The 55,408-nt window shown below is 63.8% G+C and carries 56 protein-coding genes and 1 pseudogene (1 of these 57 cut by a window edge); 17 read left to right on the forward strand and 40 right to left on the reverse strand.

Annotated features, from left to right (window positions below):
• Window positions 1-22 precede the first annotated feature (22 nt).
• The 6 genes from V7E26_RS11165 to V7E26_RS11190 all read right to left on the reverse strand — a co-directional run bounded on the left by V7E26_RS11165 (window position 23) and on the right by V7E26_RS11190 (window position 7,073).
• Complete coding sequence (locus V7E26_RS11165; RefSeq protein WP_324415725.1) at window positions 23-964, reverse strand: adenylate/guanylate cyclase domain-containing protein; 942 nt, start codon at window positions 962-964, stop codon at window positions 23-25.
• Window positions 965-1,568: 604 nt separating this feature from the next.
• Window positions 1,569-1,889 carry a hypothetical protein gene (locus V7E26_RS11170; RefSeq protein ID WP_324415727.1) on the reverse strand — a complete coding sequence of 107 codons (321 nt, stop codon included), beginning with the start codon at window positions 1,887-1,889 and terminating at the stop codon, window positions 1,569-1,571.
• Window positions 1,890-2,197: 308 nt separating this feature from the next.
• A complete protein-coding gene (locus V7E26_RS11175) occupies window positions 2,198-4,147 on the reverse strand; it encodes a putative bifunctional diguanylate cyclase/phosphodiesterase (protein WP_324415729.1) in 1,950 nt (649 codons plus the stop codon).
• A 138-nt stretch (window positions 4,148-4,285) separates the two neighbouring features.
• The gene (locus V7E26_RS11180) at window positions 4,286-5,296 is read right to left on the reverse strand and encodes an alpha/beta hydrolase (RefSeq protein WP_324415856.1); all 1,011 of its coding nucleotides are present in this window, start codon (window positions 5,294-5,296) and stop codon (window positions 4,286-4,288) included.
• Between the two features lie 476 nt (window positions 5,297-5,772).
• Window positions 5,773-6,243, reverse strand: a complete 471-nt coding sequence (locus V7E26_RS11185) for a cupin domain-containing protein (RefSeq protein WP_324415731.1) — start codon at window positions 6,241-6,243, stop codon at window positions 5,773-5,775.
• A complete protein-coding gene (locus tag V7E26_RS11190) occupies window positions 6,147-7,073 on the reverse strand; it encodes a cupin domain-containing protein (protein ID WP_324415733.1) in 927 nt (308 codons plus the stop codon). The genes V7E26_RS11185 and V7E26_RS11190 overlap by 97 nt, the downstream gene beginning before the upstream one ends.
• A gap of 197 nt (window positions 7,074-7,270) precedes the next feature.
• Between V7E26_RS11190 and V7E26_RS11195 the strand changes: the two genes are divergently transcribed.
• On the forward strand, window positions 7,271-7,651 hold the full coding sequence (locus V7E26_RS11195; RefSeq protein ID WP_324415735.1) for a hypothetical protein: 381 nt from the start codon (window positions 7,271-7,273) through the stop codon (window positions 7,649-7,651).
• 15 nt (window positions 7,652-7,666) lie between these two features.
• On the opposite strand, the gene V7E26_RS11200 is transcribed toward V7E26_RS11195, so the two are convergent.
• On the reverse strand, window positions 7,667-8,107 hold the full coding sequence (locus tag V7E26_RS11200; protein ID WP_324415737.1) for a hypothetical protein: 441 nt from the start codon (window positions 8,105-8,107) through the stop codon (window positions 7,667-7,669).
• A 343-nt stretch (window positions 8,108-8,450) separates the two neighbouring features.
• On the opposite strand from V7E26_RS11200, the gene V7E26_RS11205 reads away from it, so the two are divergent.
• Window positions 8,451-8,834, forward strand: coding sequence for a VOC family protein (locus V7E26_RS11205; RefSeq protein ID WP_324415739.1), 384 nt, complete (start codon window positions 8,451-8,453; stop codon window positions 8,832-8,834).
• Window positions 8,835-8,878: 44 nt separating this feature from the next.
• On the opposite strand, the gene V7E26_RS11210 is transcribed toward V7E26_RS11205, so the two are convergent.
• Window positions 8,879-9,166: a hypothetical protein gene (locus tag V7E26_RS11210; RefSeq protein ID WP_324415741.1), complete on the reverse strand. Its 288-nt coding sequence runs from the start codon at window positions 9,164-9,166 to the stop codon at window positions 8,879-8,881.
• A 226-nt stretch (window positions 9,167-9,392) separates the two neighbouring features.
• Between V7E26_RS11210 and V7E26_RS11215 the strand changes: the two genes are divergently transcribed.
• On the forward strand, window positions 9,393-9,743 hold the full coding sequence (locus V7E26_RS11215; RefSeq protein ID WP_324415858.1) for a GrlR family regulatory protein: 351 nt from the start codon (window positions 9,393-9,395) through the stop codon (window positions 9,741-9,743).
• Between the two features lie 19 nt (window positions 9,744-9,762).
• Here V7E26_RS11215 and V7E26_RS11220 read toward each other — a convergent pair whose 3' ends face one another.
• The 8 genes from V7E26_RS11220 to V7E26_RS11255 form a co-directional block, all read right to left on the reverse strand.
• Window positions 9,763-12,444, reverse strand: coding sequence for a PAS domain S-box protein (locus tag V7E26_RS11220; RefSeq protein WP_324415743.1), 2,682 nt, complete (start codon window positions 12,442-12,444; stop codon window positions 9,763-9,765).
• A 146-nt stretch (window positions 12,445-12,590) separates the two neighbouring features.
• A complete protein-coding gene (locus V7E26_RS11225) occupies window positions 12,591-13,391 on the reverse strand; it encodes an NUDIX hydrolase (RefSeq protein ID WP_324415745.1) in 801 nt (266 codons plus the stop codon).
• A 4-nt stretch (window positions 13,392-13,395) separates the two neighbouring features.
• A complete protein-coding gene (locus V7E26_RS11230; RefSeq protein WP_324415747.1) occupies window positions 13,396-14,352 on the reverse strand; it encodes a dihydrodipicolinate synthase family protein in 957 nt (318 codons plus the stop codon).
• A gap of 111 nt (window positions 14,353-14,463) precedes the next feature.
• The gene (locus tag V7E26_RS11235) at window positions 14,464-15,345 is read right to left on the reverse strand and encodes an SDR family oxidoreductase (RefSeq protein ID WP_324415749.1); all 882 of its coding nucleotides are present in this window, start codon (window positions 15,343-15,345) and stop codon (window positions 14,464-14,466) included.
• Between the two features lie 148 nt (window positions 15,346-15,493).
• Entirely contained in the window at window positions 15,494-16,354 is an 861-nt protein-coding gene (locus V7E26_RS11240) for a MaoC/PaaZ C-terminal domain-containing protein (RefSeq protein ID WP_324415751.1), read from the reverse strand.
• Window positions 16,355-16,550: 196 nt separating this feature from the next.
• Window positions 16,551-16,940, reverse strand: coding sequence for a Zn-ribbon domain-containing OB-fold protein (locus tag V7E26_RS11245; RefSeq protein WP_324415753.1), 390 nt, complete (start codon window positions 16,938-16,940; stop codon window positions 16,551-16,553).
• Window positions 16,940-18,097 (reverse strand): thiolase domain-containing protein, encoded by a 1,158-nt coding sequence (locus V7E26_RS11250; RefSeq protein ID WP_324415755.1) that lies wholly within the window; start codon window positions 18,095-18,097, stop codon window positions 16,940-16,942. Before V7E26_RS11250 ends, V7E26_RS11245 begins: the two co-directional genes overlap by 1 nt.
• A gap of 1,279 nt (window positions 18,098-19,376) precedes the next feature.
• The gene (locus tag V7E26_RS11255; protein ID WP_324415757.1) at window positions 19,377-22,868 is read right to left on the reverse strand and encodes an indolepyruvate ferredoxin oxidoreductase family protein; all 3,492 of its coding nucleotides are present in this window, start codon (window positions 22,866-22,868) and stop codon (window positions 19,377-19,379) included.
• 274 nt (window positions 22,869-23,142) lie between these two features.
• On the opposite strand from V7E26_RS11255, the pseudogene V7E26_RS11260 reads away from it, so the two are divergent.
• Together V7E26_RS11260 and V7E26_RS11265 are read left to right on the forward strand one after the other, a co-directional pair.
• Window positions 23,143-24,003, forward strand: a pseudogene (locus tag V7E26_RS11260) (c-type cytochrome); the annotation flags it as partial.
• 162 nt (window positions 24,004-24,165) lie between these two features.
• Window positions 24,166-24,579, forward strand: a complete 414-nt coding sequence (locus tag V7E26_RS11265) for a hypothetical protein (RefSeq protein ID WP_324415759.1) — start codon at window positions 24,166-24,168, stop codon at window positions 24,577-24,579.
• Between the two features lie 68 nt (window positions 24,580-24,647).
• On the opposite strand, the gene V7E26_RS11270 is transcribed toward V7E26_RS11265, so the two are convergent.
• Both V7E26_RS11270 and V7E26_RS11275 read right to left on the reverse strand, forming a co-directional pair.
• Window positions 24,648-25,460, reverse strand: coding sequence for an isocitrate lyase/PEP mutase family protein (locus V7E26_RS11270; protein ID WP_324415761.1), 813 nt, complete (start codon window positions 25,458-25,460; stop codon window positions 24,648-24,650).
• 67 nt (window positions 25,461-25,527) lie between these two features.
• On the reverse strand, window positions 25,528-25,836 hold the full coding sequence (locus V7E26_RS11275; protein ID WP_324415763.1) for an NIPSNAP family protein: 309 nt from the start codon (window positions 25,834-25,836) through the stop codon (window positions 25,528-25,530).
• Between the two features lie 70 nt (window positions 25,837-25,906).
• Between V7E26_RS11275 and V7E26_RS11280 the strand changes: the two genes are divergently transcribed.
• Window positions 25,907-26,605, forward strand: coding sequence for a metalloregulator ArsR/SmtB family transcription factor (locus V7E26_RS11280; protein WP_324415764.1), 699 nt, complete (start codon window positions 25,907-25,909; stop codon window positions 26,603-26,605).
• Between the two features lie 137 nt (window positions 26,606-26,742).
• Entirely contained in the window at window positions 26,743-26,991 is a 249-nt protein-coding gene (locus V7E26_RS11285) for a GCG_CRPN prefix-to-repeats domain-containing protein (RefSeq protein ID WP_324415766.1), read from the forward strand.
• 79 nt (window positions 26,992-27,070) lie between these two features.
• Here V7E26_RS11285 and V7E26_RS11290 read toward each other — a convergent pair whose 3' ends face one another.
• Window positions 27,071-27,415 (reverse strand): twin-arginine translocation signal domain-containing protein, encoded by a 345-nt coding sequence (locus V7E26_RS11290; RefSeq protein WP_324415768.1) that lies wholly within the window; start codon window positions 27,413-27,415, stop codon window positions 27,071-27,073.
• 147 nt (window positions 27,416-27,562) lie between these two features.
• The gene (locus V7E26_RS11295) at window positions 27,563-27,877 is read right to left on the reverse strand and encodes a hypothetical protein (RefSeq protein WP_324415770.1); all 315 of its coding nucleotides are present in this window, start codon (window positions 27,875-27,877) and stop codon (window positions 27,563-27,565) included.
• Window positions 27,878-27,995: 118 nt separating this feature from the next.
• On the opposite strand from V7E26_RS11295, the gene V7E26_RS11300 reads away from it, so the two are divergent.
• Window positions 27,996-29,243, forward strand: coding sequence for a glycerophosphodiester phosphodiesterase family protein (locus tag V7E26_RS11300; RefSeq protein WP_324415772.1), 1,248 nt, complete (start codon window positions 27,996-27,998; stop codon window positions 29,241-29,243).
• A 106-nt stretch (window positions 29,244-29,349) separates the two neighbouring features.
• Here V7E26_RS11300 and V7E26_RS11305 read toward each other — a convergent pair whose 3' ends face one another.
• Entirely contained in the window at window positions 29,350-30,339 is a 990-nt protein-coding gene (locus V7E26_RS11305) for a Bug family tripartite tricarboxylate transporter substrate binding protein (protein ID WP_324415773.1), read from the reverse strand.
• A 150-nt stretch (window positions 30,340-30,489) separates the two neighbouring features.
• Window positions 30,490-31,314: a hypothetical protein gene (locus V7E26_RS11310; protein ID WP_324415775.1), complete on the reverse strand. Its 825-nt coding sequence runs from the start codon at window positions 31,312-31,314 to the stop codon at window positions 30,490-30,492.
• 279 nt (window positions 31,315-31,593) lie between these two features.
• Between V7E26_RS11310 and V7E26_RS11315 the strand changes: the two genes are divergently transcribed.
• Window positions 31,594-32,880 (forward strand): serine hydrolase domain-containing protein, encoded by a 1,287-nt coding sequence (locus tag V7E26_RS11315; protein ID WP_324415777.1) that lies wholly within the window; start codon window positions 31,594-31,596, stop codon window positions 32,878-32,880.
• A gap of 16 nt (window positions 32,881-32,896) precedes the next feature.
• Here V7E26_RS11315 and V7E26_RS11320 read toward each other — a convergent pair whose 3' ends face one another.
• From V7E26_RS11320 to V7E26_RS11330, 3 genes are all read right to left on the reverse strand, one after another.
• Window positions 32,897-33,244 (reverse strand): hypothetical protein, encoded by a 348-nt coding sequence (locus V7E26_RS11320; protein WP_324415860.1) that lies wholly within the window; start codon window positions 33,242-33,244, stop codon window positions 32,897-32,899.
• Between the two features lie 138 nt (window positions 33,245-33,382).
• Window positions 33,383-34,606 carry a cell division protein FtsZ gene (gene ftsZ / locus V7E26_RS11325; protein ID WP_324415779.1) on the reverse strand — a complete coding sequence of 408 codons (1,224 nt, stop codon included), beginning with the start codon at window positions 34,604-34,606 and terminating at the stop codon, window positions 33,383-33,385.
• A gap of 52 nt (window positions 34,607-34,658) precedes the next feature.
• Complete coding sequence (locus V7E26_RS11330) at window positions 34,659-35,159, reverse strand: hypothetical protein (RefSeq protein ID WP_324415781.1); 501 nt, start codon at window positions 35,157-35,159, stop codon at window positions 34,659-34,661.
• A 242-nt stretch (window positions 35,160-35,401) separates the two neighbouring features.
• Here V7E26_RS11330 and V7E26_RS11335 point away from each other — a divergent pair, with 242 nt between their 5' ends.
• From V7E26_RS11335 to V7E26_RS11345, 3 genes are all read left to right on the forward strand, one after another.
• Window positions 35,402-35,668: a hypothetical protein gene (locus tag V7E26_RS11335; RefSeq protein ID WP_324415783.1), complete on the forward strand. Its 267-nt coding sequence runs from the start codon at window positions 35,402-35,404 to the stop codon at window positions 35,666-35,668.
• Between the two features lie 40 nt (window positions 35,669-35,708).
• On the forward strand, window positions 35,709-36,074 hold the full coding sequence (locus V7E26_RS11340) for a cupin domain-containing protein (RefSeq protein ID WP_324415785.1): 366 nt from the start codon (window positions 35,709-35,711) through the stop codon (window positions 36,072-36,074).
• 100 nt (window positions 36,075-36,174) lie between these two features.
• Complete coding sequence (locus tag V7E26_RS11345) at window positions 36,175-38,130, forward strand: alpha/beta hydrolase domain-containing protein (protein WP_324415787.1); 1,956 nt, start codon at window positions 36,175-36,177, stop codon at window positions 38,128-38,130.
• A gap of 76 nt (window positions 38,131-38,206) precedes the next feature.
• Here the strand turns inward: V7E26_RS11345 and V7E26_RS11350 are convergent, their stop codons facing one another.
• The 3 genes from V7E26_RS11350 to V7E26_RS11360 all read right to left on the reverse strand — a co-directional run bounded on the left by V7E26_RS11350 (window position 38,207) and on the right by V7E26_RS11360 (window position 40,744).
• Window positions 38,207-38,875, reverse strand: coding sequence for a Fic family protein (locus V7E26_RS11350; RefSeq protein ID WP_324415788.1), 669 nt, complete (start codon window positions 38,873-38,875; stop codon window positions 38,207-38,209).
• A complete protein-coding gene (locus V7E26_RS11355) occupies window positions 38,872-39,084 on the reverse strand; it encodes a hypothetical protein (RefSeq protein WP_324415790.1) in 213 nt (70 codons plus the stop codon). The genes V7E26_RS11350 and V7E26_RS11355 overlap by 4 nt, the downstream gene beginning before the upstream one ends.
• 127 nt (window positions 39,085-39,211) lie before the next feature.
• Window positions 39,212-40,744, reverse strand: coding sequence for an acyl-CoA carboxylase subunit beta (locus tag V7E26_RS11360; RefSeq protein WP_324415791.1), 1,533 nt, complete (start codon window positions 40,742-40,744; stop codon window positions 39,212-39,214).
• A gap of 133 nt (window positions 40,745-40,877) precedes the next feature.
• On the opposite strand from V7E26_RS11360, the gene V7E26_RS11365 reads away from it, so the two are divergent.
• Window positions 40,878-41,285 (forward strand): DUF4260 domain-containing protein, encoded by a 408-nt coding sequence (locus tag V7E26_RS11365; protein ID WP_324415793.1) that lies wholly within the window; start codon window positions 40,878-40,880, stop codon window positions 41,283-41,285.
• 33 nt (window positions 41,286-41,318) lie between these two features.
• Here V7E26_RS11365 and V7E26_RS11370 read toward each other — a convergent pair whose 3' ends face one another.
• The 8 genes from V7E26_RS11370 to V7E26_RS11405 all read right to left on the reverse strand — a co-directional run bounded on the left by V7E26_RS11370 (window position 41,319) and on the right by V7E26_RS11405 (window position 48,276).
• Window positions 41,319-42,137, reverse strand: a complete 819-nt coding sequence (locus V7E26_RS11370) for a penicillin-binding transpeptidase domain-containing protein (protein WP_442893387.1) — start codon at window positions 42,135-42,137, stop codon at window positions 41,319-41,321.
• Between the two features lie 121 nt (window positions 42,138-42,258).
• A complete protein-coding gene (locus V7E26_RS11375; protein ID WP_324415795.1) occupies window positions 42,259-42,525 on the reverse strand; it encodes an EscU/YscU/HrcU family type III secretion system export apparatus switch protein in 267 nt (88 codons plus the stop codon).
• The gene (gene fliK / locus V7E26_RS11380; protein WP_324415797.1) at window positions 42,522-44,135 is read right to left on the reverse strand and encodes a flagellar hook-length control protein FliK; all 1,614 of its coding nucleotides are present in this window, start codon (window positions 44,133-44,135) and stop codon (window positions 42,522-42,524) included. The genes V7E26_RS11375 and fliK overlap by 4 nt, the downstream gene beginning before the upstream one ends.
• Window positions 44,136-44,207: 72 nt before the next feature.
• The gene (locus tag V7E26_RS11385) at window positions 44,208-44,981 is read right to left on the reverse strand and encodes an ATP12 family chaperone protein (RefSeq protein WP_324415799.1); all 774 of its coding nucleotides are present in this window, start codon (window positions 44,979-44,981) and stop codon (window positions 44,208-44,210) included.
• A 153-nt stretch (window positions 44,982-45,134) separates the two neighbouring features.
• A complete protein-coding gene (locus V7E26_RS11390; RefSeq protein WP_324415801.1) occupies window positions 45,135-46,352 on the reverse strand; it encodes an amidohydrolase family protein in 1,218 nt (405 codons plus the stop codon).
• A gap of 97 nt (window positions 46,353-46,449) precedes the next feature.
• A complete protein-coding gene (locus V7E26_RS11395) occupies window positions 46,450-47,664 on the reverse strand; it encodes an RluA family pseudouridine synthase (protein ID WP_324415803.1) in 1,215 nt (404 codons plus the stop codon).
• Window positions 47,665-47,670: 6 nt separating this feature from the next.
• A complete protein-coding gene (locus V7E26_RS11400) occupies window positions 47,671-47,982 on the reverse strand; it encodes a HigA family addiction module antitoxin (protein ID WP_324415805.1) in 312 nt (103 codons plus the stop codon).
• Window positions 47,983-47,991: 9 nt separating this feature from the next.
• On the reverse strand, window positions 47,992-48,276 hold the full coding sequence (locus V7E26_RS11405) for a type II toxin-antitoxin system RelE/ParE family toxin (RefSeq protein ID WP_324415807.1): 285 nt from the start codon (window positions 48,274-48,276) through the stop codon (window positions 47,992-47,994).
• A 176-nt stretch (window positions 48,277-48,452) separates the two neighbouring features.
• Between V7E26_RS11405 and V7E26_RS11410 the strand changes: the two genes are divergently transcribed.
• The gene (locus V7E26_RS11410; RefSeq protein WP_324415809.1) at window positions 48,453-49,394 is read left to right on the forward strand and encodes an alpha/beta hydrolase; all 942 of its coding nucleotides are present in this window, start codon (window positions 48,453-48,455) and stop codon (window positions 49,392-49,394) included.
• 13 nt (window positions 49,395-49,407) lie between these two features.
• Here V7E26_RS11410 and V7E26_RS11415 read toward each other — a convergent pair whose 3' ends face one another.
• The gene (locus V7E26_RS11415; protein ID WP_324415811.1) at window positions 49,408-49,785 is read right to left on the reverse strand and encodes a tautomerase family protein; all 378 of its coding nucleotides are present in this window, start codon (window positions 49,783-49,785) and stop codon (window positions 49,408-49,410) included.
• 169 nt (window positions 49,786-49,954) lie between these two features.
• On the opposite strand from V7E26_RS11415, the gene V7E26_RS11420 reads away from it, so the two are divergent.
• Window positions 49,955-50,554, forward strand: a complete 600-nt coding sequence (locus V7E26_RS11420) for a TetR/AcrR family transcriptional regulator (RefSeq protein WP_324415813.1) — start codon at window positions 49,955-49,957, stop codon at window positions 50,552-50,554.
• A 164-nt stretch (window positions 50,555-50,718) separates the two neighbouring features.
• On the opposite strand, the gene V7E26_RS11425 is transcribed toward V7E26_RS11420, so the two are convergent.
• The gene (locus tag V7E26_RS11425; RefSeq protein ID WP_324415815.1) at window positions 50,719-51,147 is read right to left on the reverse strand and encodes a DUF1036 domain-containing protein; all 429 of its coding nucleotides are present in this window, start codon (window positions 51,145-51,147) and stop codon (window positions 50,719-50,721) included.
• 260 nt (window positions 51,148-51,407) lie between these two features.
• Between V7E26_RS11425 and V7E26_RS11430 the strand changes: the two genes are divergently transcribed.
• On the forward strand, window positions 51,408-52,241 hold the full coding sequence (locus V7E26_RS11430; RefSeq protein ID WP_324415817.1) for a class I SAM-dependent methyltransferase: 834 nt from the start codon (window positions 51,408-51,410) through the stop codon (window positions 52,239-52,241).
• A gap of 278 nt (window positions 52,242-52,519) precedes the next feature.
• Window positions 52,520-54,235 (forward strand): arylsulfatase, encoded by a 1,716-nt coding sequence (locus V7E26_RS11435; RefSeq protein ID WP_324415864.1) that lies wholly within the window; start codon window positions 52,520-52,522, stop codon window positions 54,233-54,235.
• Between the two features lie 113 nt (window positions 54,236-54,348).
• On the opposite strand, the gene V7E26_RS11440 is transcribed toward V7E26_RS11435, so the two are convergent.
• Together V7E26_RS11440 and V7E26_RS11445 are read right to left on the reverse strand one after the other, a co-directional pair.
• Window positions 54,349-55,035, reverse strand: a complete 687-nt coding sequence (locus V7E26_RS11440) for a tetratricopeptide repeat protein (protein WP_324415819.1) — start codon at window positions 55,033-55,035, stop codon at window positions 54,349-54,351.
• Window positions 55,036-55,061: 26 nt separating this feature from the next.
• Window positions 55,062-55,408, reverse strand: the final stretch of a protein-coding gene (locus tag V7E26_RS11445; protein WP_324415821.1) for a replication-associated recombination protein A. It continues 991 nt past the right edge of the window; 347 of the gene's 1,338 nt are visible here — the last part of the coding sequence; its start codon lies beyond the right edge, outside the window; it ends in the stop codon at window positions 55,062-55,064.

Genomic DNA, 55,408 nt, shown 5'->3' on the forward strand with positions numbered 1-55,408 from the left:
TTACGCCACGCTCGCCAGCCTCTCAACAATCCGCTGATGAATAAGACGGGCTAGCCCCCAGTTCCTGGCCCACCTGCCTGATGTCCGGTGACTTGCCCTTGTAAGCAAAGCTCGATGTGCGGGCGATCACATACAGTTCGGGATTACGGGCCAGTTGAGCAGTGAGGTCTTCGGTTAGCCCATCGCTAAAGTAATCGAGGCTCGTATCACCAGTCATGTTCGCGAAGGGCAAGACGGCAACCGAAGGCTGGTCAGTTGCCGTCTTGGCCGGTGCAAACGGATTGATGCGGCTGATCGTGAATTGCTCCAGACCGACTATTCGCGGCAGATACCAACCCGTCAACCCAACGAGAACTGCCAGCACTGCGCCGATGCCGAGCCAGACCCGGGTGGACTGGGGAGCCAACCAGCGGGAATGGTGAACTTCGCCTCGTCCAGGCGCACGCACCTTGTAGACCCGCACAGGCCGGTCGATGTTCTTGAGCTGCTTTTCACCGGCGTCCTCGAAACCGACCCCCAGCTTACCTCGGACATCCTCCTGCACCCGGGCCGACACACAGATTCCTCCCGGCTCCGCAAGCCCCTCCAGGCGTGCAGCCACGTTTACGCCATCCCCGAAAATATCGGCGTGGTCGCTGATGATGTCACCTACATTGACGCCGATGCGGAACTCGATCCGCTTTTCCTGCGGCACGTCTGCGTTCCGCTGGACCATGTCTTGCTGGATCTCCACGGCACAACGCACCGCCTCCACGACGCTGCCGAACTCGGCTAGCAACCCATCTCCAGTGTTCTTGACAACCCGCCCACGGTGCTCAGCGATCTTGGGGGCGACGAGAGAGCGCAGATGGTCCTGGAGTTGGGCGTGGGTTCCCTCTTCGTCCATGCCCGTCAGCCGGCTGTATCCGGCTACGTCGGCTGCTAAGATGGCCGTAAGCCTTCGTTCTATTCGCTCGGTGGCCAAGGCTGCCCTCCGGGATAGATCGAGGGGAGTTTACGCCTCTGGCCGAGAGGGGCAAAGGGGCCTTCGGACCCCGACGCAGCCGACGAGGCATAGCGCGAGATCCCAGGCCATCGCAGTTTTTCCCGATTGGTGCGCGTGGCGGACCGCGGCATCATAGCGGCACAGCGAATGAGTAGTGCCCACCTTCATCGACCGCGGCACGCCCTCGGTTCCGATCGGACAGCAACCCGCCGGTCAGGAACAAATCCAGATAATTGCAATTGCAATCGGGATACCGAGACCGAGCGCGCCGAAGATCGCCGCGACGAATTCGGAAAGCAGGCTTACGTGGTCTCGTACGCCAGATGATGACATGACGTTACTCCTTGGAGCCCCACGAGCTTTTGCCCGCCCCCAAGATGAACGATCAATTTTGCGCCTTAGGACGACGGTCCGCGGCGACTCTCTATGAGGCAATGCTGGGGCGTTATGGTTAACGAGAGGTTAATGCCGGGAATTTCGTCGGCGGCGACCTGGGGACGCGCGCCTCATCGTGGATCGGTCCCGCCCGCCGTCGGGGAATGGCGCCCCGAGCACCGCTCCCCTTCGGCAGCGCGTGCGCCGATCAGAACGAGCAGCCGTACGCGGTGAGCGACGCCTTCGTCGCATCGATGGTCTGCTTGCAGGTCGCTTCCATGGACGCCTTCGCCGACGGGTTCTTGGCCATGTCGATCCACGCCTTGCGGGTCTGGTCGATCTGCGTCTTGTACATCGCGCGCTGCGCTTCCGGAATCCTGGAGCCCACGCAGGCGTCATACTTGGTCAGGAATTCGTCGCAGGAGGCGATGCCTGTGCTCTGCGCGCTGGCCGCGGTGACGCCGACCAGCAAGACGGCACCTGCAATGCCTGCCACCAATGTCCGGACCTTCGATGTTGCTTGACGCATTGTTTTAAACTCCCCTGTATCAACCGAATGGTTTTGACCACCAACAGACTTCCGTATCGCCCGGTCGAGCGCACACAACATCGCGCGCCGACAACCGGTCGGCGTTGGGGACGTTGTGCAGTTCGAGCGCTGGTCAGTTCGAGGCGAGACGGGCACCTTCGTGCCGGCGACGAACAATTGTACTTTCAATTTGGCGAGAATATGGGTGACGACGCCGTGACAATGTCAGGGCTGCTCGATGGCAACAGGCTGTCGCGATGATGTTACGATCCGCTTCCATCTCACCGCGAAGAACCTGATGCGATCGCTTACCCGGCCGCGGCCGCCATTGGCGGACGGTCCAACACATGGAAGTTGGCGATGAAGCCTGCAACCTCGTCCTGCCGCATCGGCTTTGCAAAGAAATATCCCTGCATCGTCGAGCAGCCGAGCCGGCCGATGATATCGACCTGCTCCGCCGTTTCCACACCTTCGACCACGCAATCGAATTTCAGGTTGCGGCAGAGGTCGATCACCGTCTTGACGATGTTGCGCGCGTTCTCCTGCACCGCGATGTTGCTGATGAAGCCGCGGTCGATCTTGATCTTGTCGAGCGATAATTGATGGACATAGCTCAGGCTCGACTGCCCGGAGCCGAAATCGTCCAGCGCCACCTTCAACCCCATCGATCGCAATATCCCGAGCGACTCCTGCACCCGCTCGTAATCCTGCATCAGCGCCGTCTCGGTGACTTCCATGATGATGCGCCGGGGATCGATGCCGCTGCCTTCGATGATAGATACGATCTGCAGGATGGTGACTTGAGAGATCAGGTCGCGCATCGACAGATTGAAGGACAGGAACAGGTCGGCCGGCCAGGCGGCAGCGGCCGCCAGCGCCTTGCGCAACAGCACCTGTGTGATGGTCCCGATCAGGTCGGTGCGCTCCGCGACCGAGATGAAGGCGTCGGGAGCGACGTCGCCAAGTTCGGGATTATGCCATCGCGCCAGCGCCTCGAAGCCAACCAGCCGCGCCGTTGCGACGTTGACGATAGGCTGAAAGTGCAGCGACAGTTCTGCGTCGAGATCGATCCGCCGCAAGGCGTGCTCGATCGTGCTGAGCTTGCGGATTTCGACCTCGTGCTCCCGCGAGAAGATCACCGGCCGGCCGCGCTGCCTTGCCTTGGCGTGGTACAGCGCATAATCGGCGCGCTCATAGAGCAGCTCCGCCGTCGTTCCGGCATCGGGCGCCAGTGCAAATCCCACCGAGCCGCCGATCTTGGCGACGATGCCGGCCACGGAAAACGGCGCATCGAAGACGGAGCAGACCTTTGCGCCGACGGCAAGAACCGCATCGGGATCGAGGCCCGTGTTGACGATGATCCCGAATTCGTCGCCGCCGAGACGCGCGATGAACTGCATGTCGCCGGACAGCTCAAGGAGGCGCTGGCCGGTTTCCTTCAGCACCCGATCGCCGACGCCGTGTCCGTAGAGATCGTTGACCGCCTTGAACCCGTCGAGATCGAGCACGCCGACGACGAAGCTGTGGTTCGCCGTTTTGGCCTGCTCTGCCAGCAGCGACAGCCGATGGAAGAACTGGCGCCGGTTCGGCAGGTCGGTGAGACTGTCGACATTGGCGAGACGGAAGTTCTCGTTGCTGAGGCGCCTGGTCTCGATCTGCCCATTGACCATCGCGGCGAACTGCCCGGAACAGATGATCAGGATGTAGATCATCGCGACCGTCACCAGGAAGAGGTTCAATCCGATGGCGATATGAACCACGTCGCCGCTCTCAAGCAGGAAAACCACGAACGGCGCAATCACCGTGCCGGTCAGGATCAGCGCCGCCGGGCGCACATGCATCAGGCAGAAGATGCAGCTCACGACGGTGATGCCGACGAAGAACAGGATATGGCCGTGGCGAGCGGTGTCGCCATACGGAAACAGGCTCAGTGCCCAGGCCAGGAACGCGAAGCCGAGCGCACCGCCCAGCACCACCGTTGACTTCAAGGTTCGGGCGGCGGCCATCGCGTCGACGGCGCGGTCACGGCGCCGCAGCCAGATCAGGCAGCGGATTGCGCAGGCACCGACCAGAACACCGGGAAACACGATGGTGAGGATCGCCGGCGCGTGGCCGAGATGCGTGAACGCCAGCGCAATCGAATTCACGCTCAGGATGAAGTAAAGCAGCGGGATCTGGCGCGAAAACGCCGCGAGCTGCGCTTCCATCAATTCGTGATTGTCAGCGTCAATTCGAAACAGCTTGGTAAAATTGCTCATGAGGCCGCCAACGAGGACCGAAACCCGCTGATCGTGCCGCAAAGACCTTAAAGATCGATGCCGCGCCGGCTCCGCGTCGCTGTGCGGCTGGTTAACGGGGCGCTAATTGGCCGAGATCCACCGCTCGAAGGTCCGTACTTATGCGGTAGACGAGTCAATCGAGCGCCGGATCACCCGCCGAACCTCTGCATTGGACAGGAACAGATCGTGGTTGATGACGCCCCAGCCGGCGTCGGATGCGTCGATAACGCGCACCCCGAGCCGTTCGATGGCGGCCTTCTCGGCGGCGCCGACCCGTGTCATCCCACCAGCCAGCCGCCCCGAGAGCGCCAGCGCGCGGTCATTTGTCGCGGCGACGACGGTAATCTTGCGACCGAGCGGGCCCATGCGCGTCACCGACGACGAGAACACGTCCATGTCGATGTCGGGCGAAGCGAACACAATGGCTCCGATCTTGTCGGAAGCGACTTCGCCATTTCGCGCATAGAGCTGGCGCAGGCTTTCTAGCGTGAGCATGGTGCCCATGCTGTGCGCGACGATGTGCACACGGCCGGCCGCCGGGCTCGTCACGACGGAATTGAGCACGCGCTCGAACTCGTCGCGGGACCACATCGCGCTGTCGCGATCATAGGCATAGTCGAACAGGCCGGCCTTGGATGGCCACGAGAACACCATCGTCTGGCCGCGGAATTTGATGCCGTCGGCGAGATGGGCAGCATCCAGCGCCGCCGTTTCAAATGTCTGCTTGAACCCGTGCACGTAAATCAGGACGTCGCCTCCGGACAGGAGATCGCCGACCTCGCTCGCGACAGGCTCGACCGTATCGAGGCGCCAATCGCCAAGACCGGCCGCGGCGAGCGAGAAACGGCTCTCGTCCGGCGGCACCAGTTTTGCCCGCGCGATCGTCATCCGTGTCGCCCGCTCCGGTCCGAACCACGGCTTGGTCCGACCGCCATTCGCCGGCTTGCGCGTGGTTGCTACGAGCAATGTCGGCTCCGCCGACAGCGACGCGGCGTCGTAACGCGCCCCCGTTGCGGCCATGCTGGCGCATCCGCCGAGCGCAATTGCGCTCGCCGAACACGCGATGCCGCGCAGGAACGCGCGGCGGGACGTGGCGGTCTGGTTTTGCAGTAGGTTTCGGACGATCACAGAGGACCTTTGGGAACATTGCCCTTCGCACCCGGCCCGCACGTCTCCTGAATTAGGATGGCGAGAAGAGGGCGACGGCAGCCGGATTTCCTCATGCCATCGACGGTTCCGGTTCCGTCGCGGTTCTGTGATCGCGACCAGGCGCGACGAAACCATTCTCCCCGCGCCGTGAAACGCTCCCGAAACAGAGGGTTGCTACGGTCCGGCCAATCCCAATGGAGGGGTTAGATCATGTTGGTATCGGTCCTAAACCTCATCTACCGCGAATTCCTCAAGCAGGCCCTGGTCGGCATGACAATGCAGGGAGGCAAACTATGACTGAAGTCGTAACCGCACTCCTGGTGTTCGTCAGCGTCGGCGTATTTCTGGCCCACGCATTTGACGCCTATCGATTTCGCTAGGCTGACTTGGCGCTGCGCAGGCTGATCCGGTCCGGATCAGCCAACCCGATGACAGGGCGCAGCGCACATTTCCCTCTAAGTCCGATCCCGGGCCGCGATGAACACGTCACGATCAGGGAATTTTCCGAACAGATCCGCCGGCTGATTGAAATTCGTCGCGAGCACGTCCTTCGGGTTTGCCGCGATCCATTGCGACAGGTCGATGGTCTCGTAGATGCCGGCATTGAAGCCGATCAGGATGCGCGCCGCACGGTTGCCGACATTCTCGATCGAGTGGCCATAGCCCTGCGGGATGTAGCCGACGTCGCCCTTCTCCAATCGCTCGGTCCGGTAACGGCCATGAGAGCCGAACAAGGTGACGCTCACCTCGCCGTCGATGACGTATTGCCATTCGTCGGCGTTCGGATGCCAGTGCAGCGTCCTCAGTGCGCCGGGATCGAGATCGAGGATCACGCCGGTAATCGTCCTTGCGATCGGGAAGCGGCTGGAATCGACACGCCACTCGCGGCCACCCGGATAGGTGGCGTGCGGCGGCTGCGCCAGCAACCGGTATTTGTGGGTCTCAGGCGGTAGCTTCCAGCCTTGCAGCGGCAGCGAAGGTTCGGCGGGTGGCGGCTTCCGCGCGCGAAATACACCTCCTCCTTCGGGAAATTCGCGAACGCCGCTTCGGGCAGTCCGAAATTCTTCGCCAGCAACGCCGATGGCGTGTGCCCGATCCAGTCGGTGATGCTGAAGGTGCCGAATTCGGAGAAGTAGCCGTTGTCGAAGACCAAAATGAAATGACAGGGACTGTCGCCCAGGCATTGCAGCATGTGCCCATGGCCGCGCGGAAAATACCAGACGTCGCCGGGATCGAAGTCGTTGGTCTCGCCGAAACCGCTGGGATCGACGACGGTGGTGCGGACCCGCCCCTCGATGACGAATGCCCACTCAGCGGCGGTAGCATGCCAGTGCAGTTCGCGCATCGCGCCGGGCTCGAGCCGCATCGAAACGCCCGCGATCCCCTTCGAAATCGGCAGCTGGGTGACCGTCGCCTCCTTGCCGTAGCTGTTGCCGACGACCTTGCCGTCCGACTTCTCCAGCCCGAATTTGAAGGTCGGCAGGTCCTTGCCCGCAAGCGTCGGGTCTGGAACGTTGTTCATGAAGCTCGGGTCGCCCGCCTCGGCCAGCCGGGTCCCGCCTAGCGCTGCCAGCGAGGCGATGCCCGCGGCAGCCAGAAACTCGCGGCGTTGCGGATCGGACATGGTTTGCTCCCCCTGGCACCGAAAAGCCCTCCCGGCGGCCATCACGAGCGCGCCGAGGCCCGTCCAATAGAGCACAAGTTTGACACCGTGGGACGCCTTCCAGCCCGTGACAAAGGCCGAGACGCATGCCACCGGAAGTCACAAAATGTTCAATTTGCATCTCCCGGTCCGTCACAGAGAGATTCGAATGGCCATTAAATCAACGGGTTAGACAGACGCTCCGGGATGGTGCTAGAGATCGCTGGCGCCGAGCGGGATCGCGATTCCGGGGGTCTGAAGTTGCGGTCTCCAGGCGCGCTGGTCGCTAACGGCTATTCGGACATTTCCAAATGAGAAAAATCATACTGGCGCTGGCGGTGCTGTACCCAGCCGCAGCTTTTGCGCAAACGTCGACCGCACCGGCTCCTGAAAGTCCCCCAACGGTCGGCGGCAAGCCCCTGGTTCAAGTCGGTTCGAAAAAGGCTGCGGCGGGCAAGAAGGAAGCCCCGGCAAAGCCGCTATCGCCCGCCCAGAAATTGCAGGCTTGCCAGGACATCGACGACGCAACCAAGGAACGCCTGAGTTGCTACGACGCCGTTTACGCGCCACAGCCCAAAGCCAAGGCCGCGGCGGCGAAAAGCGTGAACGAATGCCGCTACGTCAAGGAGGAAGACGAGCGGCTGACCTGCTTCAACGGATTTGTAGATAAGCTTCCGAAGCTGCCGCGCTAAGCCGCGCGGCGCGCCTTACCAGGTTGAGTTCCAGCTCGGACCGCCGAAGAAGCCGTAGTGCGACTGCTGGGCGACCCGCATCTGCGACGCCGAACGGGTCTTGGCGGTCTTGCGCTTGCGCTGCTGGGCTTGGGGATCGGACTTCTTCGCTTCCGGCACGAACTGGGCAAACGTCTCCCGCACACGGGTCTGGGCCTGAATCTCAGCCACGGCGGGAGTTGGAGCCGGCGCAGCAGCCTGCGCCGTCACGACAGGCGGAACAACGGTCGGAAGGCTGGTGTCGTAGACCACCCGCTCCGGCAGTTTCTGGTCCGAGCGAATGCGCACGACGGTCTTGTCGACCGAAGGAACTGCCTGGCTGGCCACGACCGCCTGCTGTGGCACGAACGCGTCGATCGCCAACAACAAGGCGAGCAGCACGCCGCCAACGAACAGGAAATAACGGGCTATGGGCATTGGTCTCGCTCCCCAGCGCGAGCAGCGCGCGGTACAATCGCACAACGAGCGATACACCTATTAGTTCCGGGCCGACCGGCAAGGTTCAAAGCCGCGGGCCACATTTTCCCGGTTGGAAGCGCGAGTTCCGACGCACATGGTTAAATGCGGCTGGCCGTCACCAGCGAACATTTCGCCTTGTTCGCGTTGACGTTGACGAACCCGACCAGCACCGCCGGCATATCGTTTTCGGCTCTTCATGTTCATTGCGGCGGCGGCGCAAGACCTGCACACTAAGGCCAGGCTGGGCTGATTGATCGCAAGCGGCCTTCAGCCGCGGCAACAACAATAAGGGGAAACCAACATGCCGACCGTGACCTGGGACCATGTCCATCTGCGCAGTCCCGATCCCGAGGCCACCGCCGCATGGCTGGAAAACGTTCTCGGCGGCGAGATCATCCGCGGCCCGGGGCGGATCGACGTCAAGCTCGGCGGCGCCAATGTATTCATCGCCCCCGTCACCGCCGGCGACGGCGTCAACACGCCGCCGGTGACGCCCTACCAGGGACTCGACCATTTCGGATTGACGGTAAAGGACATCGACGCCGTCGCCGCCGAAATCAAGGCCAAGGGTGTCGAGTTCACGAAGGAGCCGACCACGATCAGGCCCGGCGTTCGCATCTGCTTCATCCGCGGACCGCAGGGCATTTCGATCGAGCTGCTCGAGCGCGACAAGAAGTACGCCTGACTTCGTCGCTCACGTCATGCTGCCCGGCATGAAGCAGCGGATGGTCAATCCCTGATAGCCGCGAATTGGCCAGACCATGGTTCGCCCGACACGATTCGGCTCGGTGATGACGGCGTCGTCAGGCACGTCATGCCACTCGCCGTCGACACGAACGCGATAGTGCCCGCTGCGGCCACGCCGGGCGCGAAGGCCATTGGCGACATCAGCAACACGCCGCCGATGATCAGCAGCTTTTTACCGAGGCTCCTGCGATGGCAACCAGTTGGTTGACGGTAGCCAATCACCTTGCGTGAAGACGGCGCGCGGCCGCCGGAACTCATCCAGTTGATCACCTGTTTCTCTTGCTCCAGCACCCACCGGCCGGTGCCAGACCAGGCTATGCATTTCGCGGGCCAGACCGGGCCGCCGCCGTCATCGCTGCGTCACGCCGGGATGGCAGACGATTTGTTTCCGCTGACGGAATTGGCAGTCAACCTGACGCGTTGACGGTGCGGGCCACGCTTTGGCATAGTTCCTTGACCGGCTTCCGTGGGCGCGGCGGCCGGCATCTGGGACATCATGAAAAACGGACTGTATTCGATCCACGTCACCCTGCTGGATGGACGCATCGGCAAGGGTAGCGGCGTCATTCTGTTCCGGGATGGTCAGATCCTCGGCGGCGACGCCTATTTGTTTTACACCGGCAGCTACACCGTGAAGGGCGATAGCTTCAAGGGCGAGGTGCTGGTGCAGCGTCACACCACACCGCGCGACAATGACAACCCGCTGTTCGGTGGGCCCAACCCGGTCGGCGTCGGCGTATCCGGCACCTTCACCGACACCCGCGGAATCATGAATGGTACCGCGCTCGTCGGCAAAGCCAGCCAGATTTTTGGCGCAACGCTGCACAAGCTGGCCGATATCAACTAGCGAACGTCCGCGCCCGCGCCTACTCCGCCGCCTGTTCCAGCGGCGCGACGCGCGGCAGGATCATCTGGATGCGCGTGCCGCCGCCCGGTTCGGAATCGAGATCGAGCCGCCCGCCGAGCCGCGTCGTCACGATGCTGTAGACAATATGCAGGCCGAGCCCGGTGCCGCCCTGATCGCGGCGCGTGGTGAAGAACGGATCGAAGGCGCGGCGGCGGACGTCCAGGCTCATGCCGCATCCATTGTCGGAGAAGATGACCTCGACATTGTCCTTGCCGGACTCCCGCACCTGGATGTCGACCGTGCCCGGCTTGCCGTCCGGGAATGCATGCGCCACCGAATTGAGGAACAGGTTGGTGAGCACCTGACCGTATGGGCCGGGATAACTGTTCATCATCAGGTTGGGCTGACACTCGACATTGAGGGTCAGATTGTGTTTGCGCAGTCCCGGTCGCAGGCTCATCACCACCTGCTCGGTGAGATCGCCGAGGTCGAAGGTGCGCTGGTCCGAATAGTTGCGGTCGGCGGCGACCTGCTTGAACGACTGGATCAGCTCGGCGGCGCGATTGAGGTTGGCGACGAGTTGTGACGATGCGCTGCGACTGGTATCGAGAAAATCATTCAGGCTGGAGCGCCGCAGTTCGCCGCGCGCGACTTCGGCCGCAAAGTTCGAGGTCTTGCGCTCCAGCGCGGAGGCCACCGTCAGGCTGATGCCGACGGGATTGTTGACCTCGTGGGCGACGCCGGCCACCAGCCGTCCCAGCGCGGCGAGCTTTTCCGCCTCGATCAGCGAATTCTGGGTCTCGCGCAGATTCCGCAGCGCGCCCTCCGCCGCATCCTTGGCCTTGCGCATCTCGAATTCGACGCGCTTGCGCTCGCCGATGTCGAGCGCCACCGTCACGATGTTCTCGATCTCGCCGGCGCCATCGAGGATCGGCAGCTTGTTGACCAGCCATTGCCGCATCTGGCCGGATGAATCCTTGTATTCCTCCTCGTAGAAGCCGAGTTCCTTGCCAACCGCCAACACCCGCTTGTCCGGCGCGTCGGTCTTTCCCGCGCCGTAGCGCGCCATCAGTTCGGCCGTGGTCCGGCCGATCGCATCCGCCGGCTCGACCCCGAAAATGCCGGACATATAGCGGTTCATCAGGACATAGCGGAGCTGCTTGTCCTTGACGTTGATGACGGCGGGCACGGTATCGATCACCATCTGCAGCAGGCGGCGGGCTTCGGCGATCGCGTCCTCGGCGCGCTTCTGGTCGGTGATATCGCGCACCGTTCCCTCGTAGCGCACGATAACGCCGGCCTCGTTGTGTACCGCGCTCGCGCTGTCGGAGAGCCACAGCACCGAACCGGTGCGCGTGCGAACCTGGTATTCGAATTCGCGCACCATGCCGTGGCGCTGCATCAGCAGTTCATATTCCGCCCGCGCCTCCGGATGGACGTAGACGGTATCTGCGATGTCGCCGATGCCGTTGATCAGCTCCTGCGGCGTCGAATAGCCCATCATCCGCGCCAGCGCCGGGTTGGCATTGAGCAGCGAGCCGCCCGGGGTCGTCACGTAAATTCCGTCGACCGAGGACTCGAACAGCTTGCGGTAGCTTTCCTCGGCGAGCCGCTGTTCGGCGAGCGCGCGCACCGCGGCTTCGCGCGCGGTATCGGCATCGACCAGCGTCTGGCGGAACACTTCGGCGGCCCGCGCGATATCACCGATTTCGTTGTCGACGTCGGTCGCCGGGATCGAAGCACTCTTCTCGCCGCCGGCCACCGCGCGGATCGAGCCCGCAATCGCGGCGAGCGGACGGACGGTGCGGCGGACCACCAGCAGCGAGGCGAACAGTCCGATCAGCACGCCGGCGGTGCCGAGAACGATGCTCTGCCACTTCGCTTCGGAGAGCGTGCGGGCGAAATCGCGGGAGAGAACGCGTCCTCTCCGCTCGCTGACGTCGCGCAGCAATTCCGTCACGCGCTGGATCAGGCGGCCCTCCGCGCCCAGCACTTCCCTGTCGATATCCGATATCTGGCGTTCGCGGATCGAGATGTTGGCGATCGCCAACGCGTAGTCGTCGACGATCGCGCGCAGCTTCGGATCTGCGATCGTCATCGAGCGCATCCCTGACGCAGCCTGTTCGGCGGCGGAGGGATTATGCGCCAGCAACGCAGAGGCAATGCGGCTCTGGCTCTGGGACAGGGCCGTCGCAAGACGGGGATCGGATAACTCGGCGAGGGCGGCATCGAATTTTTCGCGCAAGGGCGGCAATGTCACGATCATTTCGGCGCGGCGGTTGATCAGCGCCGAAATCCGTTCAATGCCGCTGTGGTAGGTCGACAGCCGTTCGGACACGCCGTCGATCATGTCCTGCTGCTCGGGTGCGAGTTCCAGCCGTGTCTTCTTCAGAACCTCGCCGAGCGCGGTGGCGGCCTCGCCGACCTGGAGGGACTGGCTGCCGGGCTCGGTGACGAAATCGCGCGCAGCCAGCCGCAACTCGTTCATGCGGCGGTCGATATCCTCGGCCAGGTCGCCGACGCTCTGCAGCCGCTGCAGTTCGGCAAAGGTCGAATCGATATGGCGGATGGCGATGACGCTGGCGGTCGAGGTGATGATGATCACCGCCAGCACCAGCATGAAACTGCCGAATGTCAGTTGGCCGATCGAAAGCGAGAACGATCGCGGCGGCGTCGAATTCGGCGGCGTGTCAACGGTCATGCGGTCGGGGCCAGGCTCCAGTCCGGCGCAATATACGATGTATTCCCTGGCTTTGGGAACATGCGGTGAACAATGGTAAAGCCGGCCCGGATCAAGTCCCGGTACGGCGCCCACAGCGGAGACACTTCGCTACGCGTCGAATCGTGCTAACCGACCGACCCGACTTCGAACACGTCGCCGTCGTAGCCGGCCTCGATCGGGATACGGAGTTGCCGGCCGTTACTGGTTTTGGTCATCACAGGCGTCACCGTGACGATCGATTTGCCTCTGATGTCCTCGATCGCCGCCTGCACGCTCGCCTGCTTGCCGAGCTTGATCAGGTTGCGCGTGGTCGGGAACGGCAGCTTGAAGCGGCCGCTGTCGCCGCCCTCCAGCGCCTCGCGCGGCGATACCCAGATCGAGTCGGTGGACTCCTTGCCGTCATGGGCGCCGACCTGCTCGGGCGGCGCGGCGGCGAGGAAGAACCAGGTGTCGAACCGCTTGGGCATGCCCTCCGGCGTGATCCAGTGCGCATAGGGCACCAGCGCGTCGAGCGCCAGCACCATGCCGTTGTCGGCGAGCACCTTCAGGAATGTGAGCTTGCTGTCGCAGAGGTCGCCGCGACAGGCCGACTCGATCTCGCTGGCGCGTTTGGCATCGACCAGCGCCGTCGAGCCGTTCGGCCGCGCCAACAGGATGCCGCTTTCCTCGAAGGTTTCACGGATCGCGGCGATGCGGAAGCTGAGCGTGCCTTCATCGAGCCCCTCGCCGCCCGAATAGAGCGCAGGCGTCGCGATGATCTCCTTGTCGCCCTTGTCGACGCTGCCGCCGGGAAACACCAGCGCGCCGGAATTGAAGTCGATCTCATAATGGCGAACCATCATGAAGACCTCGATCTCCTTCCGCTCGGCGCTGTCGCGCAGCAGCAGGATGGTGGACGCAGCACGTGGGGCGACGGTTTCTGCCATGTGACTAGCCCGCCGCGCTGGATTGCGGTTGCAGATTGGCGCGGCGATCGACGCGCGCCACGCGCGACAACAGGTAATCGACCTCGGCCCGTGCGGTCGCCGTGATGGTCGCACCGGGCTTGCGCTGGGCGCTGGAGGCGATGATGCCGCGCTTCTGCAGCACATATTTGCGCACCGAAAGCCCCGCGCCCGGCTGCTGCTCGTAGCGGATCAGCGGCAGATGCGCATCGAACAGGTCATGCGCAGCATCGCGCTTGCCGGCCTTCGACAGCTTGACGACGTCGATCAGCAGTTCGGGGAACGCGTAACCGGTCATCGCGCCGTCGGCACCGCGCTCCATTTCGAAATCGAGGAACAGGCCGCCATTGCCGACCAGAATCGACATCGGCTTCAGCGAGCCGTCCTTCTGGAAATTGCGCAGCATGGTGATCTTCTCCAGGCCCGGCCAGTCCTCGTGCTTGAGCATCACGCAGGACGGCGAATCCATCACGATCTTGCGGATCACGGCGGGGGTGAAGATGACGTTCAGCGTCAGCGGATAGTCCTGCAGCACCCAGGGAATCTCGTCGCCGATCGCTTCCTGCGCCTGCTTGAAATAGCCGGTGATCTGGTCGTCGGTGCGCAAATGCGGCGGCGGCGCGATCATGACGCCGGCAGCGCCGGCATCCATCGAGGCCTTCGCCAGCGAGCGCATCGAGGCAAAGCCCGGCGCCGAGACGCCGACGATGATCTGCAGGTCCTTGGCGCGCTTGACGAAGCGAACGGCCACCTGCTCGGCCTCCGCGGCGTCGAGCTTGGGGGCCTCGCCCAGGATGCCGAGCACGGTGACGCCGTCGCAGCCGACTTCGGCGTAGAAATCGGTCAGCCGGTCGATCGATTTCTCGTCGATGCGGCCGTCATCGTGGAACGGGGTCGGCGCGATCGCAAAGGTGCCTGCGGCCTGGGCGGTGAGTTTTGTCATTTGGCGTCTATCCTGTTGTCCGTCATTCCGGGGCGCGAAGCGGGCGCCCTTGCGCCCCCAAGAATCTCAAGGTTCCGGGCGCGATGCTATCGCATCGCCCCGGAAACGACGTTACTTAAATCTCCGCGCCGATTTCTTGATCTCCTCCTCGGAGAAGAAGATTTCCTTGGCGTGGGTCACGATATCCTCCGCCTTCCATCCCGTAAACGGCGGCGTCCAGCCTTCCATTTCCATCATCCGCATCTCGCGGACGCCGCGGGGGCCGGAAACGCCGAGCACCTTTCCGGTCTGGTCGCCGGAGAGGTCGCTGACCATGTAGAGCACGGCCGGCGCGATGCCATCCGGGCCCAGCGCCGCGCCCGGGTTCTCTTTATAACGCGGCAGGTCCGCGGTCATGCGGGTCAGCGCGCCCGGGGCGAGCGTCCAGATCCGGATGTTGTACTTGCGGCCCTCGATCGCCAGCACGTTCGACAGTCCCCAGATACCGCCCTTGGCGGCGCCGTAATTGGTCTGGCCGAAATTGCCGATCAGCCCCGAGGTCGAGGAGGTGTTGACGATGACGCCGCCGCCGTTCTCGCGCATCCATTTGAACACCGGCTGGGTGCAGCAGAAGGTGCCCTTGAGATGCACCCGGATCACCTTGTCCCAGTTCGCCTCCCTGGCCTTGGCAAAAGTCTCGTCGAGCAGGATGCCGGCATTGTTCACCAGGATGTCGGCGCGGCCGAAATTCTTGATGGCGTCGTCGAACACCGACTGGCCGCCTGATATGGTCGAGATGTCGGCGCCGTTGGCGACCGCGCGGCCGCCCTCGGCCTTGATCGCATCGACCACCTGCTGGGCCATCGACTTGTCCGAGCCGGAGCCGTCGCGGGGACCGCCGAGGTCGTTGACCACGACCGCCGCACCCTCGCGCGCGAACAATTTGGCGTAGGCTTCACCGAGCCCGCCGCCTGCGCCGGTGATGATGGCGACCTTGCCGTCGAGTAGTCCCATTGCTGTTCTCCCTTGCGTTTCTTCGTTCTCGTGTCCCGGACGCGATGCAGCGTGCAACGCTGCTTCGCAGAGCCGGGACCTTCATCGGCATGGGCCCCGGCTCAGCAGCGCACCGCTTGCGCGCTGCGCTGCGTCCGGGGCACGAGAATTATCCCAACACCGTCTTGCCGCTCTTGATCACGGTGACGCCCCTCGCCTTCACCTTGGCTTCGAACGAGACGACGTTGCCGTCCTTCCACAGTTCCATCGTCACGGTCTCGCCGGGATAGACCGGCGAGGAGAAGCGCGCGACGTGCTGCTTGAAGGCGGACGGATCGTAATCGGCGTAGGTCTGCAGCACGCCGCGGCAGGTGATGCCGTAGGTGCACATGCCATGCAGGATCGGCCGCGGGAAGCCGGCCTTTTTGGCGAACTCGGGATCTGAGTGCAACGGGTTGCGATCGCCGCAAAGGCGATAGACCAGCGCCTGGTCCGGCCGTGTCGTGATGTCGACGATCCGGTCGGGCGCGCGGGTCGGCACCTTGTGCGGCTCCGGCTGGCCTTCGGACGGTCCGCCAAAGCCGCCGTCGCCGCGGGCGAAGCGCGAGGCCACCAGCGTCGCCAGCTTCTCGCCGTTCTCGTCCTTCAGCACGGTCTGGTGACGGATCACGGCGCCCTTGTCCTTGCCCTTGTCGAAGACGTCGAGCACGGACGAGTCGGCCGTGATCTTCGCAGCACCCGGCAGCGGCTTGTGGAAGGTGATGTCGCGCTCGCCGTCGACCACCATCACACGGTTCAGGTTCATCTCGCCGGGACCGGCGCCCCACGCCGCCACCGAGGCGAAGGTCGGTACGACCTTCAGCGGACGCGGCGTGAGGGTGCCTTCGTTGACATAGGCGAGTTCCTTCTCGTCCATGGGATCGGCGCCGAGGCCGATGCCGTAGGCGTAGAGCATCACGTCACGGTCGGTGTAGGCATATTTCTGGCCGAGATTTTTCAGGGCCATCAGTTGTTCGTAGTTGATCGGCATCGCGGTAGTTCCTCCGAACTTCTCTTTTCTTCAGCGGCGCCCGTTGTTGCGCCCTCTCCCCTTGTGGGGGAGGGCATCACCGGCAGCCCGTCAAACTCGCTTGAGTGAGGGGTTGCCGCCGCGAACACAGTGCTTGCGGATAGAACCCCTCATCCGGCGCTTCGCGCCACCTTCTCCAACAGGGGGAGAAGGCCCTCTACGCCGCGGTGAAGAACGGCAGTGGCGCGCCGTCGGTCGGCTTCCACACCAGCTTCACCTTCTGGCCGATCTTCAGGCTCGTCAGATCGCAGTCGACGATGTTGGTCTGCAGCGACGGGCCTTCCTTCAGCGTGACGTAGGCGATCGCATACGGACCGGTCGGCGATTTGCGCATCAGGCTGTAGGTGTAGATCGTGGCCTCGCCGGACGCCTCCTCCCACTCGGTCTTGTCGGAGTTGCAGAACGGGCAGATCGAGCGCGGGAAGTAGTGGGGTTCACCGCAGGCGGTGCAGCGCTTGATCATGAACTTGCCGGACTTCGCCGCTTCCCAGAACGGCGCGGTCTCCGGATTGGTCACCGGGGCCGGATATTTCTTCGCTTCAGCCATCACACGCGCTCCAGAATGCAGGTTGAGGCGGCGTGACGCACGCCGAGGAGTCCGCCGGTGCCGTGCGCGATCGCGATATCGCAATTTTGCACCTGCACTTTCGGATGCGCTTCGCCGCGCAATTGCCGGACGGCTTCGAGAATCTTGGTCATGCCGCCGCGATTGACCGGGTGGTTGCTGCAGAGGCCGCCACCGTCGGTGTTGAACGGCAGCTTGCCGACGCCGGAGATCAGATTTCCGTCGGCGACGAACTTGCCGCCCTCGCCCTTCTTGCAGAAGCCGAGGTCTTCGAGCTGCATCAGCACCGTGATGGTGAAGCTGTCATAGATCGAGGCGTACTTGATATCCTTCGGCGTGACGCCCGCTTCCTCGAAGGCGCGCGGGCCGGACCAGACGCCGGCCGAATAAGTCAGGTCGAGATCCTTGCCGCCGCGCGGGCCCTTCATCGCCTCGCCATGGCCGATCAGGCGCACCAGCGGCTTCTTCAGGCTTTTCGCAATTTCCGGCGTGGTGACGATCATCGCGCCGCCGCCGTCGGTGACGACACAGCAATCCATGCGATGCAGGGGATCGGAGATCATCGGCGAGTTGATGACGTCCTCGACGGTGACGACCTCCTTCAGCATCGCGTGCGGGTTGTACTGGGCGTGATGGGACGCTGCGACCTTGATCCAGGCGAGCTGCTCGCTGGTGGTGCCGTAGTCGTGCATGTGGCGCATGGCACACATGCCGTAGGCGTTGTGGGTGCTCGCGCCGTACGCCGCCTCGAAATCGGCCTCCGCGCCGGCCGCGCGCGGCGGCATCGGGCCCGTGCGCGGCTTGCCGGCGAGCGTCACCAGCGCAACCGAGCATTTGCCGGCGGCGATCGCCTCGGCGGCATGACCGAGATGGATCAGATAGGAACAGCCGCCGGTATCGGTGGAATCGACATGGCGCAGCTTTTTGGTGTTGAGGCCGAGATAATCGACCATCGGCCACAACCCGCCCGGCGCGTCGCCGGCCATGAAGTAGCCGTCGATGTCGTCCTTGGTCAGGCCGGCATCCTCGATCGCGCCCCTGGCGACCTCGGCATGGAGCTGTGCGGTGGATTTATCGGGTGCGTGCCGGGTGGGATGCTCGTAGATCCCGGCGATGTAGGCTTTGCCCTTGATGGTCAAATCGATCTCCGCTGGCGTTTCTTCTTCATGGGTTTTTTCTGGCCTGTCGGACCGACCTTGGCAAGCGCGGAAATATTCCGTCGGGCGAGAAGGCAGCGCCTGGACTCAAGTCGGCGGGTACGCTGGGACGCCAAATACAGGACCGTCATCCCCGCGAAAGCAGGGATCCAGTACGCCGCGACTTCTCGGTTCAATAACTGGGTCGTCCGGGAGCCGGACGATGACAACTGAATGTGAGGCGGCATTCTCGCGACATGTTCTGCCCGAGGTTTGCATCTCGTTTGTCGCCCTCATCGAATTCAGAGGGCGCAGGGAAGACCGGGTGCGCGCCGCACCCGCGGTCTCGTGTGCTGTTGCGCATAGCAAGAGATGCACACGAGCATACAGGTTCGGCGGGAGCATCCCGGCCTTCCCTGCGCAATGGCTTTACGGCTTACTTCGCGCTCTTCCCGGAGAACGGCTCTTTTGCCTCCGTCGCCCGCGAGATGCTTTCGCACCCTTCGGACTTGACGCCAGCACCACGGCGCCAGAACCACACGACTTCACCGTACGCCTCAGCCACACTCGTCCGTCATGGCATCGGCGTCCATCGCATCTTACCGCGCGTCAGTGACGATGGCCAACGCCCCTCATCTCGCGGTGAGACGGCTGCTGTTATGCCGCTGATTTGGGGGAAAACGGAAGCGGAATATTTCTGATTCTCAGCAATTTCAGGCTTGACGTAGTTTCTGAAAATCGGAAGTGAGTTGCCCGTCAGGCAATTGCGCCCCTTCCGCACGGCATGGCCTCTGCCGAGCTAGCCCTGGCTCGGTTGTCCATGGTCTCCTGACAGATACCGGAGGACCTTCTCCAACTCCGGGATAGCCGGCAACCCCTTTGCCGCAGCTTGCCTGGAGCACCATGGGTATGCCTGCAGGTTGGCCATCGCTATGTCCAAGCCCTGTCTGCGCCCCTCCGCGAAGCATTCGGCAATTGCCCTCGCGACGATCTGAACATCGTCGCAGGAGAGCCGTTTGAGCGGAGCCAATGAACGTACGATCTGACGACCGCGTATCAGGTCCATCTCTGTAACACAGGACGGTTTGATCGGCATGGCCGCAACTCCAGAACCGCGGGGATGCGACGATGCTACCGTGGTTGGTAGTATCTCAGGTATGCGTTTGTACAGCCGGAGGTTCGCTTGGTCCGAACCTGCTGCATTGCTCGCTGCCGAGACGCCGCCCGGTTGATGGTGGGCACGTCGCTTGCGCTCCTTTGTCCACCCTACGGCTCCGGAGACTTACTCCGCCGCCAATTGCCGTGGCGCCGGCGGCGGGCTCGCAAGGTCGGCGGTGAGTTGAGCGTGGCGGGCTTTGGCGTCCGCAACCGCCTTCTCCTTCACCGGACCGTAGCCGCGGATACGATCGGGCAAGGACAACAGCTCGACAGCGGTGTCGTGCGTGACCGGCGACAGCAGGCCGAGCACGGTGGCGACGTCCTTCTCGTAACTCCCTATCAGCTCGCGCTCGAGCTTGCGGTCGGCCGAATAGCCGAAGATGTCGAGCGGCGTGCCGCGCAGGACGCGCAGTTTTGCCAAGGTCCGGAACACGGGCATCATCCAGGCGCCGAAGGCGCGCTTCTTCGGACGTCCCAGCGCGTCCTTGCCGCCGCCGAGGATCGGCGGCGCCAGATTGAAGTTGAACTTGAAGTCGCCTTCGAACTGGTCGCGGAGCTGCCGTTCGAAGCGGCCGTCGGTGAACAGACGCGCCACCTCGTACTCGTCCTTGTAGGCAAGCAGCTTTGCATAGTTGATCGCGACCGCGCGCGGCAGCGCCTCACCATGGCCGCCATCGATGGCGGCATTGCGGACCTTGTCGACCAGCTTGCGGTAACGCTTGGCGAGCCGTCCGCCCTGGTAATCGGTCAGCAGGCCCGTGCGATGGGCGATGATCTCGTCGAGCGACATCGCCTCCAGCGTCTTCGCCGGAACGACGGCGTCGTGATCCTTCATCATCTCCTTGAACCGGGCCGGCTCCGCGGCGGCGAGCCGGCCGAGCTGGAACGCCTGCGTGTTCATCTTGATCGCGACGCCGTTGACCTCGATCGCCTGCTCAATCGCCTTCGCCGACAGCGGCAGCAGGCCACGCTGATAGGCGTAGCCCAGCATCATGATGTTGGTGGCGATGGAGTCCCCCAGCAGCGCTTCGGCCGGCGTGGTGAAATCGAAGAACGAGGAATCCTTGCGCAGCTCGGTTTCCAGCACCGCGTTGAGCTTGCGGGTCTGGAAGTTGAAGTCGCGGTTGAGGATGAAGTCCGCGGTCGGGATGACGTGGCTGTTGATGATGCCGACGGTGCGGGCGGCCTCGCACAGCGTCACCATCTCCTTCGATACCGCGACCACCTCGTCGGCCGCCATCACGAGATCGGCGGTGCCGGTGACGATGCGCGAACAGGTGACGTCGGCGGTGTGCTCGGAAAGGCGCACATGGCTGAGCACCGCCCCGCCCTTTTGCGCCAGACCCGACATGTCGAGGATCATGCTGGCCTTGCCCTCGATATGCGCGGCCATGCCGAGCAGCGCGCCGATGGTCAGCACGCCGGTGCCGCCGACGCCGCCGACGGCAATGTTGTAGGGCCGATCCAGCGACGGGAGTGACGCAGGCTCCGGCAGGTCGCCGATATCGCCGAGGTTTGCCGGCGCGCGGCGGCGCGGCTTGCCGCCGTCGATGGTGACGAAGGACGGGCAGAAGCCCTTGATGCAGGAATAGTCCTTGTTGCAGGTCGACTGGTTGATGGTGCGCTTGCGGCCGAGCTCGGTTTCGAGCGGCTCGACCGAAATGCAGTTCGACTGCACCGAGCAATCGCCGCAGCCTTCGCAGACCGCAGGATTGATCATGATGCGGCGCGCCGGATCTTCCATCAGGCCGCGCTTGCGGCGGCGGCGCTTTTCGGCGGCACAGGTCTGCACGAAGACGATCGCCGAGGTGCCCTTCAGCTCGCGGCAGGTCTTCATCACGTCCTGCAGCTCGTCGCGATGCGCGGTCTTGACGCCGGGCGCGATCTCGGAGGCCGGATAGGCGTCGGGATTTTCCGAGACCAGATAGATGTTGCGGATGCCTTCGGAATGAAGCTGGAAGGTGATCTGCTGCGGCGACAGCTCGCCGTCGACATGCTGGCCGCCGGTCATGGCGGTCGCGTCGTTATAGAGGATCTTGTAGGTGATATTGGCGCCTGACGCGATCGACTGGCGGATCGCCAGGCTGCCGGAATGGAAGTAGGTGCCGTCGCCGAGATTGGCGAACACGTGCGCTTCCTTGGTGAAGGGCGCGACGCCGACCCACGGCACGCCCTCGCCTCCCATGTGGGTGTAGGTCTCGGTGTTGCGGTCCATCCACAGCGCCATGAAGTGGCAGCCGATGCCGGCAAAGGCGCGGCTGCCTTCCGGCACCTTGGTGGAGGTGTTGTGCGGACAGCCCGAGCAGAAATACGGCGTGCGGGTGACGGGCGCGACCGCCTGCATCTGGGTCGCCTGCCGGCCGTTGAACCAGTCGGCCTTGGCGCGGAGCATCGCGGCGATTTCGGGATTGAGATTGAGCCGAAGCAGCCGTTCGGTCAGCGAACTCGCGAGCGACGCGACCGAAAGCTCGGCGGCGAAGGTCAGGAAGCGCTTGTCGTGGTCGTCCATCTTGCCGACGATCCGCGGGCGGACGTCGTCGCGCCAGTTGAACAGCTCCTGCTTGACCTGGTTCTCGACGATCTCGCGGCGCTCCTCGACGATGAAGATTTCCTCGAGGCCGACGGCGAAATTGCGCACGCCTTCCGGCTCCAGCGGCCAGGGCATGCCGATCTTGTAAAGCCGCAAGCCGATCCTGGCGGCGACCTCCTCGGTGATGCCGAGTTCGCGCAGCGCCTGGCGGATATCCTCGTAGCTCTTGCCCGACGCCATGATGCCATAGCGGGCATTCGGCGAATCCATGGTGATGCGGTTGATCTTGTTGGCGCGGGCAAACGCAATCGCGGCATAGCCCTTGTGGTCCTGCAGGCGCAGGTCCTGTGCATAACGGTCGTCGGGCCAGCGCAGATTGAGGCCACCCGGCGGCATCTCGAAATCGGAGGGGATGATGAAGGGCTTCATCTCGTCGGTGAGGTCGATCTCGGCCGTGGTCTCCACGGTCTCGGTGATCACCTTCATGCCGACCCAGCAGCCGGAGTAGCGCGACATCGCGATACCCAGCAGGCCCATCTCGATCATTTCATGGATGCTGGAGGGATAGAGATAGGGCATCAGCGCGGAGATGAAGGCGTGGTCCGACTGATGCGGGACGGTGGAAGATTTTGCGCCATGGTCGTCGCCGGCCAGGCACAGCACGCCGCCATTCTTGGCCGAGCCCGCGGTGTTGCCATGCCTGAAGACGTCGCCGCAGCGGTCGACGCCCGGGCCCTTGCCGTACCAGATGCCGACCACGCCATCATAATTGGCGCCGGGCGACAGGTTGAGCTGCTGCGAACCCCAGACAGCGGTGGCCGCGAGGTCCTCGTTCACGCCGGGCTGGAACTTGATGTTGTACTGTTCGAGATGCTTGCGCGCGGCGAAGAGCTGCTGGTCGTAGCCGCCAAGCGGCGAGCCGCGGTAGCCGGAGATGAAGCCGGCCGTGTTCAGCCCCATCGCGCGGTCGCGGCGGATCTGCGCCATCGGCAGGCGGACCAGCGCCTGGATACCTGTGAGAAAGATGTGGCCGGTGTCCTGCGTATATTTCTGATCGAGACTGATCGGACCCTGGTTGATTCCCATTGCAGCCCTCTTTGTCCTTGAGCCCTGATCGGGACGACTGTTTTTTAGCTAGTCATCTGAGCTTGTTAGAACCAGTCTACGTCGGATTTTTCCGGGCGCGCACTACAAATCTCGTAGCCAAGGCCGCGCCGGCAAAAGTCGCAACTTCGTGCCGGGAATAACGGCGCCGCATTTCGGTTTGTGTCGTCCGGGAGCCCCGGCGCGAAACGGCATGACATCCCTCTTCCCTCCGTTTCGCGCTATAACGCCCCGGGAAGCCAGATGGTGCAGGACCATGAGGACGATTCTAGCCGGATTGCTTTTGTGCGGTGCATTCGCCGTCGCCGCCGGCCACGCCCAGTCCAGGATCGAGCCGGGCCATGAGGCGACCGCAGAGGACATCGCGCGCGGCAAGGCGCTGACCGAGGCCGGCGATTGCGCAAGCTGTCACACCGCCGATCCGGCAAGGCCGTTCGCCGGCGGCAAGCGCATCGAGTCCCCCTTCGGCGGCATCTATTCGGCCAACCTGACGCCGGATCGCGAGACCGGGCTTGGCGCCTGGAGCGACGACGATTTCCACCGTGCCCTGCGCCTCGGCGTCGCGCGCGACGGCTCGCGCTACTATCCGGCCTTCCCCTATCCGCATTTCACCCGGCTGACCCGCCAGGACATTCTCGCGATCCGCGCCCATCTTGCGACGCTGACCCCGGTGAGCAATCCGCCGCGTGCGCCGGAGCTGCGCTGGCCGTTCAACTGGCGCTTTGTGATGCGCGGCTGGAACTGGCTGTTCCTGACGCCGGGCTTCCTGATGCCGGACCAGATGAAGAGCGCGGAGTGGAACCGCGGCCGCTATCTGGTCGAAGGCGTCGCGCATTGCGGGTCCTGCCACACGCCGAAGAACATCTTTGGCGCGGACAAGCGCGGCGAGAAGTTCGCCGGCGGCTTCGTGCAGGGCACGCCCGCTCCGCGGCTCGACGCCGGCGAACAGGGCGGTCTGAAATCGTGGAGCGTGGACGACATCACCGAGTATCTGCAGCGCGGCCGCAACGGCAAGAGCCAGGCCGGCCGCCTGATGTCGGAGGTGGTGACGAACTCGACCTCGAAGATGAGCGAAGGCGACGTCCGCGCCATGGCGGTTTATCTGAAGGATCTCCCGAAAGGCTCGCCATAGAGTTCCTCATCGCTGCTCGTCGGTGAAGACGAATTTCGGCATTTCCCACATGCCATCAGGGGTTCCAACATTACGGGGCTGCAATTTGGCGCGGAACATCCGCCCGCGCCAACAATTAGCTTTGGGATGCAAATGGAGGACCGATTCATGGCATACCAGCCCAATCCGAACGATCCCTATCGCGCCGGCATGAGCGACGAGGAAATCCGCCGCCAGGCGCACCTCGACAGTCTCGATAACGAGTTGCGGGCCGATCCCGTGCCTGCCGAGGAATCCTCACCGAGCGGCGCCAAGGTCACGATGTTCGCGGTTGCCATCGCCGTCGTGCTCGGCGCGCTGTTCTATGGTCTCAACAACACGACCCTGAACCAGGCCGGCACCACGCCGCCGAACCAGACCGCGCAGACCACCCCGGCCAACCCCGCTGCGCCTCCGGGCATGCGTGACGTAACGCCGAAGGCCAACACCCAGCCGGGAACCACCACCGGCGCCGCGACCAATCGCCCGACGCCGCCGTCGCCGAACCCGACCGGCACCGAGGTCGATCGTTCCAAGCAGTAATGACTGATCGTTGCACGACAAGCAGCGGGCCCAACGGCCCGCTGTTTCTTTGTATCGTGTCGGACGTTCTAGCCGAACATCTTGTTGAGTTCGCCGCCCGGATAGCCATTGGCGAACTCGCCAAAGGTGCCCTGCTCCGCCATCTCCTTCGATGCCTTCATGAAGCCGGTCCACGCCATTCGCGCCAGCGCGCCGCCGACGCTGATGCGGCGGACGCCGAGGTCGCCCGCGACTTTCAGCGACGGGCCGGCCGCGCCGACCAGCAGATTGACGGGTCTTGGATGCACCGCCTTGACGACCGCCGAAATCTCTTCCGCCGTCGAAATGCCCGGCGCATAGAGGCAATCCGCGCCGGCTTCGGCGTAGGCATTCAGCCGGTCGATGACGAGCTTGAGATCCTTCTGTCCGCGCAAAAAGGCCTCGCAGCGGCCGGTGAGCAGGACGCCGCTGTTGTCGGCATCGATCGCCTGCCGCGCCGCACGGATGCGCTCGACCGCCAGCGCGCGATCGAACAGCGGCTTTGCATTGTCTCCGGTGTAGTCCTCGATCGACAGGCCGGCGACGCCGGTCTTCACCGCGCGGGCGACATTGACGCCGACCTTGTCGGGCTCATGCGCAAAGCCGTCCTCGAAATCGGCGTTGACGGGAATGTCGACGGCGGCACAGATCGCGGCGAGATGGTCGCAGACGTCGTCGACGGTGACGCGGTTGTCGGGTTTGCCGAGCGTCCAGGCAAAGCCGGCGCTGGTGGAAGCCAGCGCCTTGAAGCCGAGATGCTGCAATGCCTTTGCGCTGCCGACATCGAAGGGATTCGGAATGATGAAACATCCGCTCTCATGCAGCTTCCTGAATGCGGCGCGTTTGTCAGCAGTTGTCAGCATGGGTCTTTCCCCCGTTGTTTGTTGGCGCCGCCAACATAGGAACGCGACGCCCGCTTCGCCAGACGCATCACGTCTCGACCTTGCGCAGGAATGTCCGCTCTTCGCCGAGGATGAATTGGTGCTCCTCGGCGAAATCGAAATTGGCCCTGCCTTCGCTGTCCGCGCGCAGCCGCGCCCGGTAGCATTCATATGAGGCAAGGCTGTCGAACGAGATCAGCGCGAACGCGATGTTGTTGGTGCCCTCATGCGGCATCCAGTAGCCGATCAGGTCGCCGCCGTGCTTCGGGATGATGGTGAGCCAGTTCCTGGAATATTGCTCGAACAGCGCGCGCTTGAACGGGTCGATCCGGTAGCGGATGAAGACGGTGATGGTCATGATGTTCTCCAGTGCCTCGCCGTCACAATACCCGCTTGCCTGACTTCTATGCTTCGGCTATCATCGAACTATGAAAGCAGGTCCCGACATTGCCGTGGTCGCTTCGCTGGTCGGCGATCCCGCGCGCGCCAACATGCTGACCGCGCTGATGACCGGCCGCGCGCTGACCGCGAGCGAGTTGGCGCAGCAGGCCGGCATCACGCCGCAGACCGCAAGCTCGCATCTCGCCAAGCTCGAGGCCGGCGGGCTGATCGAGCCGGAGAAGCAGGGCCGTCACCGCTACTACCGCCTCACCGGCCCCGATGTCGCGCATGTGCTGGAGGGACTCGCGGGCCTCGCCGAGCGCGCCGGCCATACCCGCGTGCGCACCGGGCCGAAGGAACCGGCGCTGCGGCGGGCGCGGATCTGCTACGACCATCTCGCCGGCGATCTCGGCGTGCAGATGCTCGACAGCATGCGGCGGCAGAAACTGGTCCGGCAGACCAAGCAGGCGATCGAGCTCACCGGCGAAGGCCGGCGCTTCATGGCCGAGGCGCTGCAGATCGACACCGATGCGCTGACGCATCCGCGCCGTCCGGTGTGCAAGGCCTGTCTCGACTGGAGCGAACGCCGTCATCACCTCGCCGGCACGCTGGGCGCTGCCGTGATGAAGCGTTTCACCGAACTGAACTGGGCGGCGCGCGACACCGCGCCCGGCAGCCGCGTCGTCAACTTCACCCGCACCGGCGAAAGGCGATTTGCCGCGTTGTTCGGGAGCGAACCGGCATAGCCTTCGCGAAGTTTTCCGGCGGGAACCGCGACGTCTCTGGTGCGCCCTCATGACAACGGGCGACATTCATGTTCCATTCAGCTATTCGTGAATAGGTTCCGAACCGTGCCGCGTTGCGGCCAGGAACGGGAGAAAACATGAAGTATCTTTTCGCAGCAGTTTTGGCCCTGGGCACCGTTGCCAGCTTCAGCGCGGCGGAAGCCGCAGGCGGATGCGGCCCCGGATGGCACCGCGGTCCCTATGGTGGTTGCCAGCCCAATCGCCGGGCCATCGTGGTTCGTCCGGCTCCGATCGTGGTCGCGCCGGCTCCGGTCGTCGTGGTGCGGCCCGGCCGCGTGTGTCCGGTCGGCACCGTGTGGCGCTATGGGCGCTGCCGCGTTTACTGATTTCTTTTTCAGGCAACGAAAAGCCCCGCTCGCGCGGCGCGAAGGCGGGGCTTTTTTATGCACTCACACTGGCGATGTCTTACCAGTAACGACGGCGCCAGTAGCGGCGACGCCAGCGACGGCGGCGGCGATGCCAGCCCCAATAGCGGCGGCGGCGCCAACCCCAGTGCCGGCGACGGCGCCAGCCCCAGTGACGGTGGCCCCAACCGCGATGATGGCCACGGCCCCAGCGCACCTCTTCAGGCGCGAGCCGATCGACCTCCTCACCTGATGTAACGGCGGGTTGCGCATCCTTGTTGGCGCGGAGCCTGGCGTCGTCAGGCAGCGGCGCCGGCATCAGCGGCGCGGCGTGCGCGCTCGCGGCGAGGGCTGCGCCACCGGCGGCAAATCCAACAGCGAGTTTCAGAAAGTGGCGGCGTTCCATCACATCTTCTCCTCCGTTTGCTGTGTGCTTGAGAGAAGAGTTTCGATGCGTTTAGATGAACGCGCGCTGAACTTCGCATTCAGGCTTCTCGCGAGCGGAACAATTGCTGCGGCTGCCGCATTCCTGCATCATGCGCAGTTGTAATGGCTATGCGACAAGTTCCTCGGCCAGCACCAGCAGATCGCGCGTGCGCGTGACATCAGGCCAATCGCGATTGAAATCGTCGATCAGGCGTTTCAAGTGCGGCCCCTCCATCGCGCGATCGAGCGCGGCCTTGTCGGGAAACCGGTACATCGCCTGATGCAGCGACGGATCGCTGACGCTCCAGTAACGCCACGCCTTCACCGCGCCGAACGATTTCACCGCGTCCGGCAGATGCTCGCGCGAATACCAGGCGTCGAACGCCGGGCGTTTGGCGGGATCCGACACCGTGGCGCGGACGACAAAGAACGCTGCGGGCATTCTGGTTTCTCCCTTGAAGTCGGGTGGATTGGCGCACCCGACGCATCCATCAACAAGCAACTGTCATATGCTCTGTGATATCAAGGCCGCGCGCAACGCGTTATCCGAGGTATCACCCATGCTGGCCCGCCATTGCTCCGCCCTTTTGTCCGCGCTCTGTCTCCTGGCCGGGGCCTTGCCCGCGGCGGCGCAGGACATCGCCCTGCCCCGCGAGCCGCAGATCGGGCCGCGGCCGTTCTATCTCGTCGACAAGATGAAGGATGGGCCGCTGAAGACGCAGCTTGCGCAATGCACCGGGCCGTTTCGCAAGACCGACTTCTCGATCGGCCATCGCGGCGCGGCGCTGGAATTTCCCGAACATAGCAGGGAGTCCTATCTGGCGGCGGCTCGCATGGGCGCCGGCATCATCGAATGCGACGTGACGTTCACGAAAGATCGTGAGCTGGTCTGCCGTCACTCGCAATGCGACCTGCACACCACGACCAACATCCTCTCGGTGCCGGAGCTTGCCGCCAAATGCACCCAGCCGTTCAGCGCGGCCGACCCGGCCACGGGCAAGAAGGCGTCGGCCAAGTGCTGCACGTCGGACATCACGCTTGCCGAATTCCGCCGCCTGACGGCCAAGATGGACGGCTTCAATGCGGATGCGAAGACACCGGAGGAATACCAGAACGGCACGCCGCGCTGGCGCACCGACCTCTATGCCAATTCCGGCACGCTGATGACGCATGACGAGAGCATCGCGCTGATCAAAAGCCTCGACGCGAAATTCACGCCCGAGTTGAAGGCGCCGGAGGTGCCGATGCCGTTCGACGGCGACTACACCCAGGAGAAATATGCCAGCCAGATGATCGCGGCCTACAGGAAGGCCGGCATTCCACCCGATCATGTGTTCGCGCAAAGCTTCAATCTCGCCGACGTGCTCTATTGGGTGAAGACCGAGCCGGAGTTTGCCAGACAGGCGGTCTATCTCGAGGAGCGTTATGAAAAGCACGGTCTCGATCCCGGCAAGCCGGAGACGTGGAAGCCGTCGATGGCGGAATTGAAGGCGCAGGGCGTCGCCATCCTCGGCCCGCCGATCCCGATGATGCTGACGCTTGACAACAACAAGGAGATCGTGCCGTCCGCCTATGCCAAGGCGGCCAAGGCCGCCGGGCTGGAGCTGATCGGCTGGTCGCTGGAGCGCGACGGTCCGCTCAACAAAGGCGGCGGCTTCTATCACCGCCCCATCAAGGGCGCGATCGACCGCGACGGCGATACGCTGACCGTGCTGGACGTGCTCGCCAAACAGGTCGGCGTCCGCGCCATGTTCTCGGACTGGCCGGCAACGACGACGTTCTATGCGAGTTGCATGGGGATGAAGTGAGGGATTCGCAGGGTGGGTTAGCGCAAGCGTAACCCACGACGATCTCGATGCGCGGAAAGTCCGGCGGTGGGTTACGGCTTCGCCTAACCCACCCTGCGACGCCGGACTACGCCGGCTCCAGCCCTAGCGCCTGCCCGACCTCGATCCAGGTCGGCAATTCGCGCTGATACAACGCATTGCTTTCCTTGAATCCGATCGCCGGCTCCAGCGCAAACGTTGCGAGGACTTCCTTCACCTTCGGATCGTTGTTGGCGGCGACGCAGAGCTCCGACAAGCGATCGACGATCGGCTGCGGCGTCGCCTTCGGCAGCGCCCAGCCCGAGAAGCCGCTGACCGTGAAGAATTTCGACGTCGCGCCCTGCTCGGGCAACGTCTTGACATCGGGGATCGCGGGAACCTTCTTCGAATGCACGGCGAAGAGGATGCCGTTGTTACTTTGCAGCACGGCCTGCGCCGCCGTGTAGCTGCCCATCGCGACATCGAGTGTGCCGTCCATCAGGCCGGTCCACATCGGCGCTTCGCCGCGGTAGTGGATCGGCTCGATCTTCAAGCCATACTGCTTGTTGAGCTCGTTGATCGTCATGTGCGGCGCCGAGCCGGCGCTGTAGGTGCCGAAATTCACCTGGCCCTTCTTGCGCGCGAATGCCACGAAATCGTCCAGCGTCTTGACGCCGGACGCCTTGCTCGCGATCAACAACAGCCCGGCGCCCGGAATGACGCTGACGAGCGTCAGGTCCTTGTCCATGTCGTAGCCGGGATTCTTCATCATCACCCGGTTCATCACATAGGTGGTCGAGATCGAGCACAAAATCGTATGACCATCCGGCGCGGCGCGCGCGACTTCCGCAGCCCCGATCGAGCCGGAGGCCCCCGCCTTGTTTTCGACCACGACGGTCTGCCCGACCTGCTTGCCGATGTAATCGCCGAAGGCACGCGCCAGAAGGTCGGTCTGCCCGCCCGCCGGGTAGCTGCAGACCATGCGGATGTTGCGCGACGGCCAGGCGCCTTGCGCGTACGCGCCGCGCGAGATGAACGGCAGCGCGACAGCGGAAGTACCGGCAGCGATGAAATGGCGGCGGTTGAATTTAGCGGGCATAGTTCCTCCTTGATTTTGCAAGGAAAGTACCTCATCGCCCGGCTTCTGCCATATGCGAATGCCGGGACAGATTGGCGCACCATACGAACGCCGGCCTGCGACATATGACGCGCAGGCGCCGGCTCGATGATAGGCGCCAGAAACGCCAGCCTATTCGCTGACCGGCCGTCGCGTCGGCGTGATCTGCGTCGGCGCTGATGACGTTTGTTGTGGGCGGGGCTGCAGGCGCGCCGGCGGACGCGCCTGCACTCTCGCTTCGGTCGACGCAAGCGCCGGCGCCGGCTTGCGCGCCGGATTGGCGGCCGGCAGCGGCGGAGCAACTGGCCTGCGCTGATTTTGCTCGGAAACGCCGGCGATTGCCCGCGCCGTCTGCTCCCGGCTCTCCTTGAGCAGTTCGGCATTCTCGGCATTTTCGCGAGCCAATGCCTGCTGGCCGGCCTTGAGCTGCTCGATCTCTTGCCGCACGTTGGCAAGATCGCGCGTCAAGGTCTCAAGCAGTTCTGTCGTCTCGGCAGGAACCGATAGCGGCGGTTGCGAAACGGTCGTATCAGCCGCGGCGAGTTGAACGGCAGGCGCCGCCGGCTCGGCCGCAGGCTTCGGTGCTTCCAAAGACGGCGGCAGGGCCATAGCCAATTGCGGCGCCCACCGCGCGATCACCGGCCTTGCCGTCTCGCCATAGGAATGCCACGCGAAAGCAGCACTGCAGATGCCCGCGGTCAGCAGCAGGGCGATGAAGCCGCGCAGCACCGGCCTGCCGCGCGACGGCCGGCAAGATATGTTCTTCCGCGCGCTGTCATTCTCCAGCCTGGAAATCTGTGCATTGAAGCGCGCGAGTTGCTCATCCGCGAGAGCGATCTGTTCGTAAGCATGCGCGAGCCGTTGGTCGGCGCGCGCCGCCAGCTCCGCGTCTTGCGTAGACAGTCCCGGGCCAGCGTCGCGTTGGGCGGTTGGGCTGATAGTCGCCGCGGAATCCATGAATGGCCTCCTGCCAGTTTTGCCGTCAACTGGACGGGCGTTCGTCTGATTGTAGACACTCCCTACCGTCGTTTTGACCAAAGCAAGGCTGGAGAATGGAAAGTATAGGGCTGATTTTGGGCGAATAGCCCTTCGGGCAGGCCTGGCAGAACACTGGCGTCGTGCGGGACTGCCGCCTTTCGCAGCCCAGCAAGAGTGCCACGGCGCCGTTTAGTCCCGTTGACTCCGACTTGGCGTAGCTCAAGGATGCGCGGGCAGAACGAGCCACGGAGGGACACCATGATCTCACGTCGTCTTGTGATCGGAATGCTCGGGGCCGGACTGGCGGCGTTGGCGCTGTGTGCCCCTGTTGCGCTGGCCCTCTCGCCCGAGGCCCGCAACGCCAAGCTTGATGAAACCCTTAAAGGACTGGTCGAGGGACGCAGCACGCCCGGTATCGCGGTGCTGATCCTCCAGAACGGCCGGCCGGTCTACAGAAGCAGCGTCGGCGTTCGCGAGGCCGGGGGCACCGCTCCGATCGGCGAGAACGACATGTTCCGCCTCGCCTCAATGACCAAGGCCGTCACTTCGGTGGCGACCATGATCCTCGTCGAACAGGGCAAGATCGGCCTGGACGATCCGCTCAGCCGTTTCCTCCCCGAGTTCGCCAATCTGCGGGTCCGAGACCCCGACGGCACCGAAGGTCCTGCGAGCAGGTCGCCGACGATCCGCGAATTGCTGAGCCACACCGCCGGGCTCTCCTACAATTTCATCAACAATCCGCGGCTCGTCGATGCCTACCGCGACGCCCGCGTCACCGACGGGCTGGACCAGCCCGAGGTGACCATGGCCGAGGCGATGCAACGGCTTGCCTCCGTCCCGCTCGGCTATCAGCCCGGCACCCGCTGGGAATACTCGCTCGCCACTGACGTGCTGGGCGCCGTCGTCGAGAAGGCGACGGGCGGCACCCTGGAAGCGTTTGTAACCGAGCGGATCGCAAAGCCGCTACGGATCGAAAGCTTTGTGTTCAACGCGCCCGAGGCCACGCGCTCACGCTTCATACAGGTGACGCGGCCTGCCGAAGTCACGGGCGCACTCGGCACCGGTTACGTTCCGGTAACAGGCGCCGAGGCCGTACCGTTCCCTCCCACCAAGGGCACCGCCAGGCTCGACCCGAACCGCGCCTTCTCTCCGACCGCCTATAATTCCGGGGGCGGCGGCATGAGCGGCACGATCGGAGACTACGCCCGGTTCCTGCAGATGCTGCTGAACGAGGGCGAACTCGACGGTGCGCGGGTGCTCCGTGCGGAAACCGTCCGGCAGATGACGCAGAACGTAACCGGCACCATGCCGACGCTTCGCGGGCCGGGCTGGGGTTTCACGCTGGGCTTCGGGATCGTGACCGATCCGGCAGCCGCCAAGACCCGTCTTCCGGCCGGCAGCTATGGATGGGGCGGCATTTACGGCACCCAGTTCTGGATCGACCCGACCAATCGCGTCGTCGGCCTCGTCATGACCCAGACCGCGATTATCGGCTCGGGCCCGATCTCGACGCCGATTCGCGAAGCATTCTATACGGCCGACTGAGGCTCGCCGGGCAGCGTCACATCAGCTTCATCGGGCTGTCGGCAACCACGCGGAGGTCGATGCTGCCGATCAGGTTCGAACGCAAAAGCTCGGCGGCGCTGATCGCATCGGTGGTCTGCCGCAGCGTGCTGATATTCGATCCGAGCGAGACGATGCCGCCGAGCACCAGGGCGATCGAGCCCAGCGCTGCGGTCTGACCTGTGGCGAACAGGCCGAACAGGGTCACGAGCAGCAGCGCGAAGCCGCCGCCGATCGCCGCCTTTGAAAACATGATGATCTTGCGGCACCGCTCGGCGGACTCGGCGAGCGCCTCGAGCCGCGCCTCGATGCGCGCGATCTCGTCGGCCGGATCGTCGTCAGGGATTGAATTCAAGATCTGGCATCCATCTGCAAGCTGCTTCCGCCGAACGGGCCGAGAGGTCCGATGGCGGTGCGGTGAAGCGGATGAATGCTACTGGACCGCCGTCGCCGGGACAACGGATGCCGGCGGAGCGGATGTCAGTCAGTTCGACGGGCGGCCGAGGAAGGCCGGGATATCAAGGACCTTCTCCTCGATCGGATTGCGCACGGCCGCGGTGCGGCCGAACGGATCGAGTCCCTGCGGCGGCGCCGGCCGCGCATGTTCGACGACCGCCGTTCGCGCTTCGAGATGACGGGCCACGGGCGCCGGCGGCGGCGCCACACGGTCGGGGATGCGGCGCCGGTCGTGGCTCAACCGTCCCGCGAGATCCGTCAACAGGCCTTCCGCCGGATGCGCGGCGCCGGCCGTCTCGATATTGTCGATACCGGTCGCCACGACCGAGACGCGGACGACGCCATCAAGCTCGGCATCGAAGGTCGCGCCGACGATGATGTTGGCGTCGGGATCGGCCTCGTCGCGGATGCGGGTGGCCGCTTCGTCGACCTCGAACAGCGTCAGGTCCCGGCCGCCGGTGATCGAGACGATCAGGCCGCTGGCGCGCTTGATCGACGGGTTCTCGATCAGCGGGTTGGAAATCGCGGCGATCGCGGCGTTGAGGACGCGCTTGTCGCCGGAAGCCTCGCCCCTGCCCATCATCGCCTTGCCCTTCTCGCGCATGACCGAGAGAACGTCGGCGAAATCGAGATTGATCAGGCCTTCCTTGACGATGAGATCGCTGATGCAGGCAACGCCCGAATAGAGCACCTGGTCGGCCATCGCGAAGGCGTCGGAAAAGGTGGTCCGCTCGTTGGCCACCCGGAACAGGTTCTGGTTCGGAATGATCAGGAGCGTGTCGACCGCCTTCAGCAGTTCCGCAATGCCGACCTCGGCATAGCGCATGCGGCGCTGGCCCTCGAACTGGAACGGCTTGGTGACCACGCCGATGGTGAGAATGCCGAGGTCGCGCGCGGCCCTGGCGATGATCGGCGCCGCGCCCGTGCCGGTGCCGCCGCCCATGCCGGCGGTGATGAACACCATGTTGGCGCCGGAAAGATGATCGCGGATCTCGTCGAGCGTTTCTTCCGCCGCGGCGCGGCCGATATCGGGCTGCGCGCCGGCACCGAGGCCGCCGGTCACCTGCGCGCCCATCTGGATGACGCGCTCGGCCTTCGAACTGGTGAGCGCCTGGGCGTCGGTGTTGGCCACGATGAACTCGACGCCTTCGAGGCCGGCGTCGATCATGTTGTTGACGGCATTGCCCCCGGCGCCGCCGACCCCAAATACGATGATACGGGCCCTCAGCTCGCGGATATCGATGCCGGTCATTGTTGCCCCACGGCTGCTCCGCTTAAGTCAGCGGAGTGAGAAAAAGCGTTTGCTACCCACTGGCGGCCTTGCGGTCCGCCTCCACCAAGCTCGCCGCCAGATGTCCCACCCGGCGTGCCGAATGTCCGTGATTCTCTTCGGAACTGCCAGCCCGGACAGCGGTCCGCAGCGCCACAACCTCGCCCTCAAGCCGCGCCGTCGCCTCGCGGGCGGCCGTGGTCTCGGCGCTGGCCTGCAGGAGCTCAGCCATCAGGCGATCTCCGCGCTCGCGCTCGTATTCGAAATCCGCGCGATGCGTGGCCGCCCTGACCTCGAGCTGCACGATTTCCGCCTGCAGCGTCGCGACCGCGGTCGTCAACCGGGCGACATCGGCCGACTGACGACGGCCCCACGGCGTATGCCTGACTTCAGCCAGGTCCACGCTCATCAGCGCCTTGCCGTCGTCTGAGCGGGTGCGCGGCAAGTGCAGCCGCCTGGCGAGCGAACGGGCGGCGGCGGGCGAGATATTCAGGCGTGCGCCCAACTCTGCGTAGGTAAGAAACTCAACTGACATCGGCTGTTCTCCTCGAACGAACCGCACTGGAATCGGCTTGAACATGACCGGATAGCGACGCTAAGGCTACGGTCGGCATGGTTAATGAATAGTTAACGACGTGTATCCGGCCGACTGGACACGCGACGCCTCTCCTCCGCGACATGAATCTGTCACACTTGGGCCATCCCTGACCGGGAAAAGCTGGTGTGGGATCAACAGGTTGCGGTATAGTATCGCATCGCGATCGAGGCGCGATTGCCATGGATGACGAACAGCTCGCTGACCTGCATAAATTCCTGGCCGAGCACCATCGCCGGCTCGCCAAGGAAGCGGTGCTCGATGTCGTGCAGCACTACCATTCCGACCTCGCCCAGCGACTCGCGGACGAGGCCGCGCTGATCTTCAGGCGAACCGCGATCGCGCAACGCCTTCGCGAAGGCGAGCAGCGGCTGAGGAACGAGCAGGAACGAACGACATCGGACGACCAACCTCCCCTCACCGTTTCCCGAACGGCCAAGGACGGATAACATCGCGCTGTTGGGGGCGGATGATCCGAAGGAGACCGTCATGAGCCAGCCGCAGCCGATCAAGGACGCCAGTCACCTCTACGAGGTCGAACGTCGCGCCTACCACGCCGAGCGCCCGGGCTTTCGCATCGCGGAATTGCAGCTCTCCCCAAGGCAGAAGGTGCCGTGGCACACCCACAGCAACATCTCCGATACGTTTTACGTGCTGGAAGGCCAGATGCGTCTGTTCCTGCAGGACCCGAAAGAGGAAGTGAATCTGAAGCCCGGCGAAGTCTATGTCGTCAGGCCCACGCGTCCGCATCTCGTCACCAATGCCGGCATGAATTCGCTGACCTTCCTGATCCTGCAAGGCGTCGGCGAATACGATTTCGTGCCGTTGCTGCCGGCCAAGTCGCCGGCGCCTTGAAGCCCGCGTCCCGTCATCGACATTACGGGCGATGCTGCCTACAATCGCCACCGGCACTGGAGGGACCAACCTTCGGGCGTACCAGGGCAGGAGACGAGCCATGCGCAGAATCGTGGCGATCGGCATCATCGCGGCGTGCGTATTCCCGACCACGCTGAGCGCGCAGGTTATCAAGTTCGACATTACAGAACGCAGCGCCGCCTTCGCCGGACGCAGCTTTGGCGATGTCGGGCCTTACGAGCGGATCACCGCGCGCGCGACCATCGCGCTCGATCCGGCTGACGACCGCAACGCCGTCATCACCGACCTCGCGCTGGCGCCGCGCAACGCCGAAGGCCGCGTCGAAGCCACAGCCGACGTCGTGATCCTGCGCCCGGCCGATCCATCGCGCGGCAACGGTACGCTGCTGCTCGATGTCCCCAACCGCGGGCGCAAGCTGGCGCCCCAGCTGTTCGACGATTCCGCGCAGCCCGGCGCCAACCGCGCCGAGCAGGCCTCGGATGCCGGCATCGGCTTTCTGCACCGCCAGGGCTACACGATGGTGTGGGTGGGCTGGCAGGCCGACATGCCGTCGAAGCCGGGACAGATGGCGCTCGTCGCGGCGGTCCTGAAGGGCGTCACCGGGCCGATGCGCGAGGAATTCGTCTTCGACAACATCACCAACCCCGCGCGCGCCCCGCTGACCTGGCCGGCGGCCGATCCCGCCAACATCGCGGTCACGGTCCGCGCCGCCTGGGCGGATGCGCGCCAGACGCCGCCACAGCTTGCGGTGCGGCTCGTCGATCCCTCGACGGCGGAGATCACGCGGCCTGACGGATTCGATGCCGGTGCACTCTACGAAGTAACCTACACCGCGCGCGATCCGGCAACGCTTGGCATGGCGTTCGCCGCGGTGCGTGACGTCGCAAGCTTCCTGCGCAACGACCGCACCGCCGCCAATCCGCTGCTGGTCGGGCTGAACCCGTCGGTCAACCGCGCGATCGGTTTCGGCGTCTCGCAGTCCGGCCGCTTCCTGCGCGACTTCCTCTATCTCGGCTTCAACGAGGATACGCGCGGCCGCGTCGTGTTCGACGGATTGATGCCGCACATCGCCGGCACGCGGCGGATGGCGACCAACGTGCGATTCGGCCAGCCCGGCCGCAATCCGCGCCATCCGCAGGACCCGGCCTGGCAGGCCGACCTGTTCCCGTTCACCTATGCAACCCTTACCGATCCCCTCTCCGGCCGTACCGACGGCCTGCTGCGCCGCTGCTCGCTGTCAGCCACCTGCCCCAAGGTGATGCAGACCGACAGCGAGCACGAATGGTGGGCCTCGCACGCCTCGCTGCTGGTCACCGATCTCAGGGGCGACCATCTCGATCTGCCGGACAATGTGCGCGCCTACATGATCGCGGGCGCGCCGCATTTCGCCGGCCCCGACGACCACATGAAGTCGGTGCCTGTCATGGCGCTGCCGCAGAACCCGATGCATGCGGGCGCGCCGATGCGCGCGCTGCTCACCGATCTCGACCGCTGGATCCGCGACGGCGTCACCCCGCCCGCAAGCCGCGTGCCGATGCGTGCCCATGGCACGCTGGTCGCGGCCGGAGGCGCCGTGCCGACGAACATCCCCGGCCTGCCCTACAAGGCCATCCATACGCCGAATGCGTTCTCCGACCAGAGCGTGCTGCCGGCGAAGGAGATCGGCCGCTATCCCGTGTTCGTGCCGCGAGCGGATACCGACGGCATGGCGGTCGCAGGCGTGCACATGCTGGCGCTGGCGGTGCCGCGCGCAACCTACACCGGCTGGAATCCCCGCGCGCAAGGTTACGGGCCGACCGCGTTCTTTCCGCTGCAGGGCGCCGTGATCCCCTTCGCGCCGAGCGAAGCCGCGAGAAAGGACGCCAACGACCCGCGCCCGTCGCTTGCCGCGCGTTATGCCGATGATGAGGCCTATGTCGGAGCGGTGCGCAAGGAAGCCGAACGGCAGGTCGCCGAGCGGTTGCTGTTGCGTGAGGATGCCGAGCGAGCGGTCGAGGCAGCGAAGCAAGGGAAGTTGGCGAAGCTCGGGCAGTGAATGTGATGATCTCCGATGCCTCGGAACTGGCCAAGGCCATGCCGGGATGGCGTGAAGAAGGTAAACCACGTGGATTTTATTCGGGTAATTTTCCACCTGCGGCTTGATAAAAACCTGCCAACTGCTTCGCAAGCAACGCAGCTAGCAGAGTTTCCATCCTCGACACATCAATCTTGCCACCGCGATATGCGGAGTCAGCCGCATCCAGCGCCTCGAAGTAAGGATTCCGATTGTCGACAATTTGATCGGGAATGGTCGGCGTGCCCGGCAACACCGCCCCAGCGCGAATAGAAAGTACGACGTACGATATCATTCTCGACGTTCGCCCGTTACCGTCGGCGAATGGATGGATCCAATTGAGGCGCCACATCAAATACGCTGCTAGGTGCAGCGGCGTACTTTCAGTCCAATGATCATTGACGTAGTCGCACATCTCCTCAACCAGTTCGGGAACAAGGTGTGCACCCACTGGTTCGTGCTTACTGCCTTCGATCGCGACACCACCCGGTCGATAGTTGCCAGCATATGAGCTAATTCCAGCCAACGCTTCCCGTTGAAGACCTAAAATGAGAGACGGCCGCAGCTTGAACGAGCCTCGATCGAGTGCAGCATGGATTGCCCCGATTGCCGCATCGTACTGCCGAAAGCCATTGCGCGCTTCAGCAGCGGCTTTCTCCTGAGGATCGGTAATTAGCTCAGGTTCGAGCGCGCGGCTATCCCGCCGTTCGCGCTCATCATCTATCATTTCTCGCCCTTGGCCAGCTTTTCGGCTTCCCGATCAACCATTTCGCGCGTGATTAACTCATTCTCGAAATGAGTGTTCCCGTACACGAAACTTCGCCGCTGTAACTCCCGGTGTTCCGGCGTCGGCTTAGCGGTCTTGGCCGCTTCGAGAAGTTTTTTCAGATCGTCAGTCATAGACAAAATATAAGCGACTCGGACGACAGATGCCATGGCGATTTTACATAAATGCTTCCGCCATGTTGCTACAATGGCAATTGTCGCGTTCTTTGCCGCTTGTGGACCTTCTCCTTACGCTTTTAGCGCCTCCAACTCGTGCGCCGGACATCGCGCCCTCCAATCACAACGGCAGATTATCGTGCTTCTTCGCGGGCATCTCGACCTTCTTGTCTTTCAGCATCGCCAGCGCCCGCGCGATGCGGCGCCTGGTCGAATGCGGCATGATGACGTCGTCGATGTAACCTCGTTCGGCGGCGATGAAGGGTGACAGGAAACGGTCTTCGTATTCCCTGGTGCGCGCGGCGATTTTTTCCGGATCGTTCATGTCGGCGCGGAAGATGATTTCCACCGCGCCCTTGGCGCCCATCACGGCGATCTGCGCGGTCGGCCAGGCGTAGTTCATGTCGGCGCCGATCTCCTTCGACGCCATGACGTCGAAGGCGCCGCCATAGGCTTTTCGCGTGATGACGGTGACGAGCGGCACCGTGCATTGCGAATAGGCGAACAAAAGCTTCGCGCCGTGCTTGATCAGGCCGCCATATTCCTGGGCGGTGCCCGGCAGGAAGCCCGGCACGTCGACGAAGGTCACGATCGGGATGTTGAAGGCATCGCAGAAGCGGACGAAGCGCGCCGCTTTCCGCGAGGCGTCAGAGTCGAGCACGCCGGCCAGCACCATCGGCTGGTTGGCGACGAAGCCGACGGTACGGCCGGCGATGCGGCCGAAGCCGGTGACGATGTTCTTCGCAAATGTCTCCGACAGTTCGAAGAAGTCACCCTCGTCCACGACCTTGCCGATCAGCTCCTTCATGTCATAGGGCTTGTTCGGATTATCAGGGATCAGCGTATCGAGCGACATGTCCACGCGCTCGATGTCGTCGAAGCTCGGCCATTCCGGCACGCCGTCGGTGTTGTTGGACGGCAGGAAGTCGATCAGACGCCGCATCTGCAACAGCGTCTCGACGTCGTTCTCGAACGCGCCGTCCGCGATCGAGGAGCGCGTCGCATGCACCGAGGCGCCGCCGAGCTCTTCCGCCGTCACCACCTCGTTGGTGACGGTCTTCACCACGTCGGGGCCGGTGACGAACATGTAGCTGGTGTTCTTCACCATGAAGATGAAGTCGGTCATGGCCGGCGAATAGACGTCGCCGCCGGCGCAGGGGCCCATGATCACGGAGATCTGCGGGATCACGCCTGACGCAATGACGTTGCGGCGGAACACATAGGAATAGCCCGCAAGCGCTGCGACGCCCTCCTGGATGCGTGCGCCGCCGGCGTCATAGAGGCCGATGATCGGCGCCCTCGCCTTCATCGCCATGTCCTGCAGTTTTGTAATTTTCAGCGCGTGGGTCTCGGACAGCGAGCCGCCGAACACGGTAAAATCCTTGGCGAAGACGAAGGTCTTGCGGCCGTTGACGGTGCCCCAGCCGGTGACGACGCCGTCGCCCGGCACCTTGGTCTTTTCCATGCCGAATTCGGTCGAGCGGTGCTCGACGAACATGTCGAATTCCTCGAACGAGCCCTTGTCGAGCAGGAGCTCGATGCGCTCCCGCGCGGTCAGTTTTCCGCGGGCGTGCTGCGCCTCGATGCGCTTTTCGCCGCCGCCAAGCTTGGCGCCGGCGCGCCGTGCCTCGAGGGTGTCCAGGATATCCTTCATGCCATTTCCGCCCGTTCCGGTGTCGATTTGGGGCCTTCTAACACGCCCTTTTCCGGACAGGAAACACCCTTCCCGCCCTCTGGTACCGCCGTCCGGCGGACCCTATATCCGCATCCTGACCATGGGGACCGGAATGACCGATAATGCCAGCGCCGACACCTCGGGCGCCGTTACAGGGGGTGTGCGCACGCTGCTGCGGCTGGAAGGATTAGCCCTCCTTGGCGGCATGACCCTGCTTTACTATGTCTGGGACGGGTCGTGGTGGGTCTACGCCCTGCTGTTCTTCGTCCCGGACATCAGTTTTGCGGCCTATCTGTCGGGACCGCGTTTCGGCGCCCTGATGTACAATGCCGCGCACAGCTACCTCGCGCCGATGGCGATGATGACCACCGGATTTGCCACCTCCTCGCCGCTCGTCCTCTCGATCGCGATGATCTGGCTCGCCCATATCGGCTTCGACCGCGCGCTCGGCTACGGGCTGAAATATGCGGCCGGCTTTTCCTTCACCCATCTCGGGCGGATCGGGAAGTCTGCGAATTGAAATTTTCCGCGTCCGGAGCGAACCGCGCGCCGATCAGATCGCCACGATATCGGTAAGGCACTGCTGCACGACCGTCATGCGCGCGGCGATGTGGCTTTGCTCCTTGCAGTCCACGTTCATCGCAAACACGGTCTGCTGGCTGCCCTTTTCGGCCCAGCCGACCATCCAGCCGAGCTGCGGCTTGCCCGCTTCGGCGCCGAGCAGTCCGCTCTTGGCGCGGACGGTGGCGTCGCCGACCTTGGTGACGGGAAGGATGTCGCGCGTCAGCTCCTGGCTGCGCTTGCCGGCCGGCAAAACGCCGCGCCGCAGGCGATCGACGAAATCGATCTGCTGGACCGGATCGATGCGCAAGGCTCCACTCAGCCAGAACTGATCGATGCCGCCGCCGATGTCGTGGTTGCCGTAGTCGAACAGGTCGAGATATTTCTGCATCCGCTCTGGCCCGATGCGGCGGGCGATTTCCTGATAGACCGGCACGGCGGAAACCGCGATCGCCGAGCGCAGCGTGTGGTCCTTGTTCCAGGCCTCGATGCTGCGCGTCACGCCGTCCCACTTGAAGACGTCCTTGTCGGGATCCTCGACCACACCGGTCTCGAGCGCGATCAGCGAGTTCGGAATCTTGAAGGTCGAGGCCGGCAGCCTGCCCTCGCCCGAACGCACCTTGTCACTCGCGATGATCAGATAGTCGTCCACCTTGTAGGCCACGAAGGTTCCGACCGTGCCGAGATCAAAGAAGCGTTTGGAAAGATCGTCGCGAAACTCGCTGCGCTGATAGGAAACGTTGGCAAGGGCGCGCGCGGGTACGAACGGGGTCGCAGCGAGAAGACCGAGCGTATGGCGGCGATTGATCACGGTGATATCTGACCTCTAGAAGAACGGGCGACGATGCTGATGGCATCGTGGATAGACTATGACAAGCGGAGCCTAGTTCAACGGCTGTTCCGGCTGTGAAACCGGAGGAAAGTCGAGGGATTCAGCGCACGCGGCCCGACAGCCGCAGCACGAAGATCAGCACTTCGGCGACGGCCTTGTAGAGATCGGGCGGAATTTCATCGCCGATCTCGACGTGAGACAAAGCGCCCGCCAGCACCTCGTTCTCCTCGATCGGAATGTCGTGCGCCCTGGCGAGTTCGACGATTTTGGCGCCGATGGTGCCCTTGCCCTTGGCGACGACGCGCGGCGCACCGGTCTTGTCGTAGTGCAGCGCGACCGCAAGCTTGTTTTTGGTGTCAACGCTCATAGCGCGCGGTCCAGGAAATGCCCGGCGCGCGCGGCGGGTGCGGCCTGCGGCGGCGCGCCGTCGCGGATCACGATATCGCCGGGCTGCAATTCGGCGCTGGTCAGCGCCTGGCTAAGCTGGGGCATTCCGGCGCGGAGTTGCTCCGCCGTCGCCGGGCGTTCCGCCCAGAGCCGAACCGAAGTCTTTTCGCCTGACAGCGAGATCAGCGCGTGAACCGGACCGGCCGGTTCGACGTCGAGCGAGAAGCGCGCGCGCCAGATCCGCTTGGCGGCCTCGACCTCCTCGTGGCCACCATCGCGCGAAATTTCGAACTGTGCCATCGCCGTGCCCTGCGGCGTCACGAAGGGGATTTCGAAATGCCAGCGCGGCGCGGTCGCATCCAGCCGCGGCGCCGACGGATCGATGCGATCCGGCAACGACGCCACCTGCAGCAGGGTCTGCCGCGCGATGGCGGCATCGGTGTCGTCGAGCAGATGATGGGCGGTTGCTTCGAGCGGCGCCTGCGGGGCCAGCGTCGGAGTGGCGACCGGCTGCGCGGCCGGCGGCGCGCCGCGCACCGGCGGCGGTGGCGGATTGGTCTGGAAGGCCACCTCGCCGCGACCATCTCGCGGCGCGGCGGTCGCGGTCCGCATGGGAATGCCGAGTTCATGCAGCGCTTCCTGCAGCAGGCTCAGCGTGGCGCCTGCGGAATGCGCTTCGCTCTGCAGCGCGACAAACGCGCCGCGCGCGGCGTGGGCGGTCAGCGCGGCCGTTTCCCCGCCAGACAATCGCGCCTGCGGCAGCAGGATTTCGTGCGGATCGGTGTTTGACGACAAGGGCGGCGCAGGGTTCGCAGTTGCGGGCGGTGCTGACGGCGCGGCCTGCGGCGGCGCCGGCTGCTGCGCTCCCGCCGGCTGCGCGGCCGACGCCGGTGTCGCATTGAGGCCGAGTGCGGACTGCAGCGTCTGGCGCAGCACGATCAGCGCGGCCTTCAGATCGGGAACGCCGGTCGGCGGCACCGATCCCGCCGCCAGCGACGCCTCGAGGAAGATGCCGGACTTCTGGAACGCCGTCTTGATGTCGCCGCCGTCGAGGTTCTGATCGAGGCTGGTCTGTTGCGACAGCACCTGCGCGATCGCCTCGCGCAGTTTCGGCGGCAGGCTGCTGGAGGACACCGCCGCGCCGAGGTTGGCGAACAAGGGCGCGAGGCTGTCCTGCTCGCCCACGGCGGCCTGGGCTGCGGCGGAAACCGCAGCACGCTCCATTGGCGTCAGCACGATCTTCGGCGTGGCCGGGTGATTGGCGGGGATATCGGCCAGCGCATCCGGCGACAGCGTGACGGCGTCGGCCGCAGGGCCAGCGGCATCGCCACCCTGTCCGATCATGGCGAGGCGAATGCCGTCCCTGGTCTGCGATACCGCGAGCCGCAGGTTCTGGCCCTGCTGCAGTGGAATTTCGGTGGCGACGTCGATCGAGAGGCTGGCGATCGCGATCCGCACCAGATCGGCGGACAGCACCTTCAGGACCTGGGCGTTGACCACACTGCCGGGCTGCAGCACGAGTTCGGACGCAACGCTGCCGGCCTCCTGGGCTGGCAGCACCGGCAGAACTTGATTGATCGAAATCGCCATGGTTCGAGGTCTCTGGCCAAGGGGTTAAAGCTAACCCGGGGCCGTAAACCTCTCCTTAACCGGCAGCCGTCATCAGGCCCGCAAGGACTCCAAAACGGTCACCGCGGCCCGGAAATCGATGAATCTGGCCGCGCGGCGGGCCGCGACCTCCTCGTCGACGCCCCATTTCTCGACATTCCAGTCATCGTCGACATGGGCGGCCGCCCAGACATCGTCGGAATCCATGGCGCCACGATATAGCGCAATCGCCAGCAGCGCGGAGCCCGTCACCGTCGTCACCACATGCAGCGCCGCGACCGACCAGGGGTCATCAGGGAAGACGGCGCGGGCAGCCTTGATCGCCTGTTCCGGCTGGGCCACATGCACGATCCCCTCGGACAGGATGAAATGGGCGCCAAGCTGGTTGGCGGCCCAGGCCAGCACCGGATCCCAACAGGCCGCCTCGCGGGCAACCAACGCCTCGGGATGGCCGGCACGGTAGAACAGCAGATCGGTGCCGAGATATTTTTCGACATCGTCGGCCACGGCATCGACGCGATCGGCGACCTCGCCGACCGAGTTGGCAAAGCGCGTCAACGGCATGGTCAGGGGATCGATGGTCTCGCCCTGCGCGTGCCATTCGGCGGCGATCTGCTCGGCGACGTCGCTGGTCGGCGCAACCACGTGGCGGCCGGACGGGGTGCGGATCGGCTTGCCGTCCAGCGTTACGGCGAAGCCGCCGTCGGCTGGCGCTACGCCGGCTTCCTTGTAGAAACGCTTGCGCTGGGGCGCGCGCGAGGTGCGGCGCACCGCTTCCTGCGGATCGAGCGGCGATTGCCCTGCGACTTCATCGAACAGTTCACGCATGTCGTGATTTCAGCCTGCCTGGATCGGGTAATAGTCCAGCGCCGACAATACGATAACGGTGCGTGCAAATAAAGGCGATGAGGCCGTTGCGCCGATCAATTGCAAGATTGGTTTCACGGGCCAGGACGCGATCCCCGGCCGGTTCCCTGCCCTTCACGGCTTCTGATAGATCACCTTGCCGGCGCGGATCGTGTACGAAACCTTGGCGAGGTTGCGGACATCGGCAATCGGATCGCCGTCGAGCACCACGAGGTCTGCGTCGAAATCCTTCTCGACCCGCCCCTTCTTCGCGGCCTTGAAATAGCTCGCCGGATTGGTCGTCAGCGAGGCCAGCACCTGCCGCTCCGACAGCGCGCGGCGCATCAATTCGTATTCGAGCGTGGTGCCGTAGAGCGGGATATAGCCGACGTCGGTGCCGAACAGGACGGTGTTGCCGTTCTCCGAAAAACTCCTGAGCTGGCCGACAATGTTGTCGACGAGGCGCGCGACGATCTCCGCCGGCAGCGGCAGTTTTGCAAACAGCGACAACGTCGGCGTCAGCGCAGTGCCCTGCTGCTTGAAGCGCGCGAGCTGCTCGGCGGGATAGCCTGGCTGCCGGCCGACGGTGTGCGCCATCACGTCGACATCAGCGGCGATCACGGCCTCGATGCCGGCTGTGTTCTGAGGATGCGCGAACACAGGCTTGCCCTGTGCGTGCGCGACATCGACAGCGGCCCTGGCGATGGCCGCCTCCATGTTCACGACAGGCTTGTCGTCGCCCTTGTAGACGCCAGTGAACAGCTTGATGCCGTCGAGGCCGTTCTGCAGGTAGTACCGCGCCATCTCCGCCGCCCGTTCCGGCGTGGCGGCCTCGGGAATCTGCGCGTCGGGCAGATAGACGGGACGGCCATCCCTGGGGAAGATGCTGCCGGCGAGGAAGATATTGGGACCGAGGATTTCGTCCGCATACACGCGGCGGCGCAGCGCCAGCGAGTCAGTGGGGTTGGAGCCGAGACTCCACACGGTCGTAAACCCCCATTGCGTCAGCATCGCCTGCATATGCGCCGTCAGCGGCGCGGCCGGCGCGCTGCCGGCGTTCCGCCACACCGGCTCGGTGAAATGGACGTGGCTGTTCCAGAAGCCGGCGACGATGGTCTTGCCGGAGCAATCCACCACCTGCGCATCAGACGGGATTTGCACGTCGCCTTCGCGTCCGATCGCCGTGATGACACCGCCTGTCGTCACGACAACGGAATTGGCAATCGGCGCGGCCTCAGGTGAGGCATAGACGCTGCCTCCCCTGAGCACCAGCGTCTGGGCTTGCGCGACAGCGCCCGGCAGGGCGGCGAGAACACAGGCGAGCAACGCGGCGCCGAGACGGTAGCGGATCATGAGCGAAGCCTTTCCGAACGATTGCGTGCCGCAGTCTACCTAAACTGTGCGACGCCGCCTTGATCGATATTGCTGCGCGAGAAGAATTGCAGCCCGGCTACTCCTCCGGCGCGTTCTCGATCGGATCGAAGCGGTCGGCCTCCAGTCCCAGCAGATTCCAGGATTGCAGCATGTGCGGCGGCAGCGGCGCGCTGACATCGATCACGCCGCCGCGCGGATGCGGGATCACGAGCCGCCGCGCCAGCAGATGCAAACGGTTCTGCAGGCCACCCGGCAGATCCCAATTCTCCTTGTTGAAATATTTGGGGTCGCCGATGATGGCGTGATCGATATGCGCCATGTGGGCGCGCAATTGGTGGGTGCGCCCGGTGACCGGCTTCAGCGAAACCCAGGCGAGCTTCTGCGCCGAGGTTTCGACCACGGCGTAGTAGGTCACCGCGTGGCTCGCGCCCTCGTCACCATGCTTTGCAATCCGCATGATGCTGTCTTCCTCGCTCTCTTCCTTGGCGAGATAGGTCGAGATGCGGCCCTGCTTCGGCTTCGGCACGCCGGCGACCAGCGCCCAGTAGATCTTGCGCGCCGAGCGGTGGCGGAACGAGCCGGTCAGTGCGGTGGCGGCAAAGCGGGTCTTTGCGATCAACAGACAGCCGGATGTTTCGCGGTCCAGCCGGTGCACCAGCCGCGGCTTCTGCCCCTTGGCGTCGCGCATCACTTCCAGCATCTGGTCGACGTTGCGGGTGATGCCGGAGCCGCCCTGTACCGCAAGCCCCGCGGGCTTGTTCAGCACGAGGACATCGGCGTCCTCGTAGATCGTCATGTCCTTTAGCGCCTGCAGCGTCTTCGCCGCGGCTTCCGAGAGCGGGCCAGTGCCCTTCGGCGCATCGAGCCGCAGCGGCGGAATGCGGACGCTCTGGCCTTCCTCGAGCCGGTCCTTGCTGTCGGCGCGCTTGCCGTTGACGCGCAGTTCGCCCTTCCGGACGATGCGCTGGATGTGGGAGAACGACAGGCCGGGAAAACGCGCCTCGAGGAAGCGATCGACGCGCATGTTGCTTTCGTCCGGTGTGACGACGACGGTCTGCACTTTCGTCGGAAGCTGTACCTCGGCCTTTGAGGTCTCGGGCTCGGCCATCACAGAAGACGGCTTTTCCCGCCGGGGTTCGGCGAAGCGCGGCGGCTTGCCGCCCGGCCGATGCGCCGGCGGGCGATCATTCTGGGCACCCCGGAACGGACGCGCAACCTTCGGACGATTTCCACTGGGACGATCACCCGCCGTGCGGGATTTCGCGAGGGGTCTTTTGACGCGACGGCTCATGACAATCTAGCTCCGGCCCTGGCGCGCCGCCGTTCGGCCGGCACGCCTCGGCAATGCCGCGATTTCCGCACCGACCTCATTTTCGGCGAGCCGCAATTCATAGAGCTGCTGCAAGTTCATCCAGAATTGCGGGCTGGTGCCAAACCAATGTCCCAGCCGCAATGCCGTATCGGCGGTGATGCCGCGCTGCCCGTGAATGATGCCCGTAATCCGGTTTACCGGCACGTCGATCTGGCGCGATAGTTCCGCGGCCGTGATGCCAAGCTCCTGCAATTCTTCCGCGAGATGTTCTCCGGGGTGAATGGGGGTACGGGCCATCGTTCCTTCCTAATGGTAATCGACGATCTCTACCTCGATCGGCCCAGGCGATCCTTCGGGCCAAGCGAAGCAAATTCGCCACTGATCGTTGATGCGGATCGAATACAGTCCGGCACGGTCCCCTCTGAGCGCTTCCAGACGGTTGCCGGGCAGCGCCGCCAGATCAGCCAGGCCGGTCGCGGCTTCGAGCCGATCAAGGCGCATCTCGGCCTGTCGCGCAAAGCCGGAGAACTCCCTGACGTGACGTCCTGAGGCAAACCGCTCTGTGCGCTTGTCCCGATAGCTGACGATCATCGACCCTCAACATAGCCGGAATTACGAGTTACGTAAACAGTAAATCCGGCTCACCCCCGCAGATTTTACGAGCACCTCGCCGCTATTTGGACGACAGGCCTGCGCAGCCAAGCCACTACAAATCCTTCCCGAGATCGGCCATGGTCGCACAACAGCGAAGATCAATGGAGCCCTGCATGGCCTTTTCAAAGTTGGCGCTAACAGCGGTGGCGGCACTCATCACAAGCTCGGCATGGGCCCAGCCGGCGCCGATGCCGGAGGATCTGGCCTGGAAGCTGCTCGAACTCGGCCGCACGATCGATCCGCCGAAGACGGCTGCGCTGTTCGCCCCGATGCAGCAGAAGGAACCCTTCCAGGGCGTCAAGACCGAGCGCGAGATCAAGTACGGACCGGCCGACCGCCATCTGCTCGACGTGTTCACGCCGGAGACCAATTCATCGGCACAGCCGGTGCTGATCTACATCCACGGCGGCGGCTTCATCGCCGGCAACAAGCGCGCGCCCGGCTCCCCGTTCTACGACAACATCATGCTGTGGGCCGCCAATAACGGCTTCGTCGGCGTCAATGCCACCTACCGGCTGGCGCCGCAGTCACCCTACCCGGCCGGCGCCGAAGATATCGCCGCCGTCGTGGCGTGGGTTGCCGCCAACATCAGTGAGCGCGGCGGCGATCCCACGCGCATCTATCTGATGGGCCACTCCGCCGGCGCGGTGCATCTCGCGAACTACGTCTCGCATCCCGAATTCCACAAGGTGAAGGGCGGCGGCCTCGCCGGCGCCGTGATGGTTTCAGGGATTTATGAAATGGGCGCCTCGCCGCTGGGTGACGCCGAAATCGCCTATTTCGGCTCCGACCCCTCGCGCTATGCCGAGCGCTCCTCGCTGCAGGGCCTTTTGGCGACGAAGATTCCGTTGATGATCGCCGCCGCCGAACTCGACCCGCCGCGCTTCGTGGAGCAGTTCAACCTGTTGAAGCAGGCGAGTTGCAAGGGTGCGAACGGCTGCGCCCGCGCGACCATGCTGCAACAGCACAGCCATATGTCGGAAGTCTATGCGATCAATGCGGTCGAGAGCCGTCTCGCCGACGAGATCCTGGCGTTCGTGAAGTTAGGGAAATAACCATCACACCGCCTCACGCAAATTGCGCGAGGCCGAAACCGACCGACCAATTCTCCTTCGCTGAATCGAGGACGTTCACGAAGATATCCTCCAGCCGAATGCCGAGATTGTCGCTCAGCAGTTGCGCGATCCGGCGGAACAGCGCCTGCTTCTGCTCTGACGTGCGCGTGTCGAACACCGTGATCTGGATGTAGACGAGATCGTCGCTGCGCTTGATGCCAAAGGCATTGCCGTAGCGGAAGTTCGCCGCATCATGCTCGCTCATGGTCATGAACTGGTCGTCCTCGGGCACATCGAGCGTCTCGCGCATCGCGCGGTAAAGGCCGTTGAAGATCGCCTGGCGGTAGGCTTCCGGCTTGCCAGCGCGCAACGAGATGTGGATCAGAGGCATGGCGAATCCTTTCGCGATCCGTGCGCCGGCTCCGCGCACAGGTGGTTCACTTCATCGGGAGATTGAGGTATCAACGTTTTTGACACCGTATCAAAAACACATTCTTGACGCCTCGTCAAATATAATTTGGTAACGTCGGGACCAGACCGTTTGACGAGAGGAGAGAGATTTGAGGCCGCGCGAGTTTGACCATGACGACGTCCTGCGGATCGCGTTCGAACAGTTCTGGCGCAAGGGCGTGCGTGGAACGTCGCTGTCGGACATCGCGCGCGATGCGGGGGTCCAGCGCGGCAGTCTCTACAACGCCTTCGGCAGCAAGGAGGCGCTGTTTCTCTGCGCCTACGAGCGCTATGCCAGCAAATATCTGGCTACGCTACAGAAGGCGCTGAGCTCCGGCACGCTGCGCGAGCGGCTTACGGCGTTCTTCGATGTGACGATCAAGAACTTCCGTTCCGGCTCCCCGCCCCGCGGCTGTCCGACGACGCGCGGGCTGATGGAGCTGGCATCGGGCGAAGGCGAAGGGCTGGATGAAAACGCGCGCCAGGCTTTTGCCGATCTGGTGGCGCGCGCCACCGGTCTGCTGGAAGAAGCTTTTTCCGAAGGCAAGAAGCGCGGCGAGTTCAGCGGATCGCCCGAGGTTGCGGCCTTGCACATCGCGACCGTCACGCGCGGACTGGCCGTGCTCGAACGCGCGTTCGGCGACGACGCCCAGTTGCGCAAGATCGCCGCGCACACGATCGATCTCATCCTCGGCAAGGCTGAACCTTAAATCGATCTTCACCTAAGGCCTCACACCTCTGCACTGCGCTTCGGCTATCGAAGTGCAAGCCGACGTCAAAGAGCCCCGGGGCGCGATTTTTACCTCAGGGCTCTCTCAGACCGCTCGGATAGAAAACGGGCTCACCGCGTCATGGCGAGGCGTGCGAGCAGGCCTCAATCGATACAAGTTCTTCCGCCCGCACTGCCTCGTATGTTCGTGGTATACTTCCCTTCCTTCTCTATAACCGTCAAATGGAAGCCCGCTTTTGAAGCGCAGTTTGGAGTTTGTCGGTAGGTGAAAACTCCCGGCGATACGCAAAACCGGGTGTCCCCGCCGATACGCTCGGAACCGGACGTGTTTTGTGCGTGATAGTAGACATTTGTGTATTCCGTCCTGCCCTCATCCATCACCATGGCGCAGCCACCACAGGAGCCCAGCTTATGCCAACCCTTTGAAATCCATTGCTCCTGCGTGTCCTTATACGCGATTGCAACATTCAATTCCTCCGGGGTGTGATTGCAGATATGCCAACCCTCTGCATAAGCATTGGCGGACAGTCCGACCGACGCGGCCAGAGATAGTACAAGCATCGTCTTTCGCATGGCTTACCTCCGTCCGTTGGGATCTTGATCGGCAGATTTCTGCCGTGCTGAATAATTACCATGTCGGCTTGGAGCTCGATGTGAATTGCCACACACGCAGGTTGAATTGCTATCGCCATGCTCGCTACGTTCAGGGACCGGGTTCGGACGTAGCAGATCAGCAGGACCTGCCGACCATCATCCAGTGTGCGCGACGCGTCCCAACATGTGGCTCCAGCATCGTCCTCGCTTGATTTGATATCGTCTTCGGAGCAGGCTTCATGAACGACACATCCACGCAATTGTTTTATTTCTACAATCGTCACCCCATCTCGCGCGACATCATCGTCGCCAAACTGCGCGCAAGCCGCGGTCATCTCGACAACCTGCGCCCGGAAGACCTCTATGCGCACGACCAGGACCACTATGGTGGTCTCGACGCCACGGACGAACTGGCGCGACAGGCGCAGATCGGCCCTGGAACGGCCGTCGTCGACTTTTGCGCCGGTCTTGGCGGGACCGTACGCTATCTCGCGCACAAATACGGAGCCGACGTCACCGGCGTCGAATTCACGCCTGTGCGCGCTGCAGGCGCGCAAGAACTGACCAGGCTGGTCGGCCTTCAGGAGACGGCGCGGATCGTTGAAGGCAACGTGATGGACGCTCCACTGGCCGATGCAAGCGTGGATGCGGTCGTCAGCCAGGAATCGTTCTGTCACGTCCCGGATGTGAAGAAGGCCGTGGCAGAAGCCAGGCGCATTCTGAAGACAGGCGGCCGATTGGCCTTCACAGATTGGGTCGCCAATCAACCGCTGGCGGCGGCGGACGTGCAACTGATGTGGGACGGGATGGCAATTCAGCCGCTTCGTTCGATTCCGGACTACCGGCACCTGGTCGAGAGCGTTGGCTTGAAGGTGGTTTCGGTCACCGACCTGACCGAGGAATGGAGGCCGATACTCAAGGAACGGCTCACCATGTACCAACGGCTGCGCGAGGAAGCGAGGCAGTCCGGAACGCCCGTGGGACACGATGCATTTCACGAGTCCTACATTCGATTTGTCGATCTCATTCAACAGCGCAAGCTCGGCGGCATCCGAATTGTAGCCGCCAAGTAGGCGGCGACACTTTGTCCGCGCCCATTCAAAGTTGGGGCGGGAGCCGTGGTTCTCCGGCAGGTTCACGAGTGACCCTGCGCGGACATCCTTTGATCTGGATCAAGCCGGAGGTAGTCCGCTCCGCTTTGTTTTACCTGCGAGGTGCTTAACGGCGGCTGGCATCCTTGCGCGCGCCCGATCATTGCCGCCGCTTTCGCCCGGCCGCAGATGCCGAGTCAATCCAATACCTCGGCAAGCGATGCCGGCTTCAGGTGCACAGCCAGGAAAAGGATCACGTCATGAGTAATGATACGATTCCGGCAAGGCCCGAGATAAACGCTGGGCCGACCGGCGCAGGATTGAAACGCCGCGATCTTCTGTTGAGTGGTAGTTCTCTCATCGCTGCTTCAGCACTTTCTGCCGCCGGTGCAAGCCTAGCGCAAGCGCAGCAACAACCAGCACAGGCCCCGGCGCCCGCGCCGACCGGGCAGCGGCCCAATATCGTCGTCATCATGGGAGACGATATCGGAATCTGGAATATCGGTGCTTACCATCGCGGCATGATGGCCGGCCGGACGCCGAACCTCGACAAGATCGCGGCAGAAGGCATGCTGTTTACCGACTATTACGCCGAGGCGAGTTGCACGGCGGGCCGCGCCAACTTCATCACCGGCGAACTACCGATCCGCACCGGCATGACCACCGTGGGCCAGGCCGGCGCCCCGACAGGCTTGCCGGCGGAGGCCGTGACCATTGCCACCGCGCTGAAAGGCATGGGCTATGCCACCGGACAATTCGGCAAGAACCACCTTGGCGACAAGAACGAGTTTCTGCCGACGGTGCACGGCTTCGACGAGTTCTTCGGCTATCTGTATCACCTCGACGCGATGGAAGACCCGGCCCACCCCGCTTATCCGCAGGAGCTGTTGAACAAGGTCGGCCCGCGCAACATGGTCCATTCGTGGGCGACCAGTGTAGACGATGCCACCGTCGATCCGCGCTGGGGCAAGGTCGGCAAGCAGAGGATCGAGGACGCCGGAACGCTCTATCCGAAGCGGATGGAAACCGTGGACGATGAAATCCGCGACCTTGCCCTGACGTTCATTGAAAAGGCCAAGGCCGAGAACAAGCCGTTCTTCCTGTGGCTCAATCCGACCCGCATGCACATCGTCACGCACCTGTCGCCGAAGTACCAGGCCAGGCGCAACTCCAAGAACGGCTGGTCGATTCATGAAGCCGGCATGGCGCAACTCGACGACGACATCGGCATCGTCATGCAGAAGCTCAAGGACATGGGCGTGGATGACAACACGATCGTCATCTTCACCACGGACAACGGCACCGAGGTCTTCACCTGGCCGGACGGCGGACAGACGCCCTTCGCGCAAAGCAAGGGTACGGTCATGGAAGGCGGCTTCCGCGCCCCGGCGATGGTCCGCTGGCCGGGCAAGGTGCCGGCCGGCAAGGTCGAGAACGGCATCATTTCCGGGCTGGACTGGTTCCCGACCCTGCTCGCCGCTGCCGGCAACCCGAACATCGTCGAGGAACTGAAGCAGGGCAAGCACATCGGGGGCCGCACCTACAAGTGCCATCTGGACGGCTATAATCAGATGGACATGATCACCGGCAAGGGGCCGTCGACCCGGCACGAAATCTGGTACTTCGGCGAGAGCGACCTGGGGGCGGTGCGCATCGACGACTACAAGTACCGGTTCATCGACCAACCCGGGGGGTGGCTGGGCGAGAAAACCAAGGTCGATGTGCCCTACCTGACCAACCTTCGCCTTGATCCGTTCGAGCGAACCGGCTGGCCCGACAGCGGGACCAAGTACGGCGCGCAGCAATACTTCGACTGGTTCAAATATGAATTCTGGCGCTTCGTGTTCGTCCAGCAGGAGGTCGAGAAACTCGCCATGACCGCGGTCGAGTTTCCGCCGATGCAGAAGGGCGCGAGCTTCAACCTCGATTCCGTGAAGGCGAAAATCGAGGCCGCCAGGACGGCGATGGCAAAATAGGATTCAAGATCATCGGCGTGGGGCGGCCTCCTTGCCGCCCCACGCCGCATCGGGGAAATATGTCCTCCGAGCCCATCGCGTCATTTGGCTGCGCTGCAAACTTTGCGCACCAGCTATTTGCACTGCGCGAGGTTTTTCACCGTCCTCAGGTCGTCACCGGAATTGTTGGACGGGCGGCGCTTTGAAGCCTCCTCGACCGCCGCGCAGGCGGCTTGCGCATTGCCGTTCTGGAAGCGCGCTACCGCGAGGTTGGTCCAGGCATCGCCGAAATCGGGCGCATCCTTGACCGCCTGCTCCAGCACCGGCTCGGCGTCGCGCGGGCGCTTGGCGATCAGGAGCATGCGGCCATAATCGGCCCGCAGCGCCTTGACCGGATCGGGCTGCATGAGCGCGATCTTGAACAGTTCATCTGACGCTTCGAAGTCGTTGAAGCGAAATTGCGAGACCACGGCAAAGCCGTGATAGACGGCGCTCTCCCCCGGTGAAATCAGGAACGCCTGGTTGAATCGCACCGCGGCCTCGTGGATCTTGCCGGTGTTGAGCGCCCGCCAGCCGCGCATGGTGATTTCCTCGAACGCCTTTTCGCGCGTGCCGGTCGCGGCGACGATCGCGCTGACGAATTTCTCGTCGGCGGCCTTGTCTTCCGCATTCTTGTCTGCGAATCCGAAGAACGGCTGCTCGTTGGTCGGCGCCTTGTAGCTCCGCTTCGTCACATGCACGCCCGGCGCCACCTCGACGGTTTCCGCCGATGCAGGCAACGCCGATGCCAGCCCTGCTGAGAGGACAACCGCACCGGTCATCCGCCCAAAACACTTCCCGAAACTTTTCATTCTGCCTGGCCTCGTTCCCTGCGCAGCTTGGCCCAGTAATCCAGCCGCTTGCGGATTTCACGCTCGAAACCACGGTCTGGCGGATCATAGAAGGTCTGCCGCCCAAGCGCCTCCGGGAAATAGTCCTGCCCGGAGAAGGCGTCGGGTGCATCGTGGTCGTAGTCGTAGCCGGCACCATAGCCTTCCGACTTCATCAGCCTGGTCGGCGAGTTCAGGATGTGTTTGGGCGGCAGCAGCGAACCGCCCTCCTTCGCCGTGCGCATCGCAGCGCCAAAGGCCTTGTAGGCGGCGTTGGATTTCGGCGCGGTGGCGAGATAGATCACGGCCTGCGCGATCGCGAGCT

This window comes from Bradyrhizobium sp. (genome assembly GCF_036735945.1).
Classification (GTDB): Bacteria; Pseudomonadota; Alphaproteobacteria; order Rhizobiales; family Xanthobacteraceae; genus Bradyrhizobium.

Excerpts from the sequence above, each read along its gene's own strand:
- V7E26_RS11170 (WP_324415727.1), bottom strand. The coding sequence starts at position 1,889 with ATGCGTCAAGCAACATCGAAGGTCCGGACATTGGTGGCAGGCATTGCA.
- V7E26_RS11175 (WP_324415729.1), bottom strand. The coding sequence starts at position 4,147 with ATGAGCAATTTTACCAAGCTGTTTCGAATTGACGCTGACAATCACGAA.
- V7E26_RS11195 (WP_324415735.1), top strand. The coding sequence starts at position 7,271 with ATGAGAAAAATCATACTGGCGCTGGCGGTGCTGTACCCAGCCGCAGCT.
- V7E26_RS11200 (WP_324415737.1), bottom strand. The coding sequence starts at position 8,107 with ATGCCCATAGCCCGTTATTTCCTGTTCGTTGGCGGCGTGCTGCTCGCC.
- V7E26_RS11205 (WP_324415739.1), top strand. The coding sequence starts at position 8,451 with ATGCCGACCGTGACCTGGGACCATGTCCATCTGCGCAGTCCCGATCCC.
- V7E26_RS11215 (WP_324415858.1), top strand. The coding sequence starts at position 9,393 with ATGAAAAACGGACTGTATTCGATCCACGTCACCCTGCTGGATGGACGC.
- V7E26_RS11220 (WP_324415743.1), bottom strand. The coding sequence starts at position 12,444 with ATGACCGTTGACACGCCGCCGAATTCGACGCCGCCGCGATCGTTCTCG.
- V7E26_RS11225 (WP_324415745.1), bottom strand. The coding sequence starts at position 13,391 with ATGGCAGAAACCGTCGCCCCACGTGCTGCGTCCACCATCCTGCTGCTG.
- V7E26_RS11230 (WP_324415747.1), bottom strand. The coding sequence starts at position 14,352 with ATGACAAAACTCACCGCCCAGGCCGCAGGCACCTTTGCGATCGCGCCG.
- V7E26_RS11235 (WP_324415749.1), bottom strand. The coding sequence starts at position 15,345 with ATGGGACTACTCGACGGCAAGGTCGCCATCATCACCGGCGCAGGCGGC.
- V7E26_RS11240 (WP_324415751.1), bottom strand. The coding sequence starts at position 16,354 with ATGCCGATCAACTACGAACAACTGATGGCCCTGAAAAATCTCGGCCAG.
- V7E26_RS11245 (WP_324415753.1), bottom strand. The coding sequence starts at position 16,940 with ATGGCTGAAGCGAAGAAATATCCGGCCCCGGTGACCAATCCGGAGACC.
- V7E26_RS11255 (WP_324415757.1), bottom strand. The coding sequence starts at position 22,868 with ATGGGAATCAACCAGGGTCCGATCAGTCTCGATCAGAAATATACGCAG.
- V7E26_RS11265 (WP_324415759.1), top strand. The coding sequence starts at position 24,166 with ATGGCATACCAGCCCAATCCGAACGATCCCTATCGCGCCGGCATGAGC.
- V7E26_RS11270 (WP_324415761.1), bottom strand. The coding sequence starts at position 25,460 with ATGCTGACAACTGCTGACAAACGCGCCGCATTCAGGAAGCTGCATGAG.
- V7E26_RS11275 (WP_324415763.1), bottom strand. The coding sequence starts at position 25,836 with ATGACCATCACCGTCTTCATCCGCTACCGGATCGACCCGTTCAAGCGC.
- V7E26_RS11280 (WP_324415764.1), top strand. The coding sequence starts at position 25,907 with ATGAAAGCAGGTCCCGACATTGCCGTGGTCGCTTCGCTGGTCGGCGAT.
- V7E26_RS11285 (WP_324415766.1), top strand. The coding sequence starts at position 26,743 with ATGAAGTATCTTTTCGCAGCAGTTTTGGCCCTGGGCACCGTTGCCAGC.
- V7E26_RS11290 (WP_324415768.1), bottom strand. The coding sequence starts at position 27,415 with ATGGAACGCCGCCACTTTCTGAAACTCGCTGTTGGATTTGCCGCCGGT.
- V7E26_RS11295 (WP_324415770.1), bottom strand. The coding sequence starts at position 27,877 with ATGCCCGCAGCGTTCTTTGTCGTCCGCGCCACGGTGTCGGATCCCGCC.
- V7E26_RS11300 (WP_324415772.1), top strand. The coding sequence starts at position 27,996 with ATGCTGGCCCGCCATTGCTCCGCCCTTTTGTCCGCGCTCTGTCTCCTG.
- V7E26_RS11305 (WP_324415773.1), bottom strand. The coding sequence starts at position 30,339 with ATGCCCGCTAAATTCAACCGCCGCCATTTCATCGCTGCCGGTACTTCC.
- V7E26_RS11310 (WP_324415775.1), bottom strand. The coding sequence starts at position 31,314 with ATGGATTCCGCGGCGACTATCAGCCCAACCGCCCAACGCGACGCTGGC.
- V7E26_RS11315 (WP_324415777.1), top strand. The coding sequence starts at position 31,594 with ATGATCTCACGTCGTCTTGTGATCGGAATGCTCGGGGCCGGACTGGCG.
- ftsZ (WP_324415779.1), bottom strand. The coding sequence starts at position 34,606 with ATGACCGGCATCGATATCCGCGAGCTGAGGGCCCGTATCATCGTATTT.
- V7E26_RS11330 (WP_324415781.1), bottom strand. The coding sequence starts at position 35,159 with ATGTCAGTTGAGTTTCTTACCTACGCAGAGTTGGGCGCACGCCTGAAT.
- V7E26_RS11335 (WP_324415783.1), top strand. The coding sequence starts at position 35,402 with ATGGATGACGAACAGCTCGCTGACCTGCATAAATTCCTGGCCGAGCAC.
- V7E26_RS11340 (WP_324415785.1), top strand. The coding sequence starts at position 35,709 with ATGAGCCAGCCGCAGCCGATCAAGGACGCCAGTCACCTCTACGAGGTC.
- V7E26_RS11345 (WP_324415787.1), top strand. The coding sequence starts at position 36,175 with ATGCGCAGAATCGTGGCGATCGGCATCATCGCGGCGTGCGTATTCCCG.
- V7E26_RS11350 (WP_324415788.1), bottom strand. The coding sequence starts at position 38,875 with ATGATAGATGATGAGCGCGAACGGCGGGATAGCCGCGCGCTCGAACCT.
- V7E26_RS11355 (WP_324415790.1), bottom strand. The coding sequence starts at position 39,084 with ATGGCATCTGTCGTCCGAGTCGCTTATATTTTGTCTATGACTGACGAT.
- V7E26_RS11360 (WP_324415791.1), bottom strand. The coding sequence starts at position 40,744 with ATGAAGGATATCCTGGACACCCTCGAGGCACGGCGCGCCGGCGCCAAG.
- V7E26_RS11365 (WP_324415793.1), top strand. The coding sequence starts at position 40,878 with ATGACCGATAATGCCAGCGCCGACACCTCGGGCGCCGTTACAGGGGGT.
- V7E26_RS11375 (WP_324415795.1), bottom strand. The coding sequence starts at position 42,525 with ATGAGCGTTGACACCAAAAACAAGCTTGCGGTCGCGCTGCACTACGAC.
- fliK (WP_324415797.1), bottom strand. The coding sequence starts at position 44,135 with ATGGCGATTTCGATCAATCAAGTTCTGCCGGTGCTGCCAGCCCAGGAG.
- V7E26_RS11385 (WP_324415799.1), bottom strand. The coding sequence starts at position 44,981 with ATGCGTGAACTGTTCGATGAAGTCGCAGGGCAATCGCCGCTCGATCCG.
- V7E26_RS11390 (WP_324415801.1), bottom strand. The coding sequence starts at position 46,352 with ATGATCCGCTACCGTCTCGGCGCCGCGTTGCTCGCCTGTGTTCTCGCC.
- V7E26_RS11395 (WP_324415803.1), bottom strand. The coding sequence starts at position 47,664 with ATGAGCCGTCGCGTCAAAAGACCCCTCGCGAAATCCCGCACGGCGGGT.
- V7E26_RS11400 (WP_324415805.1), bottom strand. The coding sequence starts at position 47,982 with ATGGCCCGTACCCCCATTCACCCCGGAGAACATCTCGCGGAAGAATTG.
- V7E26_RS11405 (WP_324415807.1), bottom strand. The coding sequence starts at position 48,276 with ATGATCGTCAGCTATCGGGACAAGCGCACAGAGCGGTTTGCCTCAGGA.
- V7E26_RS11410 (WP_324415809.1), top strand. The coding sequence starts at position 48,453 with ATGGCCTTTTCAAAGTTGGCGCTAACAGCGGTGGCGGCACTCATCACA.
- V7E26_RS11415 (WP_324415811.1), bottom strand. The coding sequence starts at position 49,785 with ATGCCTCTGATCCACATCTCGTTGCGCGCTGGCAAGCCGGAAGCCTAC.
- V7E26_RS11425 (WP_324415815.1), bottom strand. The coding sequence starts at position 51,147 with ATGCGAAAGACGATGCTTGTACTATCTCTGGCCGCGTCGGTCGGACTG.
- V7E26_RS11430 (WP_324415817.1), top strand. The coding sequence starts at position 51,408 with ATGAACGACACATCCACGCAATTGTTTTATTTCTACAATCGTCACCCC.
- V7E26_RS11435 (WP_324415864.1), top strand. The coding sequence starts at position 52,520 with ATGAGTAATGATACGATTCCGGCAAGGCCCGAGATAAACGCTGGGCCG.
- V7E26_RS11440 (WP_324415819.1), bottom strand. The coding sequence starts at position 55,035 with ATGACCGGTGCGGTTGTCCTCTCAGCAGGGCTGGCATCGGCGTTGCCT.